Annotated in this window: 45 protein-coding genes, 2 tRNA genes and 3 pseudogenes (2 of these 50 cut by a window edge); 20 read left to right on the top strand and 30 right to left on the bottom strand. The window is 71.5% G+C overall.

The annotated features are described in order from the left end of the window. Positions 1-134: pseudogene (locus GVV04_RS27755) on the top strand (DUF5753 domain-containing protein); its annotated part reaches 523 nt to the left of the window's first position; the annotation flags it as partial. Then, a complete protein-coding gene (locus tag GVV04_RS27750) occupies positions 127-324 on the top strand; it encodes a DUF397 domain-containing protein (RefSeq protein ID WP_161691940.1) in 198 nt (65 codons plus the stop codon). The pseudogene GVV04_RS27755 and the gene GVV04_RS27750, both read left to right, overlap by 8 nt. A 9-nt stretch (positions 325-333) precedes the next feature. On the opposite strand, the gene GVV04_RS27745 is transcribed toward GVV04_RS27750, so the two are convergent. Both GVV04_RS27745 and tnpC read right to left on the bottom strand, forming a co-directional pair. Further along, positions 334-1,434, bottom strand: a complete 1,101-nt coding sequence (locus GVV04_RS27745; RefSeq protein WP_161691939.1) for an IS630 family transposase — start codon at positions 1,432-1,434, stop codon at positions 334-336. Between the two features lie 419 nt (positions 1,435-1,853). Then, positions 1,854-3,167, bottom strand: coding sequence for an IS66 family transposase (gene tnpC / locus GVV04_RS27740; protein ID WP_407938843.1), 1,314 nt, complete (start codon positions 3,165-3,167; stop codon positions 1,854-1,856). A 551-nt stretch (positions 3,168-3,718) separates the two neighbouring features. Here tnpC and GVV04_RS27735 point away from each other — a divergent pair. The 3 genes from GVV04_RS27735 to GVV04_RS27725 all read left to right on the top strand — a co-directional run bounded on the left by GVV04_RS27735 (position 3,719) and on the right by GVV04_RS27725 (position 6,835). Then, complete coding sequence (locus GVV04_RS27735) at positions 3,719-4,300, top strand: TetR/AcrR family transcriptional regulator (protein WP_161691937.1); 582 nt, start codon at positions 3,719-3,721, stop codon at positions 4,298-4,300. 306 nt (positions 4,301-4,606) lie between these two features. Further along, positions 4,607-5,962, top strand: coding sequence for an MFS transporter (locus tag GVV04_RS27730; protein ID WP_201754244.1), 1,356 nt, complete (start codon positions 4,607-4,609; stop codon positions 5,960-5,962). Positions 5,963-6,073: 111 nt separating this feature from the next. Then, on the top strand, positions 6,074-6,835 hold the full coding sequence (locus tag GVV04_RS27725) for an SDR family NAD(P)-dependent oxidoreductase (protein WP_161691934.1): 762 nt from the start codon (positions 6,074-6,076) through the stop codon (positions 6,833-6,835). 266 nt (positions 6,836-7,101) lie between these two features. Here the strand turns inward: GVV04_RS27725 and GVV04_RS27720 are convergent, their stop codons facing one another. From GVV04_RS27720 to GVV04_RS27710, 5 genes and pseudogenes are all read right to left on the bottom strand, one after another. Further along, positions 7,102-7,263 carry a hypothetical protein gene (locus GVV04_RS27720; protein WP_161691932.1) on the bottom strand — a complete coding sequence of 54 codons (162 nt, stop codon included), beginning with the start codon at positions 7,261-7,263 and terminating at the stop codon, positions 7,102-7,104. A gap of 355 nt (positions 7,264-7,618) precedes the next feature. Beyond that, a pseudogene (locus tag GVV04_RS27715) lies at positions 7,619-8,987 on the bottom strand (IS1380 family transposase). A gap of 227 nt (positions 8,988-9,214) precedes the next feature. Further along, a pseudogene (locus GVV04_RS34880) lies at positions 9,215-9,346 on the bottom strand (DUF6444 domain-containing protein); the annotation flags it as partial. Positions 9,347-9,467: 121 nt separating this feature from the next. After that, the gene (locus tag GVV04_RS34875; RefSeq protein ID WP_407938842.1) at positions 9,468-9,734 is read right to left on the bottom strand and encodes a DUF6082 family protein; all 267 of its coding nucleotides are present in this window, start codon (positions 9,732-9,734) and stop codon (positions 9,468-9,470) included. A gap of 443 nt (positions 9,735-10,177) precedes the next feature. Then, positions 10,178-12,286 carry a prolyl oligopeptidase family serine peptidase gene (locus GVV04_RS27710; protein ID WP_328822601.1) on the bottom strand — a complete coding sequence of 703 codons (2,109 nt, stop codon included), beginning with the start codon at positions 12,284-12,286 and terminating at the stop codon, positions 10,178-10,180. A 90-nt stretch (positions 12,287-12,376) separates the two neighbouring features. On the opposite strand from GVV04_RS27710, the gene GVV04_RS27705 reads away from it, so the two are divergent. Then, on the top strand, positions 12,377-13,519 hold the full coding sequence (locus GVV04_RS27705; RefSeq protein ID WP_161691929.1) for a site-2 protease family protein: 1,143 nt from the start codon (positions 12,377-12,379) through the stop codon (positions 13,517-13,519). Positions 13,520-13,527: 8 nt separating this feature from the next. Here GVV04_RS27705 and GVV04_RS27700 read toward each other — a convergent pair whose 3' ends face one another. Next, positions 13,528-14,766 carry an FAD-binding protein gene (locus tag GVV04_RS27700; RefSeq protein ID WP_161692020.1) on the bottom strand — a complete coding sequence of 413 codons (1,239 nt, stop codon included), beginning with the start codon at positions 14,764-14,766 and terminating at the stop codon, positions 13,528-13,530. Between the two features lie 169 nt (positions 14,767-14,935). Here GVV04_RS27700 and GVV04_RS27695 point away from each other — a divergent pair, with 169 nt between their 5' ends. Further along, positions 14,936-15,322, top strand: coding sequence for a hypothetical protein (locus GVV04_RS27695; RefSeq protein WP_161691927.1), 387 nt, complete (start codon positions 14,936-14,938; stop codon positions 15,320-15,322). 94 nt (positions 15,323-15,416) lie between these two features. Here GVV04_RS27695 and GVV04_RS27690 read toward each other — a convergent pair whose 3' ends face one another. From GVV04_RS27690 to GVV04_RS27680, 3 genes are all read right to left on the bottom strand, one after another. Then, positions 15,417-16,346, bottom strand: a complete 930-nt coding sequence (locus GVV04_RS27690; RefSeq protein WP_161691925.1) for an LLM class F420-dependent oxidoreductase — start codon at positions 16,344-16,346, stop codon at positions 15,417-15,419. A gap of 68 nt (positions 16,347-16,414) precedes the next feature. Next, positions 16,415-17,128, bottom strand: coding sequence for a response regulator (locus GVV04_RS27685; protein WP_161691924.1), 714 nt, complete (start codon positions 17,126-17,128; stop codon positions 16,415-16,417). Then, a complete protein-coding gene (locus GVV04_RS27680) occupies positions 17,125-19,410 on the bottom strand; it encodes a sensor histidine kinase (protein WP_161691922.1) in 2,286 nt (761 codons plus the stop codon). The genes GVV04_RS27685 and GVV04_RS27680 overlap by 4 nt, the downstream gene beginning before the upstream one ends. A gap of 411 nt (positions 19,411-19,821) precedes the next feature. On the opposite strand from GVV04_RS27680, the gene GVV04_RS27675 reads away from it, so the two are divergent. Next, positions 19,822-20,994 (top strand): acyl-CoA dehydrogenase family protein, encoded by a 1,173-nt coding sequence (locus GVV04_RS27675; protein ID WP_161691921.1) that lies wholly within the window; start codon positions 19,822-19,824, stop codon positions 20,992-20,994. 179 nt (positions 20,995-21,173) lie between these two features. Here GVV04_RS27675 and GVV04_RS27670 read toward each other — a convergent pair whose 3' ends face one another. From GVV04_RS27670 to GVV04_RS27655, 4 genes are all read right to left on the bottom strand, one after another. Then, a complete protein-coding gene (locus GVV04_RS27670) occupies positions 21,174-24,425 on the bottom strand; it encodes a helicase HerA domain-containing protein (protein WP_161691919.1) in 3,252 nt (1,083 codons plus the stop codon). Continuing rightward, positions 24,422-25,153, bottom strand: coding sequence for a hypothetical protein (locus GVV04_RS27665; RefSeq protein ID WP_161691917.1), 732 nt, complete (start codon positions 25,151-25,153; stop codon positions 24,422-24,424). The genes GVV04_RS27670 and GVV04_RS27665 overlap by 4 nt, the downstream gene beginning before the upstream one ends. Before the next feature lie 6 nt (positions 25,154-25,159). Further along, positions 25,160-26,296, bottom strand: coding sequence for an endonuclease domain-containing protein (locus tag GVV04_RS27660; RefSeq protein WP_161691916.1), 1,137 nt, complete (start codon positions 26,294-26,296; stop codon positions 25,160-25,162). 177 nt (positions 26,297-26,473) lie between these two features. Continuing rightward, positions 26,474-26,875: a hypothetical protein gene (locus tag GVV04_RS27655; RefSeq protein ID WP_161691915.1), complete on the bottom strand. Its 402-nt coding sequence runs from the start codon at positions 26,873-26,875 to the stop codon at positions 26,474-26,476. Positions 26,876-27,218: 343 nt separating this feature from the next. Between GVV04_RS27655 and GVV04_RS27650 the strand changes: the two genes are divergently transcribed. The 3 genes from GVV04_RS27650 to GVV04_RS27640 are packed head-to-tail and all read left to right on the top strand — an operon-like array spanning position 27,219 to position 29,862. Next, on the top strand, positions 27,219-27,524 hold the full coding sequence (locus tag GVV04_RS27650; RefSeq protein WP_161691914.1) for a DUF6403 family protein: 306 nt from the start codon (positions 27,219-27,221) through the stop codon (positions 27,522-27,524). After that, positions 27,521-28,927, top strand: a complete 1,407-nt coding sequence (locus GVV04_RS27645; RefSeq protein ID WP_201754243.1) for a hypothetical protein — start codon at positions 27,521-27,523, stop codon at positions 28,925-28,927. Before GVV04_RS27650 ends, GVV04_RS27645 begins: the two co-directional genes overlap by 4 nt. Then, positions 28,924-29,862 (top strand): hypothetical protein, encoded by a 939-nt coding sequence (locus GVV04_RS27640; protein WP_328822600.1) that lies wholly within the window; start codon positions 28,924-28,926, stop codon positions 29,860-29,862. Before GVV04_RS27645 ends, GVV04_RS27640 begins: the two co-directional genes overlap by 4 nt. 99 nt (positions 29,863-29,961) lie before the next feature. Here GVV04_RS27640 and GVV04_RS27635 read toward each other — a convergent pair whose 3' ends face one another. The 4 genes from GVV04_RS27635 to GVV04_RS27620 form a co-directional block, all read right to left on the bottom strand. Beyond that, positions 29,962-31,635: a glycoside hydrolase domain-containing protein gene (locus tag GVV04_RS27635; RefSeq protein ID WP_161691913.1), complete on the bottom strand. Its 1,674-nt coding sequence runs from the start codon at positions 31,633-31,635 to the stop codon at positions 29,962-29,964. 1,142 nt (positions 31,636-32,777) lie between these two features. Beyond that, positions 32,778-33,332, bottom strand: a complete 555-nt coding sequence (locus GVV04_RS27630) for a GNAT family N-acetyltransferase (protein ID WP_161691912.1) — start codon at positions 33,330-33,332, stop codon at positions 32,778-32,780. Beyond that, positions 33,329-33,583, bottom strand: a complete 255-nt coding sequence (locus GVV04_RS33615; RefSeq protein ID WP_235967137.1) for a UTRA domain-containing protein — start codon at positions 33,581-33,583, stop codon at positions 33,329-33,331. The genes GVV04_RS27630 and GVV04_RS33615 overlap by 4 nt, the downstream gene beginning before the upstream one ends. 349 nt (positions 33,584-33,932) lie before the next feature. Beyond that, complete coding sequence (locus tag GVV04_RS27620; protein ID WP_161691911.1) at positions 33,933-34,724, bottom strand: GntR family transcriptional regulator; 792 nt, start codon at positions 34,722-34,724, stop codon at positions 33,933-33,935. Between the two features lie 227 nt (positions 34,725-34,951). On the opposite strand from GVV04_RS27620, the gene GVV04_RS32430 reads away from it, so the two are divergent. From GVV04_RS32430 to GVV04_RS32425, 4 genes are all read left to right on the top strand, one after another. Next, positions 34,952-35,098, top strand: a complete 147-nt coding sequence (locus GVV04_RS32430; RefSeq protein WP_201754242.1) for a hypothetical protein — start codon at positions 34,952-34,954, stop codon at positions 35,096-35,098. Continuing rightward, positions 35,095-36,339 carry a helix-turn-helix domain-containing protein gene (locus GVV04_RS27615; RefSeq protein ID WP_161691910.1) on the top strand — a complete coding sequence of 415 codons (1,245 nt, stop codon included), beginning with the start codon at positions 35,095-35,097 and terminating at the stop codon, positions 36,337-36,339. The genes GVV04_RS32430 and GVV04_RS27615 overlap by 4 nt, the downstream gene beginning before the upstream one ends. Positions 36,340-36,712: 373 nt before the next feature. Next, positions 36,713-37,378, top strand: coding sequence for an Abi family protein (locus GVV04_RS27610; protein WP_161691909.1), 666 nt, complete (start codon positions 36,713-36,715; stop codon positions 37,376-37,378). 341 nt (positions 37,379-37,719) lie between these two features. Beyond that, positions 37,720-37,932 carry a hypothetical protein gene (locus tag GVV04_RS32425; RefSeq protein ID WP_201754241.1) on the top strand — a complete coding sequence of 71 codons (213 nt, stop codon included), beginning with the start codon at positions 37,720-37,722 and terminating at the stop codon, positions 37,930-37,932. Here GVV04_RS32425 and GVV04_RS27600 read toward each other — a convergent pair. Further along, complete coding sequence (locus tag GVV04_RS27600; RefSeq protein ID WP_161691908.1) at positions 37,919-38,995, bottom strand: hypothetical protein; 1,077 nt, start codon at positions 38,993-38,995, stop codon at positions 37,919-37,921. The genes GVV04_RS32425 and GVV04_RS27600 overlap by 14 nt on opposite strands. A gap of 1,345 nt (positions 38,996-40,340) precedes the next feature. Between GVV04_RS27600 and GVV04_RS27590 the strand changes: the two genes are divergently transcribed. Then, a complete protein-coding gene (locus GVV04_RS27590; protein WP_328822614.1) occupies positions 40,341-41,459 on the top strand; it encodes an acyltransferase family protein in 1,119 nt (372 codons plus the stop codon). Between the two features lie 183 nt (positions 41,460-41,642). Beyond that, positions 41,643-42,581 carry an alpha/beta hydrolase gene (locus tag GVV04_RS27585; RefSeq protein ID WP_201754240.1) on the top strand — a complete coding sequence of 313 codons (939 nt, stop codon included), beginning with the start codon at positions 41,643-41,645 and terminating at the stop codon, positions 42,579-42,581. 66 nt (positions 42,582-42,647) lie between these two features. Here the strand turns inward: GVV04_RS27585 and GVV04_RS27580 are convergent, their stop codons facing one another. Then, positions 42,648-43,103, bottom strand: a complete 456-nt coding sequence (locus GVV04_RS27580; RefSeq protein WP_161691904.1) for a rhodanese-like domain-containing protein — start codon at positions 43,101-43,103, stop codon at positions 42,648-42,650. A 72-nt stretch (positions 43,104-43,175) separates the two neighbouring features. Here GVV04_RS27580 and GVV04_RS27575 point away from each other — a divergent pair, with 72 nt between their 5' ends. Further along, complete coding sequence (locus tag GVV04_RS27575; RefSeq protein ID WP_161691903.1) at positions 43,176-44,162, top strand: helix-turn-helix domain-containing protein; 987 nt, start codon at positions 43,176-43,178, stop codon at positions 44,160-44,162. 176 nt (positions 44,163-44,338) lie between these two features. On the opposite strand, the gene GVV04_RS27570 is transcribed toward GVV04_RS27575, so the two are convergent. Then, the gene (locus GVV04_RS27570) at positions 44,339-45,274 is read right to left on the bottom strand and encodes an NADP-dependent oxidoreductase (RefSeq protein WP_161691902.1); all 936 of its coding nucleotides are present in this window, start codon (positions 45,272-45,274) and stop codon (positions 44,339-44,341) included. 209 nt (positions 45,275-45,483) lie between these two features. On the opposite strand from GVV04_RS27570, the gene GVV04_RS27565 reads away from it, so the two are divergent. Further along, positions 45,484-45,957 carry a MarR family winged helix-turn-helix transcriptional regulator gene (locus GVV04_RS27565; protein ID WP_161691901.1) on the top strand — a complete coding sequence of 158 codons (474 nt, stop codon included), beginning with the start codon at positions 45,484-45,486 and terminating at the stop codon, positions 45,955-45,957. A 60-nt stretch (positions 45,958-46,017) separates the two neighbouring features. Here GVV04_RS27565 and GVV04_RS27560 read toward each other — a convergent pair. Beyond that, positions 46,018-46,091 (bottom strand) — tRNA-Ile (locus tag GVV04_RS27560). Positions 46,092-46,345: 254 nt separating this feature from the next. After that, a tRNA-Asn gene (locus GVV04_RS27555) sits at positions 46,346-46,421 on the bottom strand. A 278-nt stretch (positions 46,422-46,699) separates the two neighbouring features. Between GVV04_RS27555 and GVV04_RS27550 the strand changes: the two genes are divergently transcribed. Further along, the gene (locus GVV04_RS27550; protein ID WP_161691900.1) at positions 46,700-47,095 is read left to right on the top strand and encodes a hypothetical protein; all 396 of its coding nucleotides are present in this window, start codon (positions 46,700-46,702) and stop codon (positions 47,093-47,095) included. A gap of 202 nt (positions 47,096-47,297) precedes the next feature. Here the strand turns inward: GVV04_RS27550 and GVV04_RS27545 are convergent, their stop codons facing one another. The 6 genes from GVV04_RS27545 to GVV04_RS27520 all read right to left on the bottom strand — a co-directional run. Then, positions 47,298-48,308, bottom strand: a complete 1,011-nt coding sequence (locus GVV04_RS27545) for a sugar phosphate isomerase/epimerase family protein (protein ID WP_161691899.1) — start codon at positions 48,306-48,308, stop codon at positions 47,298-47,300. A gap of 356 nt (positions 48,309-48,664) precedes the next feature. Then, the gene (locus tag GVV04_RS27540) at positions 48,665-50,770 is read right to left on the bottom strand and encodes a ThuA domain-containing protein (protein ID WP_161691898.1); all 2,106 of its coding nucleotides are present in this window, start codon (positions 50,768-50,770) and stop codon (positions 48,665-48,667) included. A gap of 89 nt (positions 50,771-50,859) precedes the next feature. Continuing rightward, positions 50,860-53,718, bottom strand: a complete 2,859-nt coding sequence (locus GVV04_RS27535; protein WP_161691897.1) for an RICIN domain-containing protein — start codon at positions 53,716-53,718, stop codon at positions 50,860-50,862. 633 nt (positions 53,719-54,351) lie between these two features. After that, the gene (locus GVV04_RS27530; RefSeq protein ID WP_201754279.1) at positions 54,352-55,548 is read right to left on the bottom strand and encodes a Gfo/Idh/MocA family protein; all 1,197 of its coding nucleotides are present in this window, start codon (positions 55,546-55,548) and stop codon (positions 54,352-54,354) included. A 53-nt stretch (positions 55,549-55,601) separates the two neighbouring features. Continuing rightward, positions 55,602-56,660, bottom strand: coding sequence for a substrate-binding domain-containing protein (locus GVV04_RS27525; RefSeq protein WP_161691895.1), 1,059 nt, complete (start codon positions 56,658-56,660; stop codon positions 55,602-55,604). A 125-nt stretch (positions 56,661-56,785) separates the two neighbouring features. Beyond that, positions 56,786-57,671, bottom strand: partial view of an ABC transporter permease gene (locus tag GVV04_RS27520; RefSeq protein ID WP_161691894.1) — the 3' portion only. The gene runs 134 nt beyond the window's last position; only the last 886 of its 1,020 coding nucleotides appear in the window; the start codon falls outside the window, past its right edge; its stop codon occupies positions 56,786-56,788.

Genomic DNA, 57,671 nt, shown 5'->3' with positions numbered 1-57,671 from the left:
CGATCTACCTCGACAAGCCGCACGAGACGGCTGTCTATAATTCCATCTGGGTCGACATGACGGGCCATGTCCTCAACGAGTCCCGGTCAACAAGCCTGATCCAGCAAGTCGCAGAGGAGTACTCCCGTGCCTGACCTGACCAGTGCCGTCTGGCGCAAGTCGAGCCGAAGTAACGCTGGCGGCAACTGCGTCGAGGTCGCCGACAACCTCCCAGACGTCGTCGGGCTCCGCGACAGCAAGGACCCGGCCGGCCCTGCTCTGACCTTCACCCCTACAGCCTGGGTCACCTTCGTCCGAGCCGCGAAGGGCAACTTGATTCGCTAGTGTTCTGTCTCAGTTTTGACTAGCCGCTTGCTGGAGGGCGACGCGTCCACGTCGGACCTTGGCGAGGATCGACTCGGCGGTCGCGGTCCACAGGAACGGTTTCGGGTCGTCGTTGTGTACGCGCAGGTAGTCCTCGATCGCGGCGACGAGGTCGGCGACGCTGTGGAACACTCCGCGGCGGATCATCTTGTCGGTCAGCTCACCGAACCAGCGCTCGACCATGTTCAGCCAGGATGAGCTCGTCGGGGTGAAGTGCAGGTGGAAGCGGGGATGCTTGGCCAGCCACGCCTTGACGTTGGGGTGGGTGTGGGTGCCGTAGTTGTCGACGATCATGTGGATCTGCAGCTTGCGGGGCACCGTGGTATCGATGGTGCGCAGGAACCGCAGGAACTCGTCGTGGCGGTGCCGGGCGAAGCACTTGCCGATCACCTTGCCGGTCAACACGTCCAACGCCGCGAACAAAGTCGTGGTGCCGTGCCGCTTGTAATCGTGGGTCATCGTGCCGGCCCGCCCAGGCTTGAGCGGCAAACTCGGCTGCGTGCGATCGAGGGCCTGGATCTGCGACTTCTCGTCCATGCACAAGACCACCGCCTTGTCCGGCGGGTTCAGGTACAACCCGACGACGTCGACGAGCTTCTCCTCGAACCGCTTGTCGTTCGACAGCTTGAACGTCTCCACCAGGTGCGGCTTGAGCCCACGCGCGTCCCACACCCGCTGCACGGTCGCCTTCGACACGCCGACCTTCGCCGCCATCGACCGACACGACCAGTGCGTCGCCCCCTCGGGCCGCGAATGCAACGTCAACTCCACGATCTGATCGATCACCGCCTGCGGGATCGACGCCTTACGACCCCGCCCCGCCGCCACCTTGCCCAGATCGGCGAGCCCACGCGCGGTGAACTCCGCCCGCCACGCCCGCACCGTCATCCGAGTCACCCCGACCAGCACAGCGATCTCGGTGTTGGACACCCCGCCAGCCGCATGCAGCAGCACCTGCGCCCGCCGCACCAGACGATGCTCCGCAGTCCGCGACCTCGCCACCGACTCCAACAGCTCACGCTGACCCGGATCAAGCACCAACGGCGCGGCAGCACGATTCACGACCAACATCCTACCAACCGGCTACCTATTTACGAGACAGAACACTAGTAGCGTCGGCCAGCGCAGCCTCCGAGGCGTCTCGAAGGCTGCGCGATGCCCCCGACGCGGCCTCGATGGCGGTCTCCGGCTGCAGCAAGAATCCGCACGTGGGACTGAGCGATCGACGCGACGTTTCAGGCGGAGAAGAAAGGCTCCTTCTGGTCCCCCCCACGGTCGAGCCCATCGCCGGTATCGTCAGGCGGCGACCTGGTCGGCCTTCGTCCTCTGAGTCAAGCGCGGAAATCTCAACGACTGGGTTCCCTCTTCCACCGGCTGAACCCGCCATGTTGTCGGGTCATCGGACAGCGCCCTCGGGGTAGAACCACTCGTCACACTCCTGCGAAACACTCATCTGGCCTCTGAGATGGAGGCCCCCCTGAGGTATCTGTTCAGCTTGAGTGGGTGGCTTCAGGTAGCCAGGGGCCGGTGGTGAACAGTTGTTTGAGTACGCCGAGGGCGTCCGTATCCTGCTTGGCGGCGGTGGAGAGGTAGGAGCGGATCCTGGCGAAGTCGGCCAGGCCTTGCAGGGTTCGCCAGCAGCCGGAGATCTTCTGTTGCAACTTGACCGGCCGGAGATCACGCTCGGCCTGGTTGTTCGTGAACGGAACGGCCAGGTCGATCACGAATCTCAGGATCATGTCCCGGTGGGTGTGGAAACGTTCGGCCAGTTTCCCAGCCCTGGATAACTCGCCGTCACGGTTGGGTAGATTCTGTTGCCGTCCGTAGGCGACCGCTCCGGCGTAGCAGGCCCGGATGTGGCTGATCTCGGCGACTTCCAGGGCGGTCCGGCCGTCGGCGACGGCCTTCTCGACCATCGTTTTCGCCATCAGCATCGTGTCGGCCATGACCTCGGCCCAGCTCTGCCCGTCCGGGTCGGGTTCGTACACACCTTTAAGGTCACGTAGCAGGTGGGCGCCGCACCAGGCGTGGTCGGCGTCGGTGAGGTGCCGGTAGGCGGCGTAGCCGTCCCGCACAAGGGCGCCGTCGAAGCCGGGTAGGACCCCGCCGGCGTCCACGTCGGCCCTACCCCGTCCGCCGGTGTGCAGCAGCGTCAACCCGGGAGTGCACGCGACGTGCACATATTTGCCGGCTCCGGCGGTCCGCGCGGGAGTCTCGTCGACGTGTAGGACCTTCTCCACGTGCAGGAGGGCTGCAAGGTAGGAGCAGAACGGGTCCAGGCGTCGGGCGGCCTCATGCACCACCGTGTGCACGAACCCGGTCGACACCCGCGCCCCGCACAGGTCGCCCAGCAGCCGGGCGACCCGCGCGTACGGCAGGAAGTGTGCCCCACGGGCATACACCACGGCGGCCTTCACCCCCGGCCCGTACTGAGCCCGACCAGTCACCCCCGGCGGCGGTGAGCCCTCGGTGACATGCCCACACCCACACCGCACCGCCACTATCTGATGTTCCGTGACGATCATTCCCGGCTCGGGCAGGTCGAACACCTGCCGCCGTTGACGGCCGAACACCACCGCATTGTCGAGATCCGCACCGCAGTCCGGGTTAGCGCACACCTCCGGCCGGTGGAGCACCGTGTGATCCGGATCCGCCACCAGGTTCAACGTCGATCCCGACGACCGTGGCTGCTTACCCGGTCGCCGTCTCCCGGCCCCGGACCCACGCGCCACCGGCCTGTCCAGCCCGTCAGACGACGGCGGCCTCGACGAATTCGACGAGTTCATCCCCAACCGGTGCCGCAACTCCGCGACCTGCCCCTAAAGCTGCTCGATCAACGCGGCCTGCGTCACGACCAGAGCGACAAGCTCCTCACGCGACAACGACTCCACATCAACCGACACGCCACCATCAACGAACATCGAACCCGAAAGTCACTCAGGCTGAACAGTTACTCTGAGTGATCTCGTTAGCAAGCCGGGATGCCGATACGGGACGAGGAACGGCGTGCTGTAGCGCTAGCGACGATGTGGGACCGCTTCCCCGAGTCGCCGAGCGAGTACGCCGGGTGTAAGGGCTACGGCCTTCACGTCATCTCGCCGTGTTCGCCGCGTTGCCTTTTGGCCGTTTTGCTGGTTTCGCTGGCCAGGGCAGATGAGCTGTCGAAGTCGAGTGGTTCGAGATCGTCCTCAGTCCTCGCTTGGCGGTTGCGGTCGTCGTAGAGGTCGGGGTAACACAACGGGTCGGGAGCCTCCTCACAGCCCAGACCGTCAGCGGCGGCCCAAGCGGTGCGACTTGCGGCGACGCGCCTCGACCTTTCTTGACCAGTCGATCTAGATACGGTTAGAGTTGAGCCGTGGCAAGGACCAAGGAGTTTGATCCGGATGCGGCACTGCGGGCGGCCCTCGACCTGTTCTGGGAGCGGGGGTACGAGGCGACCTCGATGGCCGACCTGGTCGAGCATCTGGGCGTGGCGCGAGCGAGCATCTACGCGACGTTCGGCAACAAGCACGATCTCTATCTCAAGGCGCTCGACCGGTACGGCGAGCTGGTCGACCCCGTCCTGCTGCGTGATCTGTCGCAGCCGGGTCCGGCGCTGCCGGCTGTACGGGCCCTCGTCGAGCGATACGCGTGCGAGGCCGGCGACGACAGCGGGCGTCGTGGCTGCTTCATCGTCAACACAGCCGTGGAGGTTGCGCCACATGATCGACAGGCGGCACGCCGTGTGACGGCAAGCTGGGATTACCTGGAAACCGCGCTGGCCTCTGCGTTGATCCGGGCGCAGGCCCAGGGTGAACTCGCCCCGGGCAAGGATCCCCGCGCGCTGGCCCGGCTTCTGCTCGTGCTGATGCAGGGCATTCGAGTGGTCGGCAAGATGTCGGCGGAGCCGCGGCGGCTGCGGGACGCCGCCACGCAGGCTCTGACCCTGCTCGACTGACGACGGGCCACCGAAGCGGGCCACTGATCGCGCGCATGCTCGCCAGAGCCGACATTCGTGCCCGGTGGCTCGGTGTCGACGTTCCTTCTCGACCTTGCGGTGTTGCCTCGTGCGCCGAAACTAGAACGATCAATCTCGAATGCTGGAGGGTGAGTGACGATGGCGACAACGGTCCCCGACGTACCGCCGGGCAGGCCCGGCGCGGCGGCGCACCGCCCTGGCCCGTGGCCGCGACGCGGTTACGAAGGTCAGGACGGCGGGCCGGGAAAGCCGGCGGTCGGCCCTGCCTTCGCGCTGCTCGGCACCGTGCAGACGACGCTGATCTTCACTATCACCGTTATCTCCGTACCGCTGCCGGTGATCGGCCGAGAGTGGGGACTGGGTCAGTCCAGCCTGGTCCTCCTCAGCGCCGCCTACGGGTTGTCCTTCAGCGGCCTGTTGCTCTTCGGTGGTCGGCTCACCGACCGGTGCGGCGGACGCCGGATGTTCACCGCCGGTCTCGTTGTCTTTGCCGCCGCCTCGATGGTGGCCGCACTTGCTCCCGGAAGTGCGGCCCTCACTGTCGCACGCTTCGCCCAGGGGGTGGGCGCCGCCCTCGTCGCGCCGGCAGCTGTCGCGGTGCTGCGACGGGTGTTTCCGGACCCCGTCGGCTATGGCCGAGCGATGGCGACCTGGGGCGGGTTGTCGGTACTCGGTGCGACGATGGGAAGTCTTTTCTCCGGGATCGTCGCTACCTGGTTGTCGTGGCGATGGATGTTGGCGGTTCCGCTGGTGGTCGCCGCGGTGGCGGCGGTGGTGACGCCGCGGTTGCTGCCCGCGGACACCCAGTACGGGCGGGCCCCGCTCGACCTGCCGGGCGCGTTGCTCGCCACTTCGGGAATCACGCTGCTCAGCTTCGGCCTGGTGGTGACCGGCGAACACGGGTGGACCTCGGCGATGGTGCTGGGCCCGCTGGCCGCGGGCCTGGTACTGCTGGGCGTGTTCGTCGCGGTCGAACTGTCCAGTGCCGATCCGCTCTTGCCGATGTCTTTCCTGGCTGATCTCCGGCGGGTGACCGCGCTGCTCGTGATCGCCCTGTCCGCGGCCGGAACCGCCGTCGTCTCCCTCCTACTGGTCCTGTACCTCCAGCAGATCCGAAACTGGACGCCGCTGCGTACCTCGATGGCGTTCCTCCCGTACGCGGTGGTTCTCGTCGTCATCGGGCGGCTGTCCGGGCGGCTCATCGCCCGCTGGGGAGCCCAACGGGTTACCTCCACAGGGCTCGCGCTGGCGGCCGGTGGTCTGCTGCTGCTGGCCGGTGTGGATCCGCACACCGGATACGGCCTCGGTCTGCTGCCTGGCCTCGTTCTCCTGCCGGCCGGAGTCGCGCTGTCTTTCTCCGCCGGGTCGGTGCTCGCGCTGTCCGACGTACGACCACGGCAAGCGGGGCTCGCCGGCGGCGTGCTGAACACGGCGATGGAGTTGGGACCAACGGCAGGCCTCGCCCTGCTGACCGCGCTCTCCACGGCGCGCACCACGCACCTCGAGACCGCCGGTGCCAGCCCACCGGACACGACCACCAGTGGGTACGCCTGGGCATTCGGCGCCGCCGGGTTCGCGTTCGCCGCACTGACCGCGGTCACTGCACTGACCGGGCGCACCCGCCCCCACCGGTCCGGCTGACGGACCACAACGACCTCGGCCGGCGACGGATCCCGCCGCCCCGGCCGATGGCGCTCTAGAGAGCGAACCGCACCAACACTACCGATCCGACACCCAGAAGGAGTCAACACCTTGACCGCACGATTCACCAGCAAGGTCGCCCTCGTCACCGGCGGCGGCGCAGGAATCGGCCAGGCCGTCGCACGAGCGTTCGCCCGCGAGCGAGCGGCCGTCGTCGTGGCGGGCCGCACGCTCGGCCCGCTTGACGAAACCGTCAAGCTCATCGAGGACGAGGGCGGCCGCGCCTCGGCCGTCACCGCCGATGTCACCCACTCGGCCGACCTGGCCCGGCTGGTGGCCGAGACCACCAGCCGGTACGGCGGGCTCGACATCGCGGTCAACAGCGCCGGCATCCTGGCTGCGGTTGGCCCGGTTGGCGATGTCGACGAGGAGCAGTGGCATCACCTCGTCGCGGTGAACCTCACCGGCACGCTGCTGTCCATGAAGCACGAAATCGCCCACATGCGAGCTAACGGCGGCGGCGTTATCGTCAACATCGCCTCGAACCTCGGTGCCCACGCCCGGCGCCCGGGGCTGGGCGCGTACGTCGCGACAAAGGCTGCGGTGAGTGCGCTGACCCGCAACGCCGCCCTGGACCATATCCGGGACGGGATCCGGATCAACAGCATCAGCCCCGGACCCATGGACACCGGGATGTCCCTCCTACCCGGGGAGAGCCCAGCCGACCGCGCCGACCGGATGGCAACACAGCTGCCGATCGGCCGCGTCGGCACCCTCGACGAGATCGCCGCAGCGGTGCTGTACCTGGCCTCGCCCGACGCCGGCTTCGCCGTCGGCACCGACATGGTGTTCGACGGGGGAGCCGCCGCGTAGTTCCACCCACCACCGCCCGCGCGGCTCAATCCATGGCGTGCGCGGGCGGTGCGCTCGGCCGACCTTCCACGGGACGCTCGACGAGTGGTCACTGGATAGGTTCGGCCGGCTGGGCGCCTTCCTCGCCGACCTGAGCGCCAGCAAGGGGTCCTCACCCCGCTGTTGCTCACCGCCAGCCGGCGGAAGCGGCGTGCGGCGGAAGCGGCGTGCGGCGGAATCCCGAAGGGCCTCCTCTCCAGATGGGAGTTGCTCGTGTTGTCGCAGCTTCAGCCGGGTGGATCCAGGTCGTCGTCTTCGCGGTCGTCGAGGTCGTTAACGGCGTTGAGCTGCAATGCTTCCTTCAACCAGGTCAGCTCGTCCCCGCCGAGCACGACGGTGGCCCACTGCCTGATGACCTGCCCGTCGTCGGCTTCGCCTCCCGTACTCATGGCCCTCATCTCGCTGATGTTGGTGGACAACGGAGATGCCCGCTGCGTGCGGGTTGCGGGTGACAGTCGGGAGGGCTTGGCGTACGGCAATCCTATGCCAAGGGCCAGCTGCCGGTGTTGCTGGCCGACCCAGCCAGTTGGGAGTACCTGGATGATCCGAGCTGGATCGGTGCGTTGACGCTGGTGGAGACCGAAGCCGGCAGGACGATTAGCCTCGGTCTTTCATTTGAGCGTTGATTCATAGCTGTTGCTCGATGTGTGGCGATTCGGTTGTTTAATGCTGTTTGCTGGCATCCCGAAGGCCCGGCGCTGGGCCGGGTTCCTCCGTGGTGCTGGTCGGACGTGGGCCGCAGGATCAGCCAGCGGGCCGGGGCAGACCAGCGAGTTTGCTGAATGCGCTGGTCAGGGCGTCGGTCCAGGGCCAGTTGGCGGCGATGGTGAGCCGTGTCCTGCGGGCGGTGCGGGTGATCCGGGCCGCGACGTGCAGGAGCAGGTAACGCAGCTTCTTCGGTTCGGCGGTGGCGAGATCGCCGTCCAGGAGCAGGATCTGGGTCCAGGCGTGCAGGTCGATACCGGTCAGAGCGAGTTGCAGCCAGGCCTGGTTGATCGCGAACACCCGGGACGGGAACCGACCGAAGCCGGTGTTCTTGCCGGTGCGGATGCGGTCTTCGACGCGGGCGTGCGCCCGGTGCCGGGCCTCCAGAAACTGGATACCGCTGTTGCCGGGCGGGGTGTCGGTGGCCACGACCTGATGCCGCCAGCCCTCGACGGTGTCGAACAAGGTCAGTTGGGCGCCGGGGTGGGGGCGTTCCCGGCGGACCACAAAGCGGGTGCCCTCCGGCCAGCCGGCCGCGTCGAACAGGCCGGTGATCTCGCAGACCTGCGCATGGTCACGCAGGTCACCGTCGGTGTCTACGGCGGGGACCCAGCCGGTCGTGGCCCGGATCGCCTCTCGCACGGGTTCGGTGATCGCGGCGCCGACGGAGAACCGGATATCGAGGTGCTGCCCGCGCAGGGACCGGATGTGGGCGAGGAAGCCGTGACTGGAACCGGCGGAATCACTGCGCAGCAAGATTGGGGTGCCGTGCCGGTGGGCGTCGGGGATCTGCGCGAGGGCCTGGTCGAGCACGGTGATGTGGTCGGCGGTGGTGTTGGACCCGGCCCGACCTTCGCGCAGCACACCGGCGAGAGCCTCGCCGGTGTTGTCCAGGAAGCACAGCAACGGGGTGGAACCCGAAGGTCTTCTTCCAGGTCCGGGTCGCCGATTCCTTGTCGGAATGGCAGATCACGATGGTGGCGTCGATGTCCAGGACCAGGCCGTCGACCTGCTGGCCGGCCACCACCGGCCGCGGCAGGTCGCCGTGGGCTTCGGCATGCTGGGCCCAGGCGACCTCCCGCGCCTGGGCCCGGGCGGATCGCAGTTCGACCAACACCGTGTCGTCGAGCCGTGACAACAGCCGCCACGCGGTCGGGTCGGACGCGACCGACCCGAACAGTGCCTGCTGGTTGCGCAGGACTGCCAGGTCAGCGATGGTCTCACCGCCGTCGGCGAGCATCACCGCGAGATCTACCGCGATCCGTCCCGGATCGTGCCCACGCTGCCGCTGCCGCAGCCCGGCGAGTGTGTGGCTGAACGCGCTGGTCAACCCGGTCGCGTCGGCCAGGTCAGTGAGCAGCCGGGCACCAGCGTGACCAACGACGCCCCGCCCGTCTCCGGTCACCATGATCTTCGGACGTGTTGCGGTAGCCTTCACTCAGCAAGTGCCTTCCGTGGCGGGTAAACAGGACTCTCGACAAGCCCTATTTTCCCTGATCAGAAGGCACTTCTTCGTTTCCGGTCCACTCCTTGGACAGCCCTTAACGAAGGGCCGAGGTTAGCGCACACCTCCGGCCGGTGGAGCACCGTGTGATCCGGATCCGCCACCAGGTTCAACGTCGATCCCGACGACCGTGGCTGCTTACCCGGTCGCCGTCTCCCGGCCCCGGACCCACGCGCCACCGGCCTGTCCAGCCCGTCAGACGACGGCGGCCTCGACGAATTCGACGAGTTCATCCCCAACCGGTGCCGCAACTCCGCGACCTGCCCCTAAAGCTGCTCGATCAACGCGGCCTGCGTCACGACCAGAGCGACAAGCTCCTCACGCGACAACGACTCCACATCAACCGACACGCCACCATCAACGAACATCGAACCCGAAAGTCACTCAGGCTGAACAGTTACCTTCCATGGCCATCCTAAGCAACAGTGCATGCTGTTCGCGCTGCGCATACTCCAATGCGATCCGCATTTGCCTACTCTGAATTATGGATGTGGCAACGATCCCAACCAGAGCCAACGCGGAAACTAAAACAGAAACCGAACCGTACGCCTGCCCGACATCAGCCAATCGAAACCAGTCGATTTCTGAATCAGAGATACAGCCTATCAAGAATGGCGAAAGAACTATCGCAAAGCTTCCGAGGAGGGTCATCCCCACCGCAATAACTACCCCACGCCCACCACTCGTTATTCACGCAAGAATAGTTCAGGTATTCAGGATTATCAACCTTTAGGCTGACAGCCTCCTACGGCAACTCAGGCACGTCGCGAAGCAGAATCAGCGCCGCGCGGTCCGAGCTGAGTTGCCCGGCGCTGCAACGCCCAGGTTCGCTCCCACTGCGCCCGCTTGCTGCATGACGGCACTTGCTTCTCGGAACTTCCCGAAACCGCCACGGCTGCGACCTGATCGGCGGTCCCGCCCAGAGGTTCCGGGCGGTGCTGGACCTGTGGGTCGGGCACGACACCTGCGATCTGAACCGGATGCTGCGCCAACTGGTCGCCGACGAGCACGTGCCGCACCTGCCGGTGGAGCGGTACAAGCCGGCCGGGCTGCAGTTGACCGAAGGGAGGCCGGCTCCCCCCGAAGGCCCTGGCTCACCCTCCTACCACTCGCCTGGAACCTGTCGGCACGGCGGCGGTGGGCCGCTGGCGCGGCAGGGCCGGACCCGCTTCCCCGCTCAGGTTCCGCCACAGGAACTCCAGCGTCAGCGCCCAGACGAAGGCGCGTTGCGCGTTGTTCGCCGCCGCGCCGTGTCCGCCCTCGACGTTCTCGTAGTACGCCACCTCGTGGCCGCGCTCGCGCAGCCGGGCCGCCATCTTGCGGGCGTGCCCCGGATGCACCCGGTCGTCCCGGGTCGAGGTGACGAGCAGGAGCGGCGGGTACGGCCGGTCGGCGCGGATGTTGTGGTAGGGCGAGTACCGGCGCAGATAGGCCCAGTCGGCCGGCTCCTCCGGGTCGCCGTACTCGGCCATCCACGAGGCGCCGGCCAGCAGCCGGTGGTAGCGCCGCATGTCCAGCAGCGGGACGTGCGCGACGATCGCCCCGAACAGCTCCGGGTAGCGGGTCAGCATCACCCCCATCAGCAGGCCACCGTTGCTACCGCCCTCGATGCCGAGTCGCGCCGGCGTGGTGATCCCCCGGGCGACCAGGTCGGCCGCCACCGCCGCGAAGTCCTCGTACGCCCTGGGCCGGTCCTCCCGGAGCGCGGCCCGGTGCCACGGGGGCCCGTACTCGCCGCCGCCCCGGATGTTCGCCACCACGTAGGTGCCGCCCCCGGCCAGCCACCCCCGGCCGATGATGCCGCTGTAGTGCGGGGTCAGGGAGACCTCGAAGCCGCCGTACCCGGTGAGCAGGGTCGGGCCGCCGGTCGCGTCCGGGTCGCCCACCACGAAGTACGGCACCCGCGTCCCGTCCGCCGAGGTGGCGAAGAACTGCCGTTCCGCCAGGCCGTTCCCGTCGAAGAACGTCGGTGCCCGCTTGAGCGTCTCGACCGTGCCACCGACCCGTCCGAGCCGGAGGGTCGCCGGCTCCCGGAACCCCTCGGACGCGATCAGGTAGTCGTCGCCGGTGTCGCGGTCGGTCTCCACCACCCCGCTGTGGCCGGACTCCGGCACGCCCGGCAGCGGCTCCCGCCGCCAGCCCGTCGCGTCGGGGGTCAGCACCTCCAGCCGGCTCCGGACGTCCGCGAAGGTGAGCAGGATGAGGTGGTTGCGGGTCCACGCGTGGCCGCCCAGCGCGGTGCGGTCGTCCGGCCTGAACAGCACCGTCAGGTCCCGCCCGCCGGCGAGGAACGCGTCGAACCGGGCCGCCAGCAGCGCGCCCGCCGGATGGGTGACGCCCTCGACCGTCCACGGGGAGCGCAGCCCGATCACCAGCCACTCCCGGTGCACATCCCACCGGGCGTCGTCCGGCACGTCGATGCGTCTCCGCTCATCCTCCCGCGTCAGCAGGAAGCTCTCCGTGCGGTAGAAGTCCAGGCTGCGCCCCAGGAAGGTGCGCTCGAACCCGGGCGTGTGGTCGCGCGTGGCGTAGGCGCTGACGTCGTCCGCCTGCCCCTCGAAGACGACCTCGGCCGCCGACAGCGGCGTGCCCCGCCGCCAGCGCCTGACCACCCGGGGGTAGCCGGAGGTGGTCAGCGAGCCCGGCCCGAAGTCGGTGGCCACGTAGATGTGGTCGGCGTCGATCCAGCAGACCGTGCTCTTGGCCTCGGGAAGCGTGAAGCCGTCGGAGACGAAGGCCCGGCCGACCAGGTCGAACTCGCGCACCACGGACGCGTCGGAGCCGCCCCGGGACAGGCTGACCAGGCAGCGCTCGTACCCGGGGCGCAGCACCGTCACGCCGTCCCAGACCCAGCTCTCGCCCTCCTCGGCGGCCAACGCGTCGAGGTCGAGCAGCACGTCCCACTCGGGCTCGGGCCGGCGGTACTGGTCGAGGGTGGTCCGCCGCCACATTCCCCGCGGATGCGTCGCGTCGGTCCAGAAGTTGTAGTAGAAGTGGTCCCCGCGCCACCCGGGGTAGGGGACGCGGTCGTCCGAGTCGAGCACCTGCCGGATCTCCGCCCGCAGGGCGGCGAACCGCTCGTCCCCGGTCAGCGCGGCCAGGGTCTCCGCGTTGCGGTCCCGCACCCATCCGGCGGCGTCCGGGCCGTCGAGGTCTTCCAGCCAGAGGTACGGGTCGTCATGCTCATCGGTCAGCCTCGCCACGTTGCCACTATCCCCGACGGGGTCAACCCGGCCGGAGAACCGGGCCACCGGCCAGGGCATGCTCCGGTTTTGGCGGGGTATGCCCGGAACATGAGGGCGAGTTTCCGGATCGGCCGGGTCGCGGGCGTGCCGGTCGGGGTCAACTGGAGCGTCCTGGTCATCTTCCTGCTGATCGCCTGGGGGCTGTCGGCCAACCAGTTTCCCCGGTCGTACCCGGACCGGCCGACCTGGGCGTACGTGCTCGCCGGCCTGAGCGCCGCAGTGGTCTTCTTCGTCGGGCTGCTGGCCCACGAGGTCTCGCACGCCGTGGTGGCCAAGCGCAACGGCATCGAGGTGGAGGGGATCACCCTGTGGCTCTTCGGCGGGGTGGCCGAGCTGCGCGGGGAGGCCCGCGACCCCGGAGCGGAGCTGCGCATCGCCGGGGTCGGGCCGCTGGTCAGCCTGATCATCGGCGTCGTCTTCGGCGGCATCGCGGTGCTGCTCGTCCTCGCCGATGTGCACGGGCTGTGGCTCGGCGCGCTGGCCTGGCTGGCCGGCATCAACATCCTGCTGGCGGTCTTCAACGTGCTGCCGGCCGCCCCGCTGGACGGGGGCCGGCTGCTGCGCGCCGCCGTGTGGAAGGCCACCGGCGACCGGACGAGGGCGTCCGTGGTGGCGGCCCGGGCCGGCTGGATCCTCGGCGTGCTGCTGATCGGGCTGGGCCTGTGGCAGTTCCTGCGCGGCGCGGGCTTCGGCGGGCTCTGGCTGGCGCTGATCGGCTGGTTCCTGATCGGGGCCGCCGGTTTGGAGGAGCGGCAGGCCCGGACGGGCAGCGCGCTGCGCGGGATACGGGTGGCGGACGTGATGACCCCGCAGCCGCAGACCGCGTCGGCCGAGATGACCGTGGCGGACTTCGTCGACCACTACCTCTTCGCGTACCGGCACTCGGCGCTGCCGCTGACCGAGGACGGCCGGCCGGTCGGACTGGTCACCCTCGACCGGGTACGTGGCGTTGCGGCCGACCGGCGGGCCGCGACCACGCTGGCCGAGGTGGCCTGCCGGGCCGACCAGCTCGTGCTGGCCTCCCCGGACGAGCAGCTCACCGACCTGCTCCCCCGGCTCAGCGGGTGCGCCGACGGCCGGGCGCTGGTGGTGACCGACCAGCGCCTGGTCGGCATCGTCTCGCCCAGCGACATCAGCCGGGCGGTGCAGCGCGGCACCCTCCGCGGCCAGGCGACGGCCGGCCGACACTGAGCCGCCGGTCAGCGGGGGAAGTGGCGGTCCAGCAACTCCGTGCGGAACTTGCCTGCCGGGTCCAGGGTGCGCAGCAGGGCCAGGAAGTCCGCGTGCCGGGGGTACGCGGCGGCGACCGCCGCCGGGTCGAGCGTGAACACCTTCCCCCAGTGCGGTCGGGGCGCGAACGGGGCCAGCCGCGCCTCCACCTCGGCCAGCACCGGGGTTACCGCGTCAACGTCGGCGGTCCAGGTGAAGTGCACGGCGAGGCTGTCCCGCCCGTACTGCGGGCTCAGCCACAGCTCGTCGGCGGCGACCGTACGCAGCTCGCAGACCTGGAGCACGGCGGCGATCCGGTCCGCCACCGGGTCGAGGGCGGCCAGCGCGTCCGCCGCCGTCGCCCGGGGCAGGTGGTACTCCGACTGGAGCTCGTCGCCGCTGCTCGGGGTGAAGCCGAGCCGGAAGTGCGGCAGCCGCTCGTGCCAGGGGCCGGGCTCGCCGAGCTGGGCCGTGCAGCTTCCCGCCGCCATGCCGGGCACCGGGTGCACCGGCCCGGCCGCCGCCGTGGTGTCCAGCCAGTCGGCCTCCGGCGGCGGCGCGGCGGCGAGCTGCTTGCGCCACACCTGCCCGATCCGGTCGCCGCGCCAGTCGGTGAAGAGGCTGACGCTGTACGCCGAGGCGAACGCCTCGTCCAGGGCCACGCGGGGCAGGCCGAGCCGGACGTACTGCCGTATCTCGAAGGTGGGCAGCACGTCCAGGGTGACCCGGGTGACCACGCCCAGCGCGCCGAGGGCGACCACCATCCCGGCGAACCGGTCGCCGTCGGCGTCCCGGCGCACGGTCAGCAGGTCCCCGTCGGCGGTGACCAGCTCCAGGGCGGCCACGGCGGTGGCCAGGTTGCCGATCCCGACGCCCGAGCCGTGGGTGGCGGTGGCCACCGCCCCGGCCACCGAGATGTGCGGCAGCGACGCCATCGTCGGCAGGGCGTACCCGGCGGCGTGCAGCCGGGTGGCCAGGTCGCCGTAGCGCACGGCGGCGGCCACCGTGACCGTGCGGCGCTCCTGGTCCACCTCGACGGTGGGCGGCAGGCCCGCCAGCGACACCAGGTCGCCGGTGGTGTCGCCGAGCCGGTTGAACGAGTGCCCGGTGCCGACCGCCCGGACCCGGTCGCTGCCGGCGACGAGCCGGCGCAGCTCGTCCACCCCGGACGGGCGGTGCCGCCGGGCGGCGGCGTACCGGACGTTGCCGGCCCAGTTGCGCTCCGGCACGCCCGGTACCCGGTCGGCGGGCCCGGCCCCGGGCACACCGACGCCCGCGCGTGGTTCCCGCTCCCCTGCGTCCACGTCGCACTCCCGTCGCTCGGCGTCGTCGGCCGACGACCCGGGGCGGCACCGGCGGGGGCGGTTGCCCCGGGCGTCGTCGGGGAACCATACGTCGATGAGCAGCTACCCGGATCCCGCCCCGCGCGGCGACGCGTACCCGTCCGAGGAGGAGATCGACGCGACCGGCGTCGGTCCGGGCCCCGGGGACGGGCCGCCGGCCGGGGCGTACCCCGCGCCGACACCCGACCGGGGCCCCGCACCCGGGCCGACCCCCGCGCCGTCGCCGGGACCGGCCCCGCACCCGCCGGGCGAGTCGCACTCGATCGTCACCCACCACTTGGACGGCTCGACCGAGGTCGTCACCGACCTCGACGGCGACGGGATCGCCGACGTGGTCCAGGTGGACCTGGACGGCGACGGCATCCCGGACATCACCTACCTGGACAGCGACCGGGACGGCCGCCTCGACACGATTCTGCGTACCCCGCACCCCACCCGCTGAGGCCCGCCCAGCGGGGCCCTGCGCACCCCGCATCCCGCGCCCGCTGAGGCCCGGCCCGACCGCGCCCGGGCGGGCCCTGGGCGGGTGCCCGGACTCAGAGCTGCGGCATGACCTCGGCGGCGACCAGCTCGACCTGGTCCAGGTCGGCCAGGTCGAGGGCCTGGAGGTAGATCCGCTCGCTGCCGGCCTCCGCGTACCGGCCGATCCGGTCGACGATCTCGGCCGGGGTGCCGGCGAGGCCGTTCTCGCGCAGCTCCGCCGGGTCCCGGCCGATCACCTCGGCCCGCCGTCGCACCTCCGCCTCGTCCCGGCCGCAGCACAGCGCCAGCGCGTTCGACCAGCGCATCCCGGCCGGGTCCCGGCCGATGTCGGCGCAGGCGGCCCGGACCCGGTCGAACTGGGCCACCGAGTCGGTGACGGACACGAACGGCAGGTTGAACTCGTCGGCGTAGCGGGCCGCGAGGCGGGGCGTGCGCTTCGGCCCCATGCCGCCGAGCAGGATCGGCGGGCGCGGCTGCTGCACCGGCTTGGGCAGGGCCGGTGAGCCGGTCACCGGGTAGTGCCGGCCCGCGAAGTCGAACGTCTCGCCGGCCGGCGTCTCCCACAGCCCGGTGATGACGGCGAGCTGCTCCTCCAGCCGGTCGAACCGCTCGCCCATCGAGGGGAACGGGATGCCGTACGCGGTGTGCTCGTCGGCGAACCAGCCGGCGCCGATGCCCAGCTCCACCCGGCCGCCGCTCATCTGGTCGACCTGGGCGACGCTGATCGCCAGCGGGCCGGGCAGCCGGAACGTGGCCGCCGTCATCAGGGTGCCGAGCCGGATCCGGGAGGTCTCCCGGGCCAGGCCGGCCAGCGTGGTCCAGGCGTCCGTCGGGCCCGGGTCGCCGCTCACCGCGCCCATCTTCAGGTAGTGGTCGGAGCGGAAGAACGCGCCGTAGCCGGCGTCCTCGGCGCAGCGGGCCACGGCGAGCAGTTGGTCGTAGCTGGCACCCTGCTGGGGTTCGGTGAAGATCCGGAGTTCCATGCCCCGAGCATAGGGAGCCCGCCGGGCACCCGCCGCGAAAGGAAGGCCCTTGGGGCGCAGCGTACCGGTCAGGGCTGACCGAGGCCGGCCTCGCGGGCCCGCTGGATCGCCTGGCTGCGGTCGGCGACCTGGAGCTTGCCGAGCACGTTGGACAGGTGGTTACGGACGGTCTTCGGGCTGAGCGTCAGCCGGCGGGCGATCACCACGTTGCTCAGCCCCTGCGCGACCAGGTCCAGCACCTCGCGCTCCCGGTCGGTCAGCTCGGGGAACGGCGCCGGCCCGCCGGCCCGCCCGCCGGCGAGGAAGCCGATCGCCCGGCTGGCGATCACCGGGCCGAGCAGCACCTCGCCGTTGGCGACCGCGCGGACGGCCCGTTCCACGTCGCCCGGCGCGACGCCCTTGAGCAGGTACCCCCGCGCCCCGGCGCGCAGCGCGGCGAACACCGAGTCGTCGTCGTCCAGCATCGTCACCACCAGCACCCCGATCCCCGGGTGCCGGGCGACGATCTCCCGGGTGGCCTCCACGCCGGACCGCCCGCCGAGGTGCAGGTCCATGATGATCACATCGGGCCGGGTCCGGTCGGCCAGCCGGACCGCCTCGTCGGCGTCGGCAGCCTCGCCGACCACCTCCAGCCCCGGTGTGGACGCCAGCAGCGCCGTCATGCCGAGCCGGAACACGGGATGGTCGTCGACCACCGCCAGCCGGATCACCGCCGCGCCACCGCCCACCGCCGCGCCACCGCCCACCGCCGCGCCACCGCCCACCGCACCGTCACCCGTCATCGCCGCACCGCCAGGGCTCGTCCCGTCCGCGTCCCCGGCACCGTACCGGCTTCCGCCGGCACGCCCGCCGGCTGCCGCGCGTCCGCAGACGGGACAGCGGTCGGGGCGGGGACGGCGGTCGGGGCGGGGACGGCGGCCGGCAGCTCCGGGCCGGGATCGGGGTCGGGGTCGGCCGGGTCCAACCCCCGCTGGGCGGGGACGGCCGGCGGCAGGTCGCCGTCGACCAGCGGCAGGCGGTCGACGGGCACCCGGACGGTGACCTCGGTGCCGCCGTCGGGCGCCGGGCCGATCACGCACACCCCGCCGATGCCTTCGGCCCGCTCCCGCATGGAAAGCATGCCGACCCCGGCCGGCGTGCCGACCGCGACTCCCCGGCCCGGGTCGGTCACCCGGACGGTGAGCCCGTCCGGATCCCGCTCGACGGCCACCCGGCAGGTCGATGCGCCGGAGTGCCGCTGGGCGTTGCGGACCGCCTCGGAGACGATCCCGTACACGGCGGTGGCGACCGGCTCGGGCAGCGGCAGCGGCAGCGCCTCGACCAGCACGGTCAGCCCCGAGCCGTCGTACCGTTGGGCCAGCTCGTGCAGGGCGGGGACCAGGCCGCGCTCGCCGAGGACCGGCGGCAGCAGCCCGCGGGCCAGGTCGCGGACCTGCTCGACCCGCTGGTCCGTCTCGTCGCGCAGCCGGTCCAGCAGCCGTCCGGCCGCGCCCGGGTCGGTGCCCAGCAGGTTGCGGGCCGCCTGGAGGCCGAGCGCCACCCCGGCCAGGGCGGGACCGAGCCCGTCGTGCAGGTCCCGGCGCAGCTTGCGGCGTTCCGAGTCGCGGGCCTCGGCCAGCCTGGCCCGGGAGGTGACCAGCGCCCGGCCGGTCGCGGCGAGGCTGGCCGCCGAGGCGACCACCGGCACCAGGTCCACCAACGCCGAGCGGGTACGCCCGTCCAGCCGCTCGCCGGCCCGGGCCCACGCGGTCAGCCGCCCCACCTCCCGCTCGCCCCGGCGCAGCGGCAGCACCAGGGGCTCCCCCACCGGCCCGGCGGACGCGCAGTGGGCGGTGCACGGGTCCGGGCCGTCCACCTCGATGCCGCAGGCGCCCAACCGCAGCGACTCGGTGAGACTCCGCGCCACCCCGGTCAGCACGTCGGTCGGGTCCTCGCTCGCGCTGATCCGGTCGCCGACGCCCCGGACCACGCCGATCGGCTCCGCCGCCGCGCCGTGGATCAGCCGGTCCACCCGCCGCTGCACCCACCACCGGCCCGGCTGCACGGCGGCCGCGACCAGGGCGGTGACCAGCACCCCGGGGATTGCCCGGCTGGCCGGGAGCAGCGCGTCCAGCGTGGTCACCCCGACGACGTACGCGGCGACCAGCAGGAAGGTCAGCAGGAACCAGACCAACGTGCGGCGGACCGCGATCTCGATCCCCCACAGCCGCTGCCGCAGCACCACGGCCAGCACGGCGGCCGGGAAGAACGCCTGCGCGGCCAGCATGGCGGCCGGCGGCAGCCAGTCCGGCACCACGCCCGCCCAGCCGGCGGGCAGCGCTATCGGGGCGAAGCTCACCGCCAACAGCACCGTGCCGACCGCGAGCCAGCCCAGGCCGACCCGTTCGGCGGGCGGCGAGACCCGACGCCGCCACAGCAGCCCGGCGGCGGCGGCGAGCCCGAGCAGCGGCACCAGGGCCGTGAGTACGGGCTGCACCCGGGCGACGAACTCGGCCCAGTCGGCGCTGCGGATCGCCAGCGGCGCCCCGGACGGAGCGCCACCCAGCCCGGGAAAGGTCAACTGGAACAGCTCGGTCGCGGCGACCACCGCGACGCCGGCCGCCACCGCCACCCGGGGACCCACCGTGAGCCGGCCCTCCCGGACCAACCAGGGCAGCACCACGATCAGCGACAGCATCCCCGGCACCCAGCCCCAGTGCCGGGCCGAGGTCAGCAGCGTGACCTCGGGCAGCCCCGGGTACACCCGGAGCAGGTCGAGGTACTGGGCGCCCAGGCCGGCGACACCCCCGCCGACTCCGGTGACCGCCAGCAGCCAGGCAACCGGGTGACTGCGGCGCAGCAGGATCAGCCATCCGGTCGTGCCGTACACCGCGCAGTCGGTGTAGTCGACGAGGAAGTAGAGCTGGGACAGCCCCCACGGGCGGTGGGCGAGGGCCCAGCAGAGCGTCGTGGCGGCGAGCAGCAGCACGCAGCCGACCAGCACCGTCCAGGCGGCGACCGGGCGGCGGGGGTAGTCACCGGCGTTCGGGGCGATCAGCGCGCGCGGCGCCGGGTCGACCAGCATGGCGTGATCCTGTCAGTCGGGGCGTCGGTTGCCGAGACCCCGGCGCTGCGCAGCGGGTGTCGGTCCGGCGACAGTCGCGCGGGGCCCGGCCGGGACGGGGTACGGCCACGGGTGGGACACGGGTGTCTCCCGGCGGGACGTGGTCGTCGGTGGGCCGGCGGGTCGGGGGCGGGCGACACCACCGGCCCACCGAGCGTGCCGGTCCCGGTGTCCCGGCCGCATGGTGCGCACCGTCCCGTCCACCCGGGAACTTCCGCCGGGAAGGGGGCGCCCGGCGGGCCGGTACCGCCGTCCCTTTCCGCCGGGACGCCGGGCCGTCCAACGTCTGAGCCGCGGATGCCGCAGGCCGGCGCCGCGAGTCCGACGGCGCCGGGACGGCGCCGCGACGCCCGGGGCGAGCAGGAGGCCACCATGGACGAACAGGACCGGACCCGACTGACAGGTGCGGTACGGGAGCTGACGCCGGAGCTGAGCCGGCGGGCGGAGGAGATCGAGGCCGCGCGGGAGTTGCCCGCCGACCTGCTCGACGGGCTCCGGGCCGCCGGCTGCTTCCGGATGTTCGTGCCGCGCAGCCACGGCGGGTACGAGGCGGACCCGCACACCGGGCTGGCGGTGCTGGAGGAGTTGGCCCGCGCCGACGGCTCCACCGGCTGGACGGTGATGATCGGCGCGGAGACGCCGCACCTGCTGGCGTTGCTGCCCCGGGACCGGTTCGACAAGCTCTACGCGTCGGGCCCGGACGTCGTGGTGGCCGGCGGCTTCGCCCCGCAGGGCCGGGCCGAGCTGGCCGACGGCGGGTTCCAGGTCACCGGGCGGTGGGGGTTCGCCAGCGGCTCCCGGCACGCCGACTGGATCTTCGGCAACTGCGTGCTCACCGGGGACGGCCAGCCGCTTCCCGGCCCGAACGGCCAGCCCGTGGAGATCCGTTCGATGCTGCTGCCCGCCGGCTCGGTGACGGTGCAGGACACCTGGCACACGCTGGGGTTGCGCGGCACCGGCAGCCACGACGTGCTGATGGAGTCGGTGTTCTGCCCGGTCGAGCAGAGCTTCGACCTGTTCACCGGGGACCCGTGCGTGCCGGGGCCCGGGTTCGTCGCGCCGCTGGCGCAGTTCGTCCTGCACCTGGGCGCGGTGGCCGTCGGGATCGCCCAGGGCACCCTGGACGACACCGTGACGCTGCTCGACGGCGGCCGGCAGCGGCTGTACGCGCGGCAGTCGCTGGCCGACTCGCCGGCCTTCCGGGTGCAGCTCGGCCGGGCCGACCTGCACGTCCGGGCGGCCCGGGCGCTGGTGCGGTCGCTGGCCGACGACCTGTTCCGGGCGGCCCACGCGGAGGACCCAGCCGCGATCGAGGCGCTGCGCCCGCAGATCTCCGCCAGCCTGCCCTGGGTGACCGAGGTCGCCACCGCCGCCGTGGACGCCTGCTACCGGGCGAGTGGGGGCGGCGCGGCCCGCGATTCCTCCCCGGTGCAGCGCCGCTTCCGGGACATCCACACCTTCGCCCAGCACGCGGCGGCGGCGGAGGGCTGGCTGGGCAACAACGGCGCCCACCTGCTCGGCCGGCCGGTGGAACTGGCCTACTGACGCGGCCCGCGCGTCGGCCGGAGGTGGCCGGCGTTCCGGGGGACGACCCGCGCCGGACGAGATGGCCGGCGGGCGGGGACGACCCGCGCCGGACGAGGGCCGGCAGTCCGGGGTCGGTCCGGGTGCCTGGGGCGGCACCCGGGCCGACCCCGGCGTCGTGCGGCGTGGGGCGGCCCGGCTCAGCCCGCCCGCCGCACCACCTCCTCGGGCGTCAGCGGCGCCTTGGGGTGGTGGGTCAGGCACAGCGGGGTGTCCACCTTGACGAACGGGAAGCCCTCGCTCGCGACGTAGAACTGGCCGCTGCTCAACAGCCCGATGTCGGGCAGCCGGCCGCCCTTGGCCTCGGCGAGCTGCCGCGCCGCGTCGATCTGCGCCGGGGCGTTGAGCAGGCCGAAGAACTGGGTGGTGGCGTTGCCCGAGATCTGGTTGTGCAGGCCTTTGGGGGCCTGGGTGGCGAAGACCAGCCCGAGGCCGTACTTGCGGGCCTGCGAGGCCAGGGCGATGGAGCTGGCCGTGCAGGCGGTGTTCCCGGTCGACGGGGCGAGGGTCTGCGCCTCGTCCATGACGAACAGGCCGCCCAGCGGCCGGTCTCCGGCGGGGTGCCGCCTGACCCAGGCGAACAGCGCCATCTGCAACTGGTTGACGAAGCTCTGCCGCTCCTGGTCGGAGGTGAGCCCGACGAAGCTGACCACCGACACCCGGGCCCGCCGGCCGGGTGTCGGGGTGAGCAGCAGGCCGGGGTCGGCCGGGGCGCCCGTGCCGCCGAACAACGGGTCGGTGACCATCGCCGCCTTGAGCGTCTCGGCCAGTTCGTGGGCCAGCTTGTCGGCCCGGGCCAGCCGGCTCACCCCGTCGGGCAGGTCGGCGAGGAACTCGGTGAAGCCGGGCAGGCCCACCATGCCGGTCCTCGCGTACGCCAGCAGCGCCTCCGTCAGCACGGCCTTGCCCTGCTGGGCGAGCCGGGTGGGTCGGTCCACCCCGGCCCGGGGCGCGAGGGCCTCCACCGCCGAGCGAATGGCCTGGTCGAACTCGTCCGGCGAGTCCCGCACGGGGCTGAAGTCCGGCAGCGGCTGGAAGCTCAACGGCCGCCCGGCGTTGACCCGGGGCGTCCAGACGACGACCTCCGTGTGGTCGAGGTAGTCCCGGGCCCGCTCGTCGTCGCCCGGCCCCCAGCCGGCCGGCGGCTGCGGCCACGCGTCCCCCAGCCGGGCCAGGTCGTTGTTCGGGTCCAGCACGATCGAGGACACGCCCTGCCGGGCACACTCCTCGACGAGCCGCCGGATCAGCACCGTCTTGCCCGACCCCGAGCCGGCGAAGACGACGGTGTGCCGGCGCAGCGACTCCAGGTCGACCTGGAACGGCTCCCGCCCCTCCGTGCGGTGACCCAGCCGGATCGCCGCGCCCCCGCCGCCCGCCGGCCCGTCGCCATGGCCCGCCGCCGGCCCGTCGCCGGCACCCGAACCCGGCTCCTCGGCGGAACGCGGATCCTGCACCTCGACGGGTCCGGGACCGGACAGGCCCGGCGGCTCGGCGGGACCGGGACCGGGACCGGACAGGCCCGGCGGCTCGGCGGGACCAGGACCGGGACCAGGTGCGGGTGCGGCCGGCGTGGGGTCGGTGCCGCCGAGGACCGCGCGGAACAGGGTGGTGCCGCTCGCCGGCCGGCGGGCCACCAGCCACTCCTGGTAGGCCGCGTCCGGGCGGCGGCCCAACTCGCGCAGCGCCGCGAACACCCGTAGGTCCGCCTCCGGCACGGGGCAGCTCACCCCGCCGGCCGCGTCGAACGCCGCCAGCACCTCGGCCGTACGCTTCCCGGTCGGCCAGGGGCCGTTGCGCAGCAGCACCAGCCGGCGCTGCGGGTACTGCCGGTCCAGCCCCGCCATCGTGGAGGCCGCCTTCACCCGGGCGATGGTGGCGACGGCGTTCGGGTGGGCGATCGCCCGGAAACACCAGTGCGCCTCGTTCTCGGTGGCCTCGTCCAGCACCTCGATCAGCCGGCCGTGCAGGGCCGGCTTGCGGCCGGGCGGCGGGTCGTGCTTGTACGTGGCCCCGGTCGGTGCCTGCTCGGCGATCCAGGCGGCCAGCCCGGCGGCGAGCAGCGGCGGCAGGTGTTCGTCCTCGGTCCGGTGGTCGAGCGCGGGGTTCACCTCGGCCTCCTCGACCAGCCGGGCGAACCGCTCGTCGAGCGGCCGCAGGTCCACCACCCCGGTCGGCGCCGGGGTCGGTGCCGGCGGCTCGCCGCCGTCGATCAGCCGATCCAGCAGGAGCACCTCGTCGGCGTCCCGGCACCGGGAGACGTGCCGGTCCACCCGGCGCAGCAGGGCCCGCGGGGTGAGGTTCGGTGCGTCGGCGAACGCCTCGGGGCCGATCGGCCACGTCGGCGCGGGCGGCGTGAACCGCAGCGCGCCGAACGCGGCGGTGAACCGCTTCTCCACGATGGCCCGCCCGATCTCCGGGGTCGGAATGCGGTCCGGCAGGACGGACACCCGGAACCGGTCCGCGACCGAGGTGGGCGCGCTGCGGGTCAGCAGCTCCCAGGTGTCGGGCAGGCAGGACACGACGACCAGCGACCGGCGGGTCACGTCGCGCAGGGTCAGCAGGCCGTCTGCGATCGGCCCGAACGCGGTCGCCTGCGCCTCGTCCAGCTCGGCGCGCGGGTCGAACATCGAGGTGCTGGTCTGGGCGAAGAGCGTGTCGAGCTGGTCGATCGCGATCACCGTCGGGTCCAGCGTCAACGCCATGAGCCGGGAGATGTCCTGGACGATCTGCTGCGGGGTGCACAGCCTGGGGGTCAGGCCCCAGGCCGCCCGGGCCGCCGGGTCACCGGGCTCGCTGATCAGGTGGGCGTAACCGACGTCCTGGTCGTCGAACTCGCGGGAGCCGTGCAGCACCAGCGCCCGGGCGGTGTCCTGGCAGTCCCGGCCCACCTCCCGGTGATGGGTGCGCAGGGCGCGGACGAAGGCGTCCAGGTCCTCCCGGGTGAGCGGCCGGACGCCGGCCACCGCGTCGCGGATCTCGGCCGGGATGCCGAGCTGCGAGGTGAGCCGGCGCAGGAACTTGCGGAGCTGGGTGCCCCAGCCGTAGCCCTCCCGACCCATCCCCTCGACCATGGCCAGCGCGACGCTCGCCCAGAATGTCTTCCCGCTGACCATGTTGACCAGAAAGAAGTAGCCGCCATCGTGCTGGATGCGCTCGCGGACCGCCCCGAGCAGGTGGGTCTTTCCGGAGCCGGCCCGGCCCTGCATGGCCACCCCGAGCGGACGGCTGGTGTCGTCGGTGCGCGCCCGCGCGACCCCGCGCAGGATCTCGGCGACCACCCGCTCGTGCAGCTCGGGCACGTCGTGCGGGGCGGGACGCCAGACGTCGTCGGGGGTGACCGCGGGGTTGAAGGTCAGCGCCTCCAGCGCGGTGCGCTCGTCATCAGCGATCATGCCGCACCGATCGACAGGGTGTGGTTCTCCTCCTCGCCGATGCGTACCGCGGCCGCCCGGTCCCGGGCGGTCAGCGACTTGCTGTTGGCGACGGGAATGATCCGTACGCCGTCCTGCCGGACCAGGGTCCGCAGCGCGGCGTCCACCGCGGCGCGGTCGGTGTCGCCGAGCCGCTCGCGCAGGTCGGCCAGGCCGACCCAGGCGCCGGGGGCCTTGGCCAGCTCCCGGTACGCGACCCGGATCAGCTCCGCCACGTCGCTGCCGCCGTCGGCGGGCGTCGCCAGGGCGGCGGCCGGCGCGGACGCGGCGGCCGGCGCGGCGGGTACGGGCGCGGCCTCGGCCGCCGGCGCGGACGCGGTGGCGGCGGTCTGCTTGAAGAGGTCGGCGTGGCTGACCCGAAGCCGGTCCAGGCCCCGATGCAGGTTGCCGAGCAGGGTGAACAGCGAACGGCTGGCCGAACCACCCGCCTTGGGCGGGGCGCCGGTGTGCAGCTCCCGCACCACGCGCCACCCTTCGTCGGTGAGTTCGTGGGTGAACGGGCGGTGGCTCCGGTCGGTCTGGATCAGGCCGGCCTTGACGAGCTTCTTGCCGTGCTCACCGGTGAGGGGGAAACCGGCCAGCTCCCGCAGCTCGGTGTTGCTCAGCTCCCTGGCCTCCACCATCAGCACGACGAGCGCGTAGATCTGGTTGGGGGTGAGATTCGGAAGGTCAGCGGTGTCGCTCGACATGGTGCCTCATTCCTGTGGGGGGTGCGCGCCGGCCGCGCGTCGTCGGGCCAACAGTTCCCGGATGCTCCGGGCCACCGCCTGGACGTCGGCCAACACCTGCTCGTTGGTGAACCGGAGCACGTCGAGCCCGAGGAGCTGGAGCTGGACGTCGCGCCGCCGGTCGTCGGCGAACATCATGGCTCCCCGATGCTCCGGGCCATCCACTTCGACCGCAAGCCCTTCGAGGGCCCAGAACAGATCCAGCCGGTACGACCGACCCAGCGGGTGCCACTCGTGGACATGGTTCCACCGCCGGCCCCGGGCCCAGTCGTGCGGGGCGAGGGCCCGTTCGAGGGCCTGCTCGGCGGCGCTGTCCGATCGGGGCGTCCCGGCCAGCGGCGGGTATGCCAGGCCCGCACCGACCGGGCCGCCGACGCTGCCGGACACCCGACGGGAGCCCTCGGCCAGTTCGGTGAGATGCGCCGGGAGGGTGAGTCGCACGGGGCGTACCCGGTCGATGCCGGGTCGGAGCGGGCCGGCGATCCACACCGCGCACCGGCCGTGCTGCGCCAGCCACTCCGCCGCCGCCACGAGGATTCGCTCGTCCTCCGGCCCGGCCACCTGCGGCGACTCGATCAGCAACGCCACGGCGTCCCGGCCGTACGCGTCGGCGAGGACCCGGGACAGGCCGGCCGCGCGTACCTCGGCGGGGAAACGCGAGCGGCGACGGGCCCGGCCGGCGTCGCCCGCCGCCTCCCGGTCGCCCCGGGCCCGGACGGCGTCGCCCGCCGCGCCCCGGTCGTGTCGGGCCCGCTCGGCCAGGTCTGCGAGGAACGGCCCGAAGTGGTCGGATCGGGCGGCTAGCCGGGCGGCGAGCCCTCGAACGGCCGCCCGGCCGAGCGGACCGTTACCGTCGAGCCGGTCCGCGTCGGGCAGCCAGCGCGGAAGCAACGCCCTGGCCGCGCCCTCCAGCTCGTCGAGCACGGCGGTGACCAGGCCGTCGAGGCTCAGGCCACGACCCGGGCGGTACGCGAGCACGGCCGGCGCGGACGGCGGCAGCGGGTCGAGGGCCAACCGGAGCAGCTCGGGGTCGACGCCCGCGAGGTGGCTGACGCGAAGCGGCGGGATGGCGGTCCACCACTCCGGACCAGCCGCGCTGCGCATGGCCACACACGCTACCGAGCCGGCGGCGCGGACGCTGCCCCGTCCTCGCCTGGCTTGCGGCCGTACGGCAGTGGCCCTGTCCTCGCCTGGCCTGCGGCCGTACGGCCGTGGCCGGGGAGACCGGGCTGACCGGCCGGCGCGCTCCTCCGCCAGGTTCGGCGCGGCGACCGGTGCGGATCAGCTGCCGCCGGCGCGCCGCCGACGCAGCGCGTGGGCGACCGCGCTGACCACGGTCGTGCCGGCCGCCATCCCGACCAGGATCAGGACCGCGCCGATCGCCCACAGGCCCGAGTCGTCGCTCGTCGCCGCCCGCCACGCCCAGGCGACGGTGAACGCCACGGTCATGACCGGCACCACCAGCCAGGGGCTGAACAGCCAGCCGCCGACGGCCGCGATGACCGCCAGGGACAGGACGCACCCGGCGACCTGCCACACGTCGTACGGGCCGCTGACCGAGTCGGTCACCGGGTCGACCGTGTACTCCGTGTCCCAGCCGAGCCAGGCCCACCAGACCGCGACCGTCGACACCGTGAGGACCAACCCACCGAGCAGAGCACGTGTACGCGTCGAGGTGTTCACGGCACGATCCTTCCCCGGACCGCGGCACCCCGGATGAGCACCCCTACCTACCTACCCGCCGCCCGTCCTCCTTCGGGACTGTGGACAGTTCACGTTCGTGGGCGACAGGAAGCGTCCAAGGTCCGCCGCCGGCCGGGTCACTGGTCCACCGGCGCCCGGCAGGTCAGCGGTTGGGCCGGGAGAATCGGTCGCGCTGGCCGGCGCCCGGCCTTCGGCCAGGATGCGGCAGGGGTCGGTCACGGGACAGGCACACGAGTGCACCGTGCCGAACGTTTTGACATGATCGGCGGTACCCGCTTGTCTCGGCGACTGACGCCGCCCCCTCGGCACAAGGCTGGAGCGCATGTCACACACCCTCCCGATCTGGCTGGTGGGCGGCGTGCTCCTGCTGGGTGCGGGCTTCGCGACGACCCTGCTGCCCTGGTGGCGGGCCCGGGAGCAGGCTCGCCGTACCGCCTGGTCCACCGCCCGCACGGAGATCGACAGCGCGGCCGTGAGCCGGGACGCGGCCGCGACCCGGGTGCCCGAGGCCGAGCAGTTGCTCGCCCGCGCCGAGCTGATCGCCGCGGGCCGGGGCGGGCCCGCAGCGGCGCGGGCGGCGGCCGGGTACGCCCGGCAGGCCGACCGGCTGTGGCGGGAGCACGCATGACCGGCCGCCTGGGCCGAGGCCCCCGCGAGCTGCTGCGCTGGGCGTTCCTCGGCATCGCCGTGGTCGTCCTGGTGGTCTTCCTGCTCGCCCAGCGGCAGAGCGTCGACGTCAGCTACGGCAGGTCGCCGTCGTCCTCGGCCGGGGTCGAGGAGGGTTCGGCCGGCGAGCTGAGCGACGCGAGCGTGCCCTCTGTGGCCGAGATGACCGCGCTGGTGGCCGCCCACCCCGTGGTGCGGCTGCCAGGTTCGACCGCGCGGTGGGACGAGCAGCGGATACGGGAATTCATCGGAAACCGGGACGTCCGCATCCTGGTCGCCCCACCCGGACTGGACGAGGACGAACGCGAACGGGTCCGGGACGTGCAGAACGCGACCGTCCGGGTGATCGGCACCGAGGTGACCGGCAGCATCTACCAGGCCACCGCCGACGACCTGCCCAGCTGGCGCGACCAGTTCGCCGCCGGCGACGTGACGGTGCCGTTGGCGGCGCTCATCGCGAAGCTGACGGACCAGCCCACGCCGCCCGACCGCGCCGAGCTGCGGTGGCGGGAGCCGACCGACCGTGAGCTGGCCGTCGTCGCCGCCGATCTGCGGGCCACCGGGCTGCACCGCGCGCCCGGGGCCACGCTCACCAAGATTCCCGCCGACAACGCCAGGAACGCCTTCCCGGACGGCGCCCGCTTCGTCGCGCTTCCCCCGCAGCGCGACGGCGCACCTGTGCCCCGGTACGGTCCGGCGCTGACCAGGCTCTTCCCGGGCACCCCGATCGTGGTGCTGTACGGCCTCTGGATCGAGTACCACGGCCCGGGGCACGACGACTTCGCCGAGCTGGCCGGGGCGAGCTTCTACGGTCAGTTCGGCAGCCGGCTCAGCCGGTACGACTACCCACAGGGCAACGTGTTGGCGACCTACCTCGACCGGGTCACCGACGTCCGCTACGCGGGCCTGTTCGAGCGGCCCCTGCCGTACCGTCCGATCGATCCGCTGCGGGTGGCGCTGCCGGCGCTGCCGTGGGTGTTCGCGGTCTGCGTGGCGGTGTTCCTGATCCTGTCGATCCGGTCGCTGCGCCGCCCCGCGGCCGGCCCGGGGATCCGCCCGGGCAGCCCGCGCCCGCGTGAACCGCGTCGGCACCGCCCGCGCCGGGACCGCATCCCGGCGCGGTTGGCCGGTCTCACCGCCCTCGCCGTCGAGATGTCGCTGCTGACCGACGCCCGCAGCGATCCGGCGCTGGCCCGGGGCATCGTCAGGCTTCGGGCGGCGAGCGAGGCGCTCGGCGAGGGCCTGCCGGACCGGCACGTCCGGACGTTGCTGACGGAGGCGGCGGACGAGTTGGACGACGCCGCCCGCACGCTGGGCATTCCCGGTTACCGACCGTACCTCTACCTGCGGGAAAGGTTGTCGTGAGACCACCCGTACGACGCCGGCCTGCCGACCTGGTCGACGCGCCCTTCCGCCTCGCCGTGCTGGCCTGCGCGGTCCTGGCGGGTTGGGCGTTGTGGACCGGCGGCGCGCTGGACGGCCCGGTGGCCCGCCAGGTCCGCACCTCGTCGGTCTACGCCGCGCCCGGCGTCGACCTGGACCGGGCAGCGGCGGAACGGGTGATCGGCAACCGCCGGCTGGTGGTGATCCTGCTGGAACCCGGCGCCGACCTTCGGGGTGCCTGCCACCAGGTGGAACGCGCCGCCGACGGGACGGTCGTGCTGGTGCTGAGCCGCGACGGGGACGACTACGACACCTACGGCTGTGCGCTGCTGCCCCGCCGCGACAAGGAGAACTTCGGCCGGGCCGCCGTGGCGGAGATGACCGTCGGCCGGGGCATCGACGCCTTCGTCGGCCGTCCCCTGGAGGCGCTGAAGGTCGCCACCGTCAACTACGACCTGCTGGTGAAGAGCGGCACCGTTCCCGACGGGGCCCGCACGATCAGCCCGTCCCTGCCCCGGTACCTGCTCGCGGCCGCGGCGATCGTGGGCGTCGTCGCCGGAGCGACGGGGCTCTACATCGGAGGCCGCCGGGCCGGCCGGCTCGCCGCGACCCGCCGCAGCCGGCGCGACGAGCACGCCGACGACCGCAGCGCGCTGAGCGCCGCCGCCGCCGTGCTGGCCCAACAGATCATCGACCTCGACCAACGGTACGCCCTGGCGGACCGCCGGCCCGGCGGCTTCGACCGGAACTTCGGCCGGAGGTACCTGCGGCTGACGTCCGAGTACGCCGAGCTGCTCGACGGCATCACGGCCGTCGACGGCGACGACGAGGCTGCCGTACGCGAACTCACCGAGCGCGTGGACGCGCTGAGCCGGCGGGCCCGGTCGATCGCTGGGGTGCGGCCCGAGAAGAGCTGACCTGCCATGGGTACGGTCGGCCGGAGCCGATGGCCCGGGTCGACCACATCGGCCCGGACCATCGGCTGTCGCGTCACAGCCGCTCGTTCGTGCCGCCGGTCAGGCGCGGGTGATGCGGACCGCGTCGGCGATGACGTAGCCGGTGCCGCTGGTCCACCGGCTCACGCCCACCTTGTTGCCCGCGCCTGCGGCCAGCGTGAACACGCCGAGTGACACCCATCGTCCCCCGTTGAGACGCTGGTTCACCTTCACCGTCTGGCTGCCGCTGGTGGTGGCGACGACGTACGGGGTCGAGTCGTTGTAGCCCGGGTCGGCCGGGTACCAGACCGAGACCTCGTAGCTGCCGGTCTCCGGGAGGTCCGCGGCGAACCAGGCGGCGTCGCTGGCGGGGGTCGGGGTGGCGAACCGGTAGTCGGTGCCGAACCGTTGACTGGAATAGGCTGAGACGCTCCAGTTCGCGCTCGCGGTGAACCGGCCCGTGGTGGTGTTGTCGACGGTGACGGTGAACCCCTGCGGCGGCTCCGTGGTGCCGGTCGAGACGTCGAGATAGTCGCGGTCGATGTAGATCGTCACGCCGCCCCAGGTCTCGCTGGTGTCACCGGTGTACTGGTGGATGCGCTGGTGGTTGCTGTAGTACGCGTCCGGGCAGTAGTCGCCGGCGTCGGTGTTCGCCACGCCGTTCCACCAGCCGAGGTAGAGATGGTCGACGCGGGTGTACCGGGTGTCGTTGTACGCGTTGCACAGATCCCGGACCCCGGAGGAACCGCTGGAGTACATGCCCGAGAGGTAGCCGAGCGTGTGGAGCCGTTCGGTCCAGCCGGAGAGGTACGAGAGCACGGCCGCCTTGCACGACTCACCCGCCGGGTACTGCTCGATGTCGTTGTAGATCGCACTCCCGGCGGGGATGCCCAGCGCCTTGGCCGCGTTCACCGCACTGGTCGCCCGGGTCGCACCCTCGGACCGCGCCGTGGCGGGGTCGTACGACATCTTGGGCAGGCGGGTGCCGCACGGCGCCTGGCGGTCGAGCTCGATGGGGATGAGGTGCCAGCCCTTGGCGGCCTGGTTGGACACCCAGGTCGCGGTCAGGTTGGCCTGGGTGCAGGATCGGCTCGCGCCGCTGATGTAGATGCCGACGGCGCGGTAGGGCGAGCTGTTGCGCCAGGTGTCCATCGTCGACTGCGACGGGGCGGTGCACGTGTCGAAGCCCTTGCCGGTGTAGGTGCCCGGCTGCGGGCCGGGCGCCAGCGACGGCGCCACCGTGGCGGGCGTCGAGGCCGCACGGACGGCGTCCAGGGACACCGGCCTGGCACCCGCGCCGAGCTTGGCGGCGGCCAGGATCCGGCGGACCGCCGGCTCGGTCTCCGGGGTGTGGAGGGCCGTGACGAGTACGCCCGCGTCGCGCACCGCGACCTGGGCCGTCCCGTCGCGGGACACCAGGGCATCCACGGTCGCCCGGCCGCTGGCCGTGACGGCGGTGTCCGCGCTGAGGCGCTCGGTGGTGACGGCGTCGATCGGCTCGATGATCAGTCCTGCCGTACGCCCGACCAGCCCTGCGGGGCACCAGGGCTCGGCGCTCGGGTGACCGAGGTAGACCGTGAGTCGGTCGAACCGGACGCACGCGTGCGGGTCGGTGGACAGGTCGACGACCTGCCAGTTAGCCGGCACCGACACCTGGTAGCCGCGGTAGCTGACGACCTGTTCGTCCGTGGGGGCCGCCCAGGTCGGGGTGGCCGCCACAGCCGGAGCGACGATGGCGGCCGTGAGGCCGGCCATGATCCTTCTTATCCTCATCGAGGCCTCTCCGTGGGTGAAATCCTTCGCGAGCAACGCCGAACTTGGCAAATTCCTACCATGCGAGGGCCGCTCGCGCCAGAGATTGGCGTCGATGTGAACCGGGCCGCTTCCCGTCACACGCCGGCACGGGTCGTCAGCAGACGATCGTGAAGCCCCACCCCGGGGGCGGGGCGGGGGCGGAACGCCGACGCTGACATCGTCGCCGACCGGCGGGCAACACCGCAGCGGCCCCTTTGCTCTGCTGCCCCCTGTGCAACGCTCGCGGAGCGTTACGGTTCTGCTGGCCTCTCGTGTTCCTGGCGTGGGTGCCGCTCTGCGGCAGGTATGTCTCCCGGCGCCCGTGGAGCTGAGTCGGATACGACATCAGCCACGCTCGCCGTGCCCGGCGACCGCAAGCGACGACCCGACACGGCGGTGGGTAACCGACGGCGGTGGCCCGACCGGCCGTGAGGACGTGGACGACTCAGCTCCATAGGCGCCGCCCCATGGCATCGACCGCCTCGCCCACAGCTCCGCCCCGGCCACGGCCCTCACGCCTCGGCAAAGCCGGGCGGCCCTCCCGGCCTGGGGTGGCTGGCGGAGACGCGCCCTTGCTGGCGGGAGCAGCGCAGGCAGAGCCGTTTCAGAAGATCGTCGAAGTTCTCGAAACGAGCCCCCGGACCCTCACGCCACGCCTACGAGCGCCATTTCCGACGCCCACCCGGGCCACGGCTGGCCGCATGGAAGACCTTGGATGGAAGTGGCCCCTCCAAGGGCCATTTGCTTCCAAGATCCTCAGTTATCCCAAACAGTGGAACGTAAGTCCCGTTACATGGACGGCTGCGGGCAGGTTCGGCGGGGGCGGGGGCGGGGAACAAGCGCAGCAGGACGGGCGTCGGTGGGTGGTGCCGGCGGCGGGACCAAGTAGCCGAGTTGCGCGGTGATCGCCGCACCGGCGGCTATCCACGTACACGGCTCCGATCCTGCGCGGCACCGGACACTCCGCGACTTTGCCGCCGCCCCGGCCACGGCCACGGCCCCGGACCAACCAGGGACCGCACCCGCGATAAACGCAATGACCCTGGCCGAGCACTTCGGGCTGCCGGATGCGTGTGGTGCGGCCTGGCACGGTTCCGGAACGGTCATGCCGCCTCTGTCTTGAGCCGGCCTTTCAGGTAGGGCTGGGATGGCCGTTGAAAACACGCGCCGGAGACGCGGGATTCGACGGTGCGTATGTGTCGAAAGCCCTGCCGGCGGTAGTAGTTGTGCAGCCGGTGATTGGTGGTCCAGGCGTCGAGCCGCAGCCACGTCAGCCCCGCCTCGTATGCCCGGCCACCAGCCCAGTCCAGCAGTTCACCGCCAAGGTTTTCACCGGCATGGGCAAGCGGGATCATCATCTTTGCTGCGTATATCGCGTCGGCCGGGTCGTCCTCGGGGTGCCACAGCGCCTCGGGGTCCCGGTCTGGCTTCCACAGGCTGTCGACGTCCACATACGCGGTCAGGGTGATGGTGGCGATCGGGTCGTCGCCCTCCCAGACCATCCACGTCTGTCCGGCTGAAATCGTCGATGCCACGGCGGAGCGGGGCAGCGGGATGGACCACTGCTCTTCGCCCCGGGCGGCAAGCCACGACACGCGCTCGTGCCGCCAGCTCATGATGACGTCGACATCCCTCAGCCGGGCCGGCGTGACGATCATTCTGGGGCTTCCTCCGGGCGGAATCTGGCGATGATGTGTACGTCTCCGTGGGTGGTGACGATCTGGTTGCGGTCGCCGGCGAACACGTTGAAGGACACCCGCACGGGGCGCTGCTCGGTGTAGCCGGTGCGGATGTGCAGCAGGATCGTCGTGCCGGGCTGCAACCCGAGCAGCCTCGTTTCCTCGGGCGTTGGCATCCGGGAGACGTACTCGTCGTAGAAGGCCGTCTGCTCGTGACCCCGTTCGGCCAGGAGCCGGGGCGTGGAGGCGTTCGGCGAGGTCGGGCGAGAGCGACTGGATCGTCAGGGAGAACTCCTGTGACGCCTCGTAACCTTGCGCCACAACCTCCGACCGCCACGCGTCTGTCTCGGCCGTCGGCTGGGCAGGCATCTCGGCACGATGAGCGTGGAACGTCAGGGTGACCTTCCTTTGGACGATCATGCCGCCGCCGCGCCCCGGCACCCTGTGCACCAAGCCCTCGTTGACCAGCAACGCGGTGGCGTCGCGGACCGTGTTGCGTGAGACGCCGCTCGTCAGAAAGCGAGGGTCCTCCAACTGGACACAAGGAAAGATCAGTCAGAAGATTCTCAAACCGCCCCCTCAGGACACCTCGGTCTCGTCGGGTGGCGACCAGGGGTCGACGGGCACCTCGTAGACGAGCCGGTAACGGTCACCGGGGAACACGATGTCGGCGGTCTCCACTGCGGTCTGCCCGGCGAAGTAGGTGCGCTCGACTGCGATCACCCACATGCCACCGCGCCGGTCGAGTTCGAGGGCATCAGCCTCTTCGGGCATCGCCGGCCGGGTGGTGATCTCTTCCACGAACCGGTCGATGGCCACGCCGATGAAGTCCATGCGGGCGATTACGCCGACGATCGGCCCTTGCTCGGGGTACTCGACCGGCGTGCCGCCAGTGATGGTCAGCGGCTCATACGAGTAGGCGAGCTGGATCGGGATCCCGTCAGCCAGGTAGCGGTACTTGGTGTACATGACCTCGTCCTCGGGCTGGATCCCGAGCCGTTCGGCGGTGCGGGGTGCTGCGGGGATCTTCTTGCTGTCTGACTCCCAGCTCGGTCGCTTGCCTACGGCTTCGCTGTCCCGGGCGAACAGTGACGTGCTGCCGATGCGCTTGCGCAGGTCCCGGGAGTGGGCGCGGCGCACGAGCTGGGTCCGGTCGCGGACGTAGTTGCCGGACCCGCGTCGGCCCTCGATGAGTCCTTCGCCGCGGAGCAGGGTGAGGGCGTGCTTGATGATCGTGGTGGAAAACCCCCAGCGCTGCTGAAGTTCCTTCTCGGTGGGGAGTTTGTCGCCGGGGGCCAGCTCACCAGAGAGGATCCGCCAGCGCAGGTCGTCCACGACGCGCTGGTAGTTGGGCGGTTCCTTGCCGGTCATGGATGACCCCTTCGAGTCGGCGCACCTGCTTGCGCTCAAGTCGACCATGGCTCCCCAGCCGCAGCAAACAGAGGCCGGGTCTTCATGATCCGCAAGTAAGTGCTATTAGCTTCTTTACTACACCTGAGTAAGTGCGCTAACTTTTCCTGGCAGAGCATCAGCCCTCGCACCAGGAGCCGAGCGGGCAGCGCCCGGCTCACCCTCGCCAGAAGGTGAGAGTGATCGTGATGTCCGAAGTCGTGTCGGCCGTGTTCGGAGGGCTGGTGCCGGGCTTTCTGCTCGGGCTGCTCGCGTTCCGGGTCAAGTCCCGGTGGTGTCCGCGCTGCGGGGAGTCCACGTTGGCCATGCAGCCGCCGACGGAGCAGGAGCGATGACGGGGCCCGGCAGGCGCACCGGCAACGAGTTGCCGATCGGGCGGCGGGTGGCGGAGCTGCGGATCAACCGGGGCATGAATCAGCAGGTCTTCGCCGACCGGGTCGGCAAGTCCAAGAGCTGGGTGGACAAGGTCGAGCGCGGCGTCCGTACCCTCGATCGGCTTTCGGTGATCGAGACGGTCGCCGCGGCCCTCGGCGTCGCCCCGACCGTCCTGCTGGCCGGCAAGGCCCAGCGGGGACCGGCCGCCGACACCGACACCGGCAGCGCCGTGGAGCGGGTGCGCGAGGCGTTGGCGCGCTACGACGTACCCCGGCTCGGCAGCGACGGCCCGCCGGCGTCGTCGCTGCGGCAGCTTGACGGCCAGGTCGGGTACGCCTGGACGGCGTACCGCAACGGCCACCACGCCCAGGTGTTGCGGATGCTGCCCGACCTGCTCGGCGACAGCCGCCGGGCCTACCACGTCCAGACGGACGACCCGGCCGCCGCCGACCTGCCGGTGCGGGTGTACCGGCTCGCCGCCCAGGTGCTGGCCAAGCTCGGCGAGGCCGACCTGGCCTGGCTGGCGGCCGACCGGGCCATGACCGCCGCCGCCGGTGATCCACGTCGGGCGGCCCTCGCGGCGGTCTCCCTCGCCCAGGCGCTCCGGGCGCTGCGGCGGGGGCGGCTGGCGATGGCCGCCGCCGCCGCCGCCACCGCCGCACACCGGCTCGACCTGGCGCCCGCCCGCGCCTTCCTGCCGGAGGAGCCCGCGCTGACGGGGACCCTGCTGACCGAGGCCGCCCTCGCCGCCGCCGCGTGCGGGGCCGCCGCCGCCACTGCCGAGTTCACCGAGCGGGCGGCCCACCTCGCCACCGCCCACGGCGAGCGGCACCATGGCGACCACGACGGCATCGGGTTCGGCACCGTCACCGTCGAACTCGCCCGCGCCCTGACCGCCATGCGCCTCGGCGACCACCACTGGGCCGTCACCGCCCACCGACGCGCCACCGCCGACGACGCCTGGCGCCTGCTCCCCGCCGAGCACCGGGCCGCCCACCTCATCGACATCACCCGCGCCCACCTCGACCTCGGCGACCACCACGCCGCCGGCCGCGCCCTGGTCACCGCCGACGGCATCGCCCCCGCGGAGACCCGCCTCCGCCCCGCCGCCCACGCCGCGCTGACCGCCGTGCTCCGCGCCGGACCCACCGCCGCCGACGTGGCCCGCCTCGCCGCCACCATCGGCCTGACCCGCCAGTAGCCACACTGAACGGTGCCGCCGCCCGCCACTGGGCGGCGGCACCGACTCGTTCTACAACTCGACGGACGGTCGGTGGTACCGGTTGTGAGGCAGGCTCATTGCCGGGCAGGCTCACGCTCGTTGAGCAGGGCATGTCGACACGAACTGCGGGCGCGTGGCATCAGCCAGAGCGGTTCTACGAGCCACTGGGCCACCCGTTGACCGGCCGGCCACGGTCAAGAAGAGGTGCTGGTGGGGATGCCCAGATAGGTGGCCTTGCCCCTGGACAAGTCAAAACCCCGGCTGCGTGCCCACGAGGGGCAGAGGCTGACCGGGGTCTTCGGGGCAAGCATAGCGTGTTTCTCCAGCTTGGTGAGCGGGAAGGTGACGTCGGTTGAATGTTGCTGAGCTGACGACGTTGGAGCGGCGGTGGTCGCCGGAGCGGCTGACGCCGTATCGGGCCGCAAGCGGCGGAGACCTCGCTGCCGCAATGGCCCTCTACGAGTGGAACGCCGAGGTCTCGGCAGCATTGGGTACGACACTGGGCCATCTGGAGATCCTGCTCCGCAACGCCCTGCATGAGGAACTGATGGCGTGGTCACGGCGGCGGTACGCCGAGCCGAGCTGGTATCTCGATCCGGGCGCGGCGCTGACCGACGAGGCGCACCGGGATATCGCGAAGGCGCGCATCCGGGCGACCCGGGACGGGCGTCAGGAGACGCCTGGCCGGGTGGTCGCCGAGTTGAACCTCGGCTTCTGGCGGTTCCTGCTGGCCACCCGGTACGACGCCACGTTGTGGCGCGGCTGTCTCTACCGGGCGTTCCCTGGTCAACGCCGCCGAACAGTACACAGCGCGGTCGGTCGTCTCCACGAGGCCCGCAACCGCTTGGCCCACCACGAGCCGATGTTCAACCGGCCGGTCGCAGACCTCCGCGCGACAGCCATCCAGGTGGCCGGCTGGCTCTGCCCGGTGACCCGAGACTGGATCAACGCCCGATGTCGGGTGCACCCGCTGCTGGCTGCCAAGCCGAGGCCCGTGATTCCTCAGCCGCGCCGTTGAACAGCGTGACGGCCACGGGAGTGTCATGGCTCCTCTCACTGGGCAGATCTGCTGCTACCGGCGCTGAGCTGGGACAATACAGGCCGCCGATCGACCCCTATCCGAGGCCGATTTAACCGAGGCTGGGAAATCGCGCCAGCCGCTACGATAGGTTCCGCCAGGCCCTGCCAGAGTTCGATGCCCTGTACTCGGCGTTCGCGCGCACCGGAGGCCCGACCAGTGACGATGCGCTGGCTTGTCTGCGTCAGGCTGCCCACTGCCGCGCGGAGCTGGGCGAGGCCACCGTCGCGCTACGCCAGTTCCGGCAGGCGCTCACCCACGTCCGCGCCGCCGAGGGCGACGTGTCCTTCGACGCCCTGGAACTGCGCCGCAACATCTGCAGGCTCCTGCTCGCGGAAGGCAATGCCGAACAGGCGCTTGCCGAGCTGGTGCCGCTGCGTGAGGACCTCTCGCTGGTCTACGGGCCGGACCACGAGGAGACCCAGGAAATCGCCGATGTTCTCACCCGGCTACGCCACGTCGACGGTGAAACAGGGCCGGTCAGCGGACGGTGACGATGACTGACTCGGCTTCGCCGACGCCGCCGACGAGGCCATCGAGCGCGCGGCCCGCCTCGCCGCCACCGTCGGCCTCACCCGGCAATAGACAACCGCACCGAACGACAGTCGACCAGGGCGACCCGGTCACGCACCTCCATGCACTGGCCGTTGCTGCCTCTGGCAGCATGGTCAGCGGCTTTCTCGGGTTCCATCTGGCTATTGGCGCTAGGTCAACCGCCAGCACCTCGGAGACGTAGGGTCGCTCGACGAGCCGGATCGCCCGATCTAGTACCTGGTCGCTGGTGAGTTGAAGAAGAGTGACCGCGCAGAACTCCGGCATGGCACCTCGACTGATCCACCGGCCGTGCCCCACAATCTCACTGATCTCGACTTCGGGCGAGCTGATGTGGCATTCCTCCCGCAACTCCCGCTCAGCACCGCGGAGGACGATTTCTCCGATCGTCAGCCCGGTTCCATCCTGCGGTACGTCGCGGGGCTCGAGAGCGCCAGAGCCGGATGGGGCGATGAGGCCGGGGCTTCCCACATTGTCCTTGGCCTGGGCCACAAGGATCAGTTGACCGTCCGTGGTGAAGGCCAGGGACGAGACGCCGACCGTGTTCGCGAGTCGGCTGCGCCGGAAGGTCATCAGTTGCCCACGCTGATCGAGGATTAGTTCCCTTCCCCGGAGATGCGGCAACTTCCGCCCTGTTTCCCACACATCAAATGGGGCGAGCAGGTTGCTGCAGAAGAAGTCGAAATAGCGGCCGGGCCTGAGCTTGACGACTACGTCCTCATCGCCGGAAGGCAGGTCAGAGGCCAGGCCGAGGATGTCGCCGTTGTACATGGCAGCAACCCGGGCCCGGCGCCCAAGGAAGTCGAACGACCAGATCTTGAGCTCGCGAGGCAGGCGGTACGGTGAGCTTTCGAGCTCGGCTCGGACAGCCTGGCTTCGAAGTCGCGCGCACTCTTTTGTCATTACCACGCCGACATCGTGTGCGCTTTCTACGATCGGCCCGAAACTTGCCAGTTGACTTGAAAGGTCGCGGTAGTCGTCGCCGTCCCGAGACTGGAACCGCACCAACCGAGCCCGGCGGCGATTGGCTCGGATCTCCAGTAGGGACACGAGGCAGCCAACAACTGCTGCTAGGACACTGACTGCTGTGGGAGGGTTGTCCAGAGCCGTGGCGGCTCCGAAAGAAGTCAGCGCAATTCCCGCAGTGGTGACTCGATAGCGCCACAGACTTCTACGCCAGATGCCCATCGTTGTCACGGCTTCCTCGCAGTTCCCAGCATCCGCGCCCTCCCCAGTGCGACCTGACGTTGCCAGCCGCATTGTAGCTACGCTGCGACAGCGCCTTTGGGGCCGGATATTCAACTTAGGGGCGTGGCTTGCATTTGTCGTAATTAATAGTGACTGAGGATAGTCGGCTGAAATACCTTGCACTGTCAACGCCCGGAAGGCGCTGATGGTGACGTGTGAGCGAGGCAGCAGGCAGGAAGCCCCGACCGGCCGGCGTCCCGTCTCCCCCGATACCACCCGGGGTCCTTGCGGTGTCGCGGGTGCGGTCCCCGGTCGGCCGGGGACCATGGTCTGGGCGGAGCTGTGGGCGCGGCGGCTCGGTGCCGTGGGACGCCACCGCCGACAGCATCGCCCCCACCGAGACCCGCATCCGCCCCACCGCCCGCACCGCACTCCCGGCCGTCCTGCACGCCGGCCCACCGCCGCCGACGTAGCCCGCCTTGCCGCCACCGTCGGCCTCACCCGGCAATAGACAGGGTTGTTGCGGGGGCGAAGCTCAGCATCCACCGGCGGCGGGGGCCTTGGAGTCGCGTTCGTCAACCAGGGCGACCCGGTCACGCACCTCCACGCACTGCCCGTCGCTGCCCTGGGTAGGGCCCTTCGATGACTCACCTGATGCGGGAGGTGCTTCCTGGGCCAGCCGCTTCACCACCTCATGTCGCAGGGGTCACGATTGGTCGCCGATGGACTGAGCCAGGCAGGCCAGGCCGAAAGCCAGGGCAATGCATTCATTTAGCTCGAATGAATTAGGTATCCGGCCATTGCCGCAACTATCTCGGCTTTCCACAGAAAGCGGTCGTCGACTGCTCCACCACTGCGATCCGGCTGGGCCGGCCAGGTATCCCATTCACGACATGTCACAGCATTCACGACGCCACGCGTCTCGACAACAGAACGATTCCCTGCTAAAGATGGCCACGAATGTAGCCAGCCTCATGCTCATAGATTTAGGTCAAGCTTTCTGAATTCCCCTCAGGAAGAATGGTGTCCGCTCCAGCCGACCCGGCGCATTTAACGCCCGTCCAACCCCGCCGGCCCCGAACGGCCGGCGCCATCGCCGGCCGTCGACGAGCCGAGCCACCCAAGTCCGCCCGACCGGCCGCGCTCCAGATTCCGTGGCGACATCGGGGGAATCCGCGCGGTCGCCGTGGTGATGGTGATGCTGTTCCACGCCGGCGTGCCGGCGCTCTCCGGCGGCTTCGCCGGCGTCGACGTCTTCTTCGTCATCTCGGGCTACCTCATCACCGCCCAACTGCTGTCCGAACAGGACCGGACCGGCGGGGTCTCGCTGATCGCCTTCTACGCCCGCCGGGCCAAGAGACTGCTGCCGGCGGTCAACGTGGTGCTGCTGACGACAGCGGTGTTCGTGTTCCTGATGGTGCCTCGTGGCCGGTGGGGTCAGATTGGCGGCGACATCGTCGCCGCGGTGGCCTACCTGCTGAACTGGCGGCTGGCCGAGCGCTTCACGCACCCCGACCCGACGATGCCGCCGTCCCCCGTCCAGCATTTCTGGTCGCTTGCCGTCGAAGAGCAGTACTACCTGATCTGGCCGTTGCTTGTCCTGCTGGCGGTGGCGCTGGCCAAGGTGTCCGGCACCCGGCTGAAGCCGGTGCTGGCGACGGCGCTGGGCCTGCTGGCCGCCTGCTCGCTGGCCTGGTCGGTAACCACCACCGTCGGTGCGCAGTCCCCGGCGTTCTTCCAGACCACCAGCCGGATCTGGGAGTTGGCCGTCGGCGCCGGCGTCGCCATGTCGGTCGGGGCCTGGGCCCGGCTACCCAAGCCGGTCGCTGTCGTGCTGGGCTGGGCCGGGTTGGCAGCGGTGCTGGTGACGTGCCTGTTCTTCACCCCGATGATGGACTTCCCCGGCTACACCGCCGCCCTGCCGGTACTAGGCACCGCGGCGGTCATCGCGGCCGGCTGCGCCACGGCCCGGGGCGGGGTGGAGACTCTGCTCGGGACCGCGCCACTGCGCTGGATCGGCGCGCTGTCTTACTCGCTGTACCTGTGGCACTGGCCGATGCTCGCGATCGCGGCCACGTACTGGGGACCGCTGTCGACGTCCACCGGACTGCTGGTGATCGCACTGTCGATCGCCCCGGCCTGGTTGACCTTCCACTTCGTCGAGAACCGCATCAGGTACTCCCGGCGGGTCTCGCAGTCGCCACGGCTCGCCCTGGGCATCGGGGCCGGCTTCTCCGCGCTGGGCGCGCTGGCCGGCGTCGCGCTGCTGCTGGCGAGCTGACCGGGTCAGGCACCGGCCGCATGAGCGGTCGGTGCCGGACCGACGGCCGCGACGTCAGACCGACTCGGCAAGGGAGGCCAGAAAGTAGTACCACCCAAGATGTCTGATCCTTGCCCGGTCGCTCGTCGGTAAGACAAATGCCGCTCGGCAGCCTTCCGAGCGGTCCCGGCCGTGGAGGTTGTCATGACATATCCCTTTGATACGGAGCTGGCACCGTGGGCCCCGATGCTGCCCATCCTCGACCTTCGCGACCCGGCCGCCGCCCGCGAGGTCGGGCGGGCCATCGCGGCCCAGCTTCCCCAGCCCGACCTGACCGGCCTTACCGTGCTGGACCGCACGGTGCCCGGCCCGGCCGGCGCCCCCGCCGTCCCGGTGCGGATCTACACCCCGCAGCCGGCGACGGCGCCGGCGCCGGCCGTCCTGCACCTGCACGGCGGCGGCTTCGTGCTCGGCGACCTAGCGCTCGAACACGCCGACGCCGCCGCGTTCGCCACCGGCATCGGGGCCGTGGTGATCGCCGTCGACTACCGCCTCGCGCCCGAGGAGCCCTTCCCGGCGGCCCTGGAGGACTGTTACGCGGTGCTGTGCTGGCTCGCCGGCAACACCGACGAACTCGGCGTGGACCCCACCCGCCTGGGCCTCTACGGCCGCAGCTCCGGTGGCGGGATCGCCGCCGGCCTCACCCTGCTGACCCGCGACCGGGGCGGCCCGCGGCTGGCCATGCAGTACCTTGACGTCCCGGTGCTCGACGACCAGCTCGACAGCGTGTCCATGCGCGCCTACGTCGACACCCCGATCTGGAATCGCCCCAGCGCCGAGCTGGGCTGGGCCTACTACCTCGGGGACGACGTCAAGCCCGGCGACCCGAGCGTGTCGCCGTACGCCGCCCCGGCCCGCGCGGAGGACCTTGCCGGGCTGCCGCCGGCGTTCATATCGAGCTGCCAGTTCGATCCGGTACGCGACGAGGGAATGCACTATGCCCAGCGGCTGGCCCAGGCCGGCGTGCCGACCGAGGCGCACCTGTACCCGGCCACCTTCCACGGCTCCGCGCTGGTGACCGAGGCGGCTGTGTCGCGGCGGATGCAGCAGGACGCGGTGGCCGCCTTCCGCCGGATGCTCTGACGCACCGGAAGACCTCCCTGCCGTGGCGCGCGCGGCGGGCCCGACCACTCGGCGATCGGCGCGATCTCAGCAGCCGCACGCCTCGGCCGCGTTGGGCGCGGTCAAGTCGTCCGCCGGCCGTCGGAGCAGGCCCTCCGGGGTCAGCACCGGGAGACCCTCGCGGACCCAGTACTCGTACCCGCCGATCATCTCCTTGACCGCAAAGCCCAGTTTGGCGAACTCCAGGGCGGCCCGGGTCGCGCCGTTGCACCCCGGACCCCAGCAGTACGTGACGACCCGGCGTCCGGCGGGGACCAGCGCCGAAGCGCGGCTGGCGATATCGGCGGTGGGCAGGTGCAGCGCGCCGGGCAGGTGTCCCTGACGCCAGGCGCTCTCGTTCCTGCTGTCCACCACCAGCATGTCGGCCCCGGACTCCAGGTCGGCGTGCACGTCGCTGACATCGGTCTCGACGGAGAGCCGGGCGGTGAAATGGGCGATGGCGATCGCGGGCGGGGCCGCCGGCACGGAAAAGGCTTTCGACATGCCCAGCAGCCTGCCGGCCGGCGGGGGGCGGACGACAGTGGCGCTGATGCCATGTTTCGCTAAGATCCCGCCATGACCGTGCCGCCCGAGGTTCGACGAACGGTCTCCGTGCTGGCCTATCCCGGCATGTCGGTCTTCGAAACCGGCATCGTCACCGAGGTGTTCGGGCTGCCCCGGCCCGAGCTCGGCCGCCCCTGGTACGACCTCACCATCTGCGCCGAGCAATCCGGGCCGGTGCCGCTCCTCGGCGGGGCCAGTCTCGAGACCCCGTACGGGCTGGACACGTTCGCCGCTGCCGAAACAGTGATCGTGCCCGGGGTGCCCGATGTCACTGTGGACCCGTCCCCGGATCTCGTCGCCGCGCTGCGGCTGGCCCACCGGCGGGGCGCCCGGCTGATGTCCATCTGCTCGGGTGCCTTCGCCCTGGCCGCCGCGGGCCTGCTCGATGGCCGTCGGGCGACAACCCATTGGCAGTACGCCGACGAGCTGCGCCGCCGCCACCCGGCCGTGCGGGTCGACGCCGACGTGCTCTACGTCGACCTCGGGGACGTGCTCACCAGCGCGGGCAGTGCCGCGGGGCTCGACCTCTGCGTGCATGTCGTTCGACAGGACCACGGGAGCACGGTCGCGAACGCCGTCGCCCGCAGGCTGGTCACCGCGCCGCACCGGGACGGCGGGCAGGCCCAGTTCATCGAGGCGCCGGTGGGCCCGATCGCCCAGGACGACGACGGGGTGGCCCGCAGCATGGACTGGGCGCTGGGACACCTGGCGCAGCCGATCACCGTCGAGACGCTGGCCGCCCGGGCTCGGATGTCCTCCCGGTCGTACCTGCGGCATTTCGCTCGGGCGACCGGCAGCAGCCCGATCCGCTGGCTGATCGTCCAGCGGGTCCGGACCAGCCTCGCCCCGCTCGAGACCTCGGACTGGCCGGTCGAGCGGATCGCGGGCCTGGTCGGCTTCGACTCACCAGTCACCTTCCGCCACCACTTCGGCCGGATCATGCGTACCTCGCCGGCGGCCTACCGGCGGGCCTTCCGCACCGGCGTCTCGGCGCGCTGACGCGACCCGAACCGCATTCACACTGTTCAGGGGCCGTGTGACGCTGACGGCCGTACGCCGACGCGCCTGTTGGCCAACTCAGCCCGCCGCCCGAGCTATTCCGTGACGCCCCGCGGATGTCAGCGCCCACCGAAGAGGGGCCTCGATGGTGGACGCTGACGTGGCGTGGCGTGGTGTCAGGAGACCACGATGACCGTCTTGCCCAGCAGCTTGCCGTTGCTCGCATCCTGGTGCACGGCCGGCAACTCCTCCAGCGGCCGGCGATCGACCACGTGGAGCTTCAGTGTGCCGTTGTCCACGCGGGAGACGAGGTCGGCCAGGCCGGAAGCGTCGGGACCGACCCATACGCCCGCCGTGCGTACCGAACGTGCCTCGTCGGCCGGCACCGGGCCGGCGGAGCTGACGATGATGCCGCCGTCGGCCACGAAGGGTGTCAGCTTCGCCAGACCCTCGGGAGCCAGGCGAACGTGGTTCACCACCACGTCGAAGGGGCCGCCGACGGCCGCCGGGCCCGCGTCGAGGTCCAGCGGGCCGACGACCTTCTCCACGCCGTAGCCGTTCAGGCGGTCGGCGTGCTGAGGGCCGTCGACAGCCGTCACCTTGGCACCGGCGTCGACCGCGAGTTGGACCACGATGCTGCCCACCGCACCGCCCGCCCCGTTGACCAGCACGGTCTGGCCGGCCTTGACCCCGGCCAGCTCGACGGCAGCATGGCGAGCGGCCAGCCCGGCCAGGGGGAGTGATGCGGCGTCGGTCAACGCGATGCTGCGCGGAGCGGCGGTCACCAGGTCGGCCGCCACGACCGCGTACTCGGCGGACCCTCCGTGCACGTCCAGCGGAAACATGGCGATGACCTGGTCGCCCACCTGCAGCCCGCTGACTCCGTCACCGAGCTCGGCGACGGTGCCCGCGACGTCGAGGCCGGGGGTGATCGGCAGCGGGGTGGGAATCATCTCGGCGAGGACACCCAGCCGGATGTGGTCGTCGACGGGGTTGAACGAGGTGGCCGCCACCTTCACCAGCACCTGACCGGCACCGGGGACCGGACGCTCCACCTCCTCCTGGCGCAGGACCTCGGTGCTGCCGAACTCGTGGTATCGAATCGCCTTCACGGCACTTCTCCTCATGGTGTTTTGTGGTGTCGAATCCGCGCCGCAGGCACGCGTCCCGCACTTGCCTGGGCAACCTTAAACGAGCGTCTCCGACTTGCCCAGGAAAGTCAAGATGTGCGGCGTCATAGGATTCCGGCCAGATAGCCACTGCCCCTCAGCAGCGAAGGTGCCTTTCGGCGTCAGGTTGCCCAGTCAAGTAAGCTGCGCGCATGACCGGCTACCCTCAATGGCTCGATGACGAGCAGCAGAAGCTGTGGCAGGACCTGCTCACCGTGGTCATCGCGCTGCCCACGCTGCTGGACCGCCAGTTACAGCGGGACGAGGGCATCTCGAACTTCGAGTACAGCGTGATGGCCCGGCTGTCCATGACCGAGACGCACACGATGCGGCTCAGCGACCTCGCCGCGCAGTGCAACAGCACCCAGCCCCGGCTGTCCAAGCTGATGGTCCGTTTCGAGCGGCAGGGGTGGGTCACCCGGTACCCGGACCCGGACAACGGCCGATACACCCTCGCGACCCTGACTGACGCCGGTCTGCAGAAGGTCGAGGACAGCGCCCCGGCTCACGTCGAACAGGTCAGGCGACTGGTGTTCGAACCACTCAGCGCTGCTCAGCAACGCCAACTCGGTGTCGCGCTCGCCCGCATCGCCGCTCCGGTACGCGAGCAACTCGACGGCGGGTGAGCGACGCGGTTCGTGTACCGCCCGATCAGTTCAACGTTTTCCCAGCTCAGGCTCTGTCGGTGGGGCGGACGGGGCTCGAACCCGTGACCGATCGATTATGAGTCGACTGCTCTAACCCGCTGAGCTACCGCCCCGCTACCGCGCCGGATCGTAACCCGTGCGGTGGATCACCGGCCACCGCGAAACAGCGCCATCCGCCAACCGGACGGACCATCAATGATCCAGCACGATGGGCTACGCGAGGATAACAGCCCGCAGCCCGCACGAGGGGGCCGATCCGATGGCGCGCAACTCCGCCGAAGACCGCCCCATCACCGCCCAGGACGGGGGTGGGGCGGGGGAGACGGAGGCGCCCGCCGGCGAAGCCGGCGGGCGCTGGTGTTGAACTTGGCTCCCCCGTTTGGACTCGAACCAAAAACCTGCCGGTTAACAGCCGGCTGCTCTGCCAATTGAGCTACGGGGGACCGCTTGCCGCCTGGCCCTGAACCTTCCGGTGCCCGGCGACGGCACAAGAATACAGGACTCACGGGGGGTTTGGTCCAGGGGGTTACCGGACCGGCCCGAGCGGGCGGGAGCCTGCGGCGACACCCCGCAACCAGACAATTCGCCATCCTGGCACAAGCAGGTATGAGCACGGAGGAGGATGGGTAGTTAGCTGTCGACAGAGAAGACAGGCGCGAGATGATCGCCACGGGGTCCGCCCCGGGGAGACGATGGCGCGTCAGGTACGGAAGGAGCCGCCATGCGCGGAAAGATGATGTTTCTTGGCGGGCTGGCTGCGGGATTCGTCCTGGGCGCCCGTGCCGGTCGGGAGAAGTACGAGGAGCTCGTCGTCCGGGGCCGCAAGGTGCTCGACCACCCGACCGTCCAGGAGGCGGCCGGGGTCGCACAGGCCCAGGCCAACCGGCTCTACAGCGAGGGCAAGGACAAGCTCAGCCAGTCCAAGCTGGGTGAGAAGCTCAACGGCAACGGCACGCAGGACCTGACCGCCGCCGACAAGCCCTACGCCGGCACGCCGTCCACGGTCGGCGCCAAGGCGGGCAACAGCTCGTCCGGCACCGCCCCGGCGGGGCCGACCCCGAGCACCGCCGCCCGCCCCAAGCCGTCCGGCACGGGGACCAACGGCAGCGCGCTCTGATCGACTGACAGACCGTACGACGACGGGCCGGCCGCCTTCGGGCGACCGGCCCGTCTGCTGTTTCGCGGCTCGGGCCCCGGCGTGCTGGGCGTGGCCCGGCCGATCAGCGATGTCGCCGCCCGCCGCACTTGTGACGCCCCGCCCCCGCCGGCCGCGTTCCATGACGCCCCGTGACGCCCGGCCCGGCCGACGGGTGGACGGCTCAGTCCCGGCTGCTGCTGAACGCCGCGTCGAACGCGGCGGCCGGGGCGTCGAAGGCCAGCCTGCGGACGAACTGGAGCGCCTCGGGCGCCCCGACGAGGCGGTCCATCCCGGCGTCCTCCCATTCGATGGAGATGGGGCCGGCGTACCCGATGGCGTTGAGCGCGCGGAAGCAGTCCTCCCATGGCACGTCGCCGTGGCCGGTGGAGACGAAGTCCCAGCCCCGACGCAGGTCCGCCCAGGGCAGGTGGGAGGAGAGCCGGCCGCGCCGGCCGTCGCCGGTGCGTACCTTCGCGTCCTTGCAGTCGACGTGGTAGATCCGGTCGGCGAAGTCGAGGATGAAGTTCACCGGGTCCAGGTCCTGCCAGACGAAGTGCGACGGGTCCCAGTTCAGCCCGAACGCGGGCCGGTGCCCGACCGCCTCCAGGGCCCGCTTGGTCGTCCAGTAGTCGTACGCGATCTCGCTGGGGTGGACCTCGTGGGCGAACCGGACCCCCACCTCGTCGAAGACGTCGAGGATCGGGTTCCACCGGTCGGCGAAGTCGGCGTAGCCGCGCTCGATCATGGCCGGGGGCACCGGCGGGAACATCGCCAGGGTGTGCCAGATCGACGAGCCGGTGAAGCCGACGACCGTGTCCACGCCCAGCCTCGCCGCCGCCCGGGCGGTGTCCTTGATCTCCTCGGCGGCCCGCCGGCGGACCCCCTCGGGCTCGCCGTCGCCCCAGATCCGGGCGGGCAGGATGTCCTGGTGCCGCTCGTCGATCGGGTGGTCGCAGACTGCCTGGCCGACCAGGTGGTTGGAGATGGCGAAGACCTTCAGGTTGTGCTTCGCCAGGGTCTCCCGTTTCCGGTCGACGTACGAGTCGTCGGCGAGCGCCCTGTCGACCTCGAAATGGTCACCCCAGCAGGCGATCTCCAGCCCGTCGTAGCCCCACTCGGAGGCGAGCCGGCAGACCTCGTCGAACGGAAGATCGGCCCACTGGCCGGTGAAGAGTGTGATGGGTCGCGCCATTGTCCTACTCCCCTGGGTGATGGGGATTCCGCGTGCGGGACCGGGGCGAGGGCGACCGGCCGGGCCGGTGCGTGGCGGACGTGCCGGGGTGCCGGTGGGCGCGGGCGAGCGCCTGGGCCCAGCGGGTTGCGCCTCCCGCCGGGTCACCGGCCACCGCGCACGGTCGCCGACCTCACTCTAGGGCGGCCCCGACCGGTTAGGAAGGGGCCACCGCCCGTCATCCGGCCTCCTCCTCGGAGGCGGGCAGCTCGGCGCGGGCCGTGAATTCCCACCGGGGCGGGGGCGGCGGCGCTCCTGGCGCGGGGAGGGACCTCAGCCGATGGCCGGGGCCCCTCCCACCACCTCGGTTCACCCGGCTACGGCAGGGTCCACTTCTGGTTGGCGCCGGTGTGGCAGGTCCACAGGTGCACGGGAGTGCTGTCGGTGGAGGTGTTCCCGGAGACGTCCAGGCACTTGCCCGACCCGACGTTGCGCAGCGTCCCGTCGGCCCGCGCCGACCAACTCTGCGCCCCCGAACCGTTACACGCCCACAGCTGAATCCTCGTACCGTCGGCCGTACCCGCCCCCGACACGTCCAGACACTTGCCCAACGCCCGCACCGTGCTGTTCGGCGTCACCGTCCACACCTGGGCCGCACTGCCGTTACAGCCGTAGACCTGGACCTGAGTCCCGTCGGCGGACGCGCCGTTGCGCACGTCGAGACACTTGCCGCCCAGGCCCCTGATCGGGCCGGTGCCGTTCGTCGGGGTCGACGACCGGATCAGGGTCACGTCGTCGACGTCGAACAGGCCCGTGCCGGTGCCGGCGAAGGTGAGGTACAGGTTCTGACTGCCGGCCGGCACCCCGGTCAGCGGGGCGCTGACGTCGGCGTACGTCGTCCAGCTCCCGGTGTTGGGCACCGCGACCTGGCCGAGCACGGCGCCGGTGGCCGAGCCGGTGCGGAACTGGATGGTCCCGCCGGGGCCGCCGGAGACCACCCGGGCCCGCACCGAGGTCACCCCGGTCAGGTCCAGGCCGTGGTAGCCGGCCCAGTCGCCCGGGTCGACGTACCCCAGGGTCTGGCCGCCGTTGGCCCCGGCCTTGGGGTACGCGCTGACGCCGCTCGCGGCGCTGTACGCCTCGGCCTGGACGGTGGTGTTCCCCGGCGGGCCGCCCAGTTCCCTGATCCGGATGTTGCGGAACGCGACGTCGTCGCCGGTGCCGTGGTTCTGGATGCCGACGTGGCCGGCGAGCGAGCGGGCCGGGTCGGTGTTGGTGAAGTCGTTGATCTTCACCCCGTTGAGGAGGACCTGGAGCCGCTCCCCCTCGACCAGCAGTTCGTAGGTGTTCCACTCCCCCGGCGGGTTGAGCGCGGCGTCCCGGGCGGCCAGGTCGGCGGACTTGAAGGTGTAGACCGCGCCGGTGGTGCGCTCGGCGGCGTCGGTGGCGTCGATCTGCACCTCGTAGCCGTTGTTCACGGCGGAGTTCGGGTCGGTCGACGGCGGGAAGCCGACAAACACCCCGGAGTTGTCGTCGCCGGCCAGCTTCCAGTCCAGCTTGAGCGAGTAGTTGGTGAACTCCTTGGCGCTGTACCAGTACAGGCCCATCCCGCCGACGGAGTTAAGGGTGGCGTCGGCGTTGGTGAAGCTGCCCGGCCCGGCCTGGGACCAGCCGGCGGTGGAGCCGTTGTAGAGGGGGCTGTAGCCGGTCTCGGGCCGGCAGTCGGCCTTCGCCCGGCCGGCCGCGTACCGGATGCCGCCGAGCAGGTGGGAGCGGAAGGCCGGCTCGGCGTACGACGACTGGGTGTGCCCGCCGCCGGTGTAGAAGGACCGGCCGCCGTTGTACGTCTTGCACCAGGCGTGCGGGTGGTCGCCGCCCATCGACCCGCCGGAGTACGAAGACTCGTCGAGGGTCGCCAGCACGCGCGCGGTCGAGCGGGCGTTGGTGCGGTAGTCGTACCACTCGTCGGTGCGCGGCCAGGACTGCGGCAGCGCGGCGGTGGCGGCGTGCGCCCGGTCCTCCACCTTGACGGTGGCCTGCTGGATGGCCGGGTGGGAGGCGAACCAGGCGCCGACCAGGTTGCCGTAGAACGGCCAGTCGTACTCGGTGTCGGCGGCGGCGTGCACGCCGACGAACCCACCGCCGGAGCCGATGTACGACTCGAAGGCGGCCTGCTGGGTCGCGTCGAGCACGTCGCCGGTGGTGTTGAGGAAGAGCACCGCCTCGTACCTCGCCAGGTTGGCGGTGCTGAACGCGGTGGCGTCCTCGGTGGCGGTGACGGTGAAGCCGTTGGCCGCGCCGAGGTCGCGGACGGCCTGGGTGCCGACCGCGATGGAGTCGTGCCGGAAGCCTGCGGTCCTGGAGAAGACCAGCACGTCGTACGGGGCGTCGACGGCCGAGGCCGGGGTGGCGGGGGTGGTGCAGGCGAGGACGGCGAGGGCCGCGGTGGCCGCGCCGAGGACGGGACGGAGGAGTCTGCGCATGTCGCTCTCCTGAGGGCTTCGCGCTGCGGGGTGGGGTCGACCGGATCCCCTACCCGACGGGGGCCGTCGGGTAGGGGCCTTCCTCGCGCCTAGGGCAGGGTCCACTTCTGGTTGGCGCCGGTGTGGCAGGTCCACAGGTGCACGGGAGTGCTGTCGGTGGAGGTGTTCCCGGAGACGTCCAGGCACTTGCCCGACCCGACGTTGCGCAGCGTCCCGTCGGCCCGCGCCGACCAACTCTGCGCCCCCGAACCGTTACACGCCCACAGCTGAATCCTCGTACCGTCGGCCGTACCCGCCCCCGACACGTCCAGACACTTGCCCAACGCCCGCACCGTGCTGTTCGGCGTCACCGTCCACACCTGGGCCGCACTGCCGTTACAGCCGTAGACCTGGACCTGGGTCCCGTCGGCGGACGCGCCGTTGCGCACGTCCAGACACTTGCCGCCCAGGCCCTTGATCGGGCCGGTCCGCGTGGGGGTGGTGTCCAGGGTGAACGCGTCCACGTCGTAGAGCGCCCCGGCCCCGCCGGCGAAGGTGAGGTACAGGGCGGTGGTGCCGGCGGGCGCACCGGAGACCTCCCCGGTGACCGTGGTGAACGTGTCCCACGCGCCGGTGACCGGCACGGCGACCGAGCCGAGCACCGTCCCGGTCGCGGAGCCGGCCCGCACCTGGAGGGTCCCGCCCACACCGGCCGAGGAGACCCGGGCGCTGAACGAGGTCACGTTCCCGAGCTGGTACGGCTCGAACGCGATCCAGTCCCCGTTCTCGATGTTGCCGACGGTCTTGCCGCCCTCGGCGGTGGCCTTGTCGAAGGTGGCGATGCCGGCCGAGGTCCTGAAGTGCTCGGCCTGCCGGTGCCGGGGCTGGAGGGTGTGCTGGGTGTGCGTGGTCAGCCCGCCCGAGTCGGTGTACTCGGCGTCGAAGACGGCGAAGATGTTCGCCGCGTCGTCGTGCTCGCCGTCGACGGGGACGGCGATCGAGCCGGAGCAGCCGTTCGCCGAGGTGATCTGGTGGCCGTGCTGGTCGTGGCCGAGCACGTAGGTCATCTTGACCTTCGCGCAGTCGATCGTGCCGTCCTCCGGGTCGGTGACGCTGATGCTGAACGGCACGGTGTCGCCGAAGGAGAAGAGCCTCCCGTTGCCGGGGCTGTTCACGGCCACCGTCGGGGCGGTGTTGCCCACCGTGATGGTGACGCCGGCGCTGCCGGTGGCCCCCTCGGGGTCCCGCACGGTGAGCGTGGCGGTGTACGTCCCGTTCGCGGTGTACGTCTTGGCCGGGTTGGCAACGGTGGAGGTGGTGCCGTCGCCGAACGCCCACGCGTAGGTCAGCGCCCCGCCGTCGGGGTCCGTCGACCCGGCCGAGGAGAAGTTCACGGCCAACGGGGCCACCCCGGACGTCCGGTCCGCGCCCGCCCGGGCGGTGGGGGCCCGGTTGCCGCCGCCGATGTGGTCGAAGCGGTAGAGGGCGGAGTTGGCGTCGCCGTTGAAGTAGCCGGTGCCGTAGTCGAGCACGTAGTACGCGCCGTCCGGGCCGAAGGCCGAGTCGATCACCTGCTTGCCGGTCCACGGGAAGGCGTCGATGGTGCCGGGCGAGCCGTCGGCGTTGACGTGGATCGGCTTGATCCAGCCGCGGCCGAACTCGGTGGCGAAGAACTGCCCGTCGAAGGACTGCGGGAACTTCGTCGTCGAGGTGGAGGCGGCGTTGTACCGGTAGACCGGGCCGCCCATCGGGGACTCGGAGCCGCCGCCGAACTCGGGCGGGGTGCCGGCGTCGCCGCCGTACCGGATCCAGGACTGCTTCGCGGCCGGCAGCTTGCCCAGGCCGGTGTTGCGGAACGAGTTGTTGGTCGGCCCTCCCCCGCAGTCGTACTTGGCCCCGCCGGTGCCGGCGGCGAAGTCCCACTCGTTGTACGTCTCGGTGGCGGTGTTGGTGCCGGTGCAGTACGGCCAGCCGTAGTTGCCGGGGCCGGTGATCCGGTCGAACTCGACCTGGCCGCTGGGGCCCCGGGTGGCGCTGGTGGTGCCGGCGTCCGGCCCGTAGTCGCCGAGGTGGACGATCCCCGTGGCCTTGTCGACGCTGAGCCGGAACGGGTTGCGGAAGCCCATCGCGTAGATCTCGGGGCGGGTCTTCGCGGTGCCGGGCGCGAACAGGTTCCCGGCGGGGATCGAGTACGACCCGTCCGTGTTGACCTTGATCCGCAGGATCTTGCCGCGCAGGTCGTTGGTGTTGCCGGCGCTACGCTGCGCGTCGTACGCGGGATTGCGGTTGGTCCGCTCGTCGATCGGGGCGTACCCGGCGGAGTCGAACGGGTTGGTGTCGTCGCCGGTCGACAGGTAGAGGTTGCCGGCGGCGTCGAAGTCGATGTCCCCGCCGACGTGGCAGCACATCCCCCGGTCGGCCGGGACGTCCAGGACGTCGACCCTGCTCGCCTGGTTGACGGTGAAGTCGGTGTTCAGGGCGAACCGGGACAGCCGGTTGACGCCCTGCCAGGCGGAGAAGTCGGTGCCGGTGGCGGGGGCGTCCCCGGCGGGGGTGGTCAGCGGCGGCGCGTAGTAGAGGTAGATGTGTCGGTTGGTGGCGAAGTTCGGGTCGACCCCGACGCCCTGCAACCCCTCCTCGTCGTGGTTGTAGACGGCCACGGTGCCGACGACCGTGGTGGTGCCGGCGGCGTCGGTGCGGCGCAGCGTGCCGTTGCGGGCGGTGTGCAGGACCGACCGGTCCGGCAGCACGGCCAGGGACATCGGCTCGCCGGTCTCCGCGACGCCCCGGGCCAGCTCGACCTGTTGGAAGTCGCTGCCGCTGATCACGTGCGCGGCGGCCGGGGTGGGGCCGCCGAGGGCGGCCGGGCCGGTGCCGAGGCCGACCGCGCCGGCAGCGGCGACGAGCAGCAGAGCGGCGGCTGCGGGCCACCGTCGGGGTTGGTGGGTGGTTGTGTCCTTGATGGGCATGGTTGTGCGGTCCCTTCCTGACGGATGACTGCCAGGGCGGAGCGCGCGCCGTCGCGCCGGATGCCGTAGCGGGGGGATACACCATCGCGATACCCGGACATTAATGTCCGTGAATCAACTGTGTCCATACCTTCTGACCACTCGACCTGAACTTTCGCTCGGGTCGGCAAAAGTTCCCCCCACGCCGCCCTCACCCACGACGACGCCACCGGACGGCACCCGGGACGGGCGGGACGGGCGGGACGGGCGGGGCTGGCAGGCAGGGCCGGTCGGCGTCCCGCCCCTGCCTCCCCCGCGTCCGTGGTGCGTGGTGCTTGGTGCGTGGTGCCTGTGCCTGTGCGTGGTGCCGTGGTGCGCGGCCTCCGGTGCGGCCGGGGAATCCCGGTCCGGCCGCACCGGACGGCCGTCCTGCCCTCGCGCGGCGGCGGGCCGAGGCCCGCCGTCGCACGCCATCCGGAGCCGACCTCGTCCCCGCCGCGGGGCGCAACCGCGGCGGGTCCCTCGCCGGTCGGTCCGGAAGCCTCTCGGGCGGTGGCGACGGCACGCGCCGCCACCGCGGTTCCTCCACCGGCGGACGGCTGTCACCGGTGCGCCTCGGCGGTGGCGACCCGGGCCGCCTCCGCCGGGGCGGGCTCAGGCGGGGACCGCCTCCAGCGTCGGCTCCACGTCCGTCCACGAGGAGCCCAGCTCCGCCGAGCGGATCACCGCGTCCAGCACCAACTGGACCTGCAACCCGTCGGCGAACGAGGGCGCCGGGTCGACGCCGGTGGCGATCGCCTCGACGAAGTCCCGCATCTGGTGGGTGAAGGAGTGCTCGTAGCCGATGATGTGGCCGGGCGGCCACCACGCCGACATGTACGGGTGGTCCTCCTCCGTCATCAGGATGCGGGTGAAGCCCTGCTCGGCGGCCGGCCGGGTGGCGTCGTAGAACTCCAGCTCGTTGAGGCGTTCCAGGTCGAAGGCCACGGTGCCGAGCGAGCCGTTGATCTCCACCCGGAGCGCGTTCTTGCGCCCGGTGGCGAACCGGCTCGCCTCGTACGTGGCCAGCGCCCCGCCGTCGAGCCGGGCGACGAAGACCGCCGCGTCGTCCACGGTCACCGTGCCGGTGGCCGGGCCGTGGCCGTCGACCGGGCCGGTGCCGATGGTGGCCTGCGCGGCCAGGCCGCTCGACGCCGCCGACAGCGGACGCTCCTTGACGAACGTCTCGGTGACCGCGCTGACCCCGGTGATCCGCTGACCGGTGACGAACTGGGTCAGGTCGATGATGTGCGCGCCGATGTCGCCCAGCGCGCCGGAGCCCGCCCTGTCCCGCTGCAACCGCCAGACCAGCGGGAACTGCGGGTCCACGATCCAGTCCTGAAGGTATGCCGCCCGGACGTGCCGGACGGTGCCGAGCCGGCCGTCGGCGATCAGCCGCCGCATCATGGCCACGGCGGGGACCCGGCGGTAGTTGAACCCGCACATGGACCGTACCCCCGACGCCCGCGCGGTTTCCGCGGCGGCGGCCATCGCCCGGGCCTCGGCCACCGTGTTGGCCAGCGGCTTCTCGCAGAGCACGTGCTTGCCTGCGGCCAGGGCGGCGAGCGCGATCTCGGCGTGGCTGTCGCCCGGCGTGCAGACGTCGACCACGTCGATCTCGTCGGACTCGACGAGGCGCCGCCAGTCCGTGGTGTGCGCCTCCCAGCCGAGCCGGTCGGCGGCGGCGGCCACCTTCGCGGTGTCCCGGCCACAGACCAGCGACATCCGGACCCGGGCCGGCAGGTCGTACACCCGGTTCACGGTGCGCCACGCCTGTGAGTGCGCCGCGCCCATGAACGCGTAGCCGACCATGCCGACCCGCAGGTGACTGTGGTGAGTGGACAAGGTGGGTCTCCCCCCGTGTGTCAGAACCCGAGCTTGAGGTAGTTGCTCGCGTTCTCCTTGGTGATCGTCTCGGAGGCGAGCACGATCTCCTTGGGCACCTGGAGCTCCACCAGGTCGGACATGCCCCTGCCCTGGCCGATGAGCCGGGCCAGCGAGATCGCCGAGGACGCCATGGAGGGGCTGTAGGTGACGGTGGCCTTCAGGACCGTCTTGTCGGCCAGGATGTCCTCCATCGCCTTCTTCGAGCCGGCGCCGCCGACCATGAAGAACTCCTTGCGGCCGGTCTGGTTGACGGCGGCGAGCACGCCGATGCCCTGGTCGTCGTCGTGGTTCCAGACCGCGTCGATCTTGGGCAGGGCCTGGAGCAGGCCGGTGGCTGCCTGCTGGCCGGAGTCGGCGGTGAACGCCGCCGGCCGCCGGTTGGCCACCTTGAACCCGTACGAGGCGAGGGTGTCGGCGAAGCCCTTCGACCGCTCCTGGGTCAGCTCCAGCGAGTCGACGCCGGGGATCTCGCCGATGATCGGGGTGCTGACCCCCTTGGCCTTGAGCTGCTCGGCGATGTAGGTGGCGGCGGCCACGCCCATGCCGTAGTTGTCGCCCTTGATCTGGAGCCGGTAGGCCCGGGCGTCCGGGAAGGCCCGGTCCAGGTTGACCACCGGGACGCCGGCCTTCATGGCCTCCAGGCCGAACGCGTTGAGTTCCTTGCCGTCGTGCGGCAACACCACGATGACGTCCGGCTTCTGGGCTAGCAGGGTGGACAGCGCCGCCCGCTGGGCCGCCGCGTCCGCGCCCGCCTCGACCGACGTGAACTCCACGTCCGAGTACACGCCGGCCTGGGCCTTGGCGTTGGCGGTGATGGCGGCGATCCAGCCGTGGTTGGCGGCCGGGGCCGAGAAGCCGACGGTCACCTTCTTGCCGGGCGCGCTGTTGCCGCCGGCGGCGGCCTCGGCCGCCTTGGTCTGCGCCGCCGTCGGCGCCGCCTCGTTGCTGGTGCACCCGGCGAGCAGTGCGCCGGCGCCGAGCGCGGCCCCGCCGAACAGCAGCCGGCGGCGCGACAGGTCCCGACTGTGCTGGGTCATGACGACCTCCTGGGAGAAGGGGTGGTGGAGGGAAAGAGGGTGTGCGGGGCCCGGCCACCGTCGGTGCGACGGCGACCGAGGGGTGCGGGGTGGAGCCCGGTGGTCGGCGGGGTGGTGGCGGTGGATCAGCCGGTGCTGAGCCGGTTGCGGCTCAGGAACTGGGCGAGGCTGCGGAACTGGAACTGCTGGACCAGGACGGCGGCGACGATGATGCCGCCCTTGACCATGTTCTGCGCCTCGGTGGAGAGGCCGTTGATGGCGAACAGGTTGGTGATGGTGGAGAAGATGACCACCCCGAGCAGGGAGCCGACGATCGTCCCCCGCCCGCCGCTGAGCAGCGTGCCGCCGATGATCGCGGCGGCGATCGCATCCAGTTCGTAGAGGTTGGCCATCTCCGCCTGGGCGGAGGTGGCCTGCGCGGTCAGCATGACCGCGGCGATCCCGCAGCAGAGGCCGGAGAGCCCGTAGAGCAGCACGGTGTGCCGCCGGACGTCGATGCCGGCGAGCCGGGCGGCCTCCGGGTTGCCGCCGACGGCGACGGTGCGCCGGCCGAACGTCGTCCGGTTCAGCAGCACCCAGCCGGCGACCACGACCGTGGCCAGGATGTAGACCAGCAGCGGGATGCCGAGCAGGTCGGTGCTGGCGATGCCGTTGATCGCCGCGTTGTCCGACACCTGGGTCTGCTTGCCGGAGATCTGGGCGGCCAGCCCCCGGGCGGCCACCATCATGGCCAGGGTGGCGATGAACGGCACCAGCCTCCCGTACGAGACGAGCAGGCCGTTGACCAGGCCGACGCACAGGCCCACGACGAGCGCGGTGAAGATCATGCCGCCCGCGCCGTAGCCCTGGGTGGCGAGCGTGGTGCACCAGACTCCGGCCAGCGCCACGATCGCGCCGACCGACAGGTCGATGCCGCCGCCGATGATCACGAAGGTCATGCCGACGGTGACCACGCCGACCACCGAGGCGAGCTTCAGGATGGTGAGGATGTTGTTCCACACCCAGCCGGAG

The sequence above is a fragment of the Micromonospora rubida genome (genome assembly GCF_009908295.1).
Taxonomy (GTDB): domain Bacteria; phylum Actinomycetota; class Actinomycetes; order Mycobacteriales; family Micromonosporaceae; genus Micromonospora; species Micromonospora rubida.
This window is presented reverse-complemented; position numbering and strand designations above follow the sequence as displayed.

What these genes read in the sequence shown, in the direction of transcription:
- GVV04_RS27745 (WP_161691939.1), bottom strand. Translation starts at nt 1,434, where the DNA reads ATGTTGGTCGTGAATCGTGCTGCCGCGCCGTTGGTGCTTGATCCGGGT.
- GVV04_RS27720 (WP_161691932.1), bottom strand. Translation starts at nt 7,263, where the DNA reads ATGAGTACGGGAGGCGAAGCCGACGACGGGCAGGTCATCAGGCAGTGG.
- GVV04_RS34875 (WP_407938842.1), bottom strand. Translation starts at nt 9,734, where the DNA reads ATGACCCTCCTCGGAAGCTTTGCGATAGTTCTTTCGCCATTCTTGATA.
- GVV04_RS27705 (WP_161691929.1), top strand. Translation starts at nt 12,377, where the DNA reads ATGAGGGCGAGTTTCCGGATCGGCCGGGTCGCGGGCGTGCCGGTCGGG.
- GVV04_RS27695 (WP_161691927.1), top strand. Translation starts at nt 14,936, where the DNA reads ATGAGCAGCTACCCGGATCCCGCCCCGCGCGGCGACGCGTACCCGTCC.
- GVV04_RS27690 (WP_161691925.1), bottom strand. Translation starts at nt 16,346, where the DNA reads ATGGAACTCCGGATCTTCACCGAACCCCAGCAGGGTGCCAGCTACGAC.
- GVV04_RS27685 (WP_161691924.1), bottom strand. Translation starts at nt 17,128, where the DNA reads ATGACGGGTGACGGTGCGGTGGGCGGTGGCGCGGCGGTGGGCGGTGGC.
- GVV04_RS27680 (WP_161691922.1), bottom strand. Translation starts at nt 19,410, where the DNA reads ATGCTGGTCGACCCGGCGCCGCGCGCGCTGATCGCCCCGAACGCCGGT.
- GVV04_RS27675 (WP_161691921.1), top strand. Translation starts at nt 19,822, where the DNA reads ATGGACGAACAGGACCGGACCCGACTGACAGGTGCGGTACGGGAGCTG.
- GVV04_RS27670 (WP_161691919.1), bottom strand. Translation starts at nt 24,425, where the DNA reads ATGATCGCTGATGACGAGCGCACCGCGCTGGAGGCGCTGACCTTCAAC.
- GVV04_RS27665 (WP_161691917.1), bottom strand. Translation starts at nt 25,153, where the DNA reads ATGTCGAGCGACACCGCTGACCTTCCGAATCTCACCCCCAACCAGATC.
- GVV04_RS27660 (WP_161691916.1), bottom strand. Translation starts at nt 26,296, where the DNA reads ATGCGCAGCGCGGCTGGTCCGGAGTGGTGGACCGCCATCCCGCCGCTT.
- GVV04_RS27650 (WP_161691914.1), top strand. Translation starts at nt 27,219, where the DNA reads ATGTCACACACCCTCCCGATCTGGCTGGTGGGCGGCGTGCTCCTGCTG.
- GVV04_RS27645 (WP_201754243.1), top strand. Translation starts at nt 27,521, where the DNA reads ATGACCGGCCGCCTGGGCCGAGGCCCCCGCGAGCTGCTGCGCTGGGCG.
- GVV04_RS27635 (WP_161691913.1), bottom strand. Translation starts at nt 31,635, where the DNA reads ATGGCCGGCCTCACGGCCGCCATCGTCGCTCCGGCTGTGGCGGCCACC.
- GVV04_RS27630 (WP_161691912.1), bottom strand. Translation starts at nt 33,332, where the DNA reads ATGATCGTCACGCCGGCCCGGCTGAGGGATGTCGACGTCATCATGAGC.
- GVV04_RS27620 (WP_161691911.1), bottom strand. Translation starts at nt 34,724, where the DNA reads ATGACCGGCAAGGAACCGCCCAACTACCAGCGCGTCGTGGACGACCTG.
- GVV04_RS32430 (WP_201754242.1), top strand. Translation starts at nt 34,952, where the DNA reads ATGTCCGAAGTCGTGTCGGCCGTGTTCGGAGGGCTGGTGCCGGGCTTT.
- GVV04_RS27615 (WP_161691910.1), top strand. Translation starts at nt 35,095, where the DNA reads ATGACGGGGCCCGGCAGGCGCACCGGCAACGAGTTGCCGATCGGGCGG.
- GVV04_RS27585 (WP_201754240.1), top strand. Translation starts at nt 41,643, where the DNA reads ATGACATATCCCTTTGATACGGAGCTGGCACCGTGGGCCCCGATGCTG.
- GVV04_RS27580 (WP_161691904.1), bottom strand. Translation starts at nt 43,103, where the DNA reads ATGTCGAAAGCCTTTTCCGTGCCGGCGGCCCCGCCCGCGATCGCCATC.
- GVV04_RS27575 (WP_161691903.1), top strand. Translation starts at nt 43,176, where the DNA reads ATGACCGTGCCGCCCGAGGTTCGACGAACGGTCTCCGTGCTGGCCTAT.
- GVV04_RS27565 (WP_161691901.1), top strand. Translation starts at nt 45,484, where the DNA reads ATGACCGGCTACCCTCAATGGCTCGATGACGAGCAGCAGAAGCTGTGG.
- GVV04_RS27550 (WP_161691900.1), top strand. Translation starts at nt 46,700, where the DNA reads ATGCGCGGAAAGATGATGTTTCTTGGCGGGCTGGCTGCGGGATTCGTC.
- GVV04_RS27545 (WP_161691899.1), bottom strand. Translation starts at nt 48,308, where the DNA reads ATGGCGCGACCCATCACACTCTTCACCGGCCAGTGGGCCGATCTTCCG.
- GVV04_RS27540 (WP_161691898.1), bottom strand. Translation starts at nt 50,770, where the DNA reads ATGCGCAGACTCCTCCGTCCCGTCCTCGGCGCGGCCACCGCGGCCCTC.
- GVV04_RS27535 (WP_161691897.1), bottom strand. Translation starts at nt 53,718, where the DNA reads ATGCCCATCAAGGACACAACCACCCACCAACCCCGACGGTGGCCCGCA.
- GVV04_RS27530 (WP_201754279.1), bottom strand. Translation starts at nt 55,548, where the DNA reads ATGGTCGGCTACGCGTTCATGGGCGCGGCGCACTCACAGGCGTGGCGC.
- GVV04_RS27525 (WP_161691895.1), bottom strand. Translation starts at nt 56,660, where the DNA reads ATGACCCAGCACAGTCGGGACCTGTCGCGCCGCCGGCTGCTGTTCGGC.